Origin of the sequence: Myxococcus sp. XM-1-1-1, from assembly GCF_020037095.1 — a bacterium.
In the GTDB taxonomy this organism is placed as follows: Bacteria; Myxococcota; Myxococcia; order Myxococcales; family Myxococcaceae; genus Myxococcus; species Myxococcus fulvus.
This window is the reverse complement of the sequence record NZ_JAIQDH010000011.1, coordinates 230,686-288,356: the sequence shown is the minus strand read 5'-3', so window position 1 is coordinate 288,356 and position 57,671 is coordinate 230,686. Positions and strand designations below refer to the sequence as shown.

General features: G+C 70.2%; 36 protein-coding genes and 1 riboswitch (2 of these 37 only partly in view). Of the genes, 16 read left to right on the top strand and 20 right to left on the bottom strand.

What is annotated here, in order from left to right; genetic code table 11:
• The 4 genes from K8640_RS22825 to K8640_RS22810 form a co-directional block, all read right to left on the bottom strand.
• Positions 1–40, bottom strand: the 5' portion of a protein-coding gene (locus tag K8640_RS22825) for a DUF4334 domain-containing protein (protein ID WP_223748961.1). Its footprint begins 479 nt before the window's first position; 40 of the gene's 519 nt are visible here — the first part of the coding sequence; its start codon is at positions 38–40; the stop codon falls past the left edge of the window.
• Positions 37–1,155, bottom strand: a complete 1,119-nt coding sequence (locus K8640_RS22820; RefSeq protein ID WP_223748960.1) for an NAD(P)-dependent alcohol dehydrogenase — start codon at positions 1,153–1,155, stop codon at positions 37–39. Before K8640_RS22820 ends, K8640_RS22825 begins: the two co-directional genes overlap by 4 nt.
• 53 nt (positions 1,156–1,208) lie before the next feature.
• Positions 1,209–2,786: a hypothetical protein gene (locus tag K8640_RS22815; RefSeq protein ID WP_223748959.1), complete on the bottom strand. Its 1,578-nt coding sequence runs from the start codon at positions 2,784–2,786 to the stop codon at positions 1,209–1,211.
• Between the two features lie 164 nt (positions 2,787–2,950).
• Entirely contained in the window at positions 2,951–4,144 is a 1,194-nt protein-coding gene (locus K8640_RS22810; RefSeq protein ID WP_223748958.1) for a DnaJ family molecular chaperone, read from the bottom strand.
• 278 nt (positions 4,145–4,422) lie between these two features.
• On the opposite strand from K8640_RS22810, the gene K8640_RS22805 reads away from it, so the two are divergent.
• Entirely contained in the window at positions 4,423–5,427 is a 1,005-nt protein-coding gene (locus K8640_RS22805) for a hypothetical protein (RefSeq protein WP_223748957.1), read from the top strand.
• Between the two features lie 224 nt (positions 5,428–5,651).
• Here K8640_RS22805 and K8640_RS22800 read toward each other — a convergent pair whose 3' ends face one another.
• From K8640_RS22800 to K8640_RS22785, 4 genes are all read right to left on the bottom strand, one after another.
• Positions 5,652–6,311 (bottom strand): hypothetical protein, encoded by a 660-nt coding sequence (locus K8640_RS22800; protein WP_223748956.1) that lies wholly within the window; start codon positions 6,309–6,311, stop codon positions 5,652–5,654.
• Positions 6,312–6,650: 339 nt separating this feature from the next.
• The gene (locus K8640_RS22795) at positions 6,651–9,926 is read right to left on the bottom strand and encodes an RCC1 repeat-containing protein (protein WP_223748955.1); all 3,276 of its coding nucleotides are present in this window, start codon (positions 9,924–9,926) and stop codon (positions 6,651–6,653) included.
• A 186-nt stretch (positions 9,927–10,112) separates the two neighbouring features.
• Positions 10,113–10,946 carry a hypothetical protein gene (locus K8640_RS22790; RefSeq protein WP_223748954.1) on the bottom strand — a complete coding sequence of 278 codons (834 nt, stop codon included), beginning with the start codon at positions 10,944–10,946 and terminating at the stop codon, positions 10,113–10,115.
• A complete protein-coding gene (locus K8640_RS22785; RefSeq protein WP_223748953.1) occupies positions 10,943–13,543 on the bottom strand; it encodes a hypothetical protein in 2,601 nt (866 codons plus the stop codon). The genes K8640_RS22790 and K8640_RS22785 overlap by 4 nt, the downstream gene beginning before the upstream one ends.
• Before the next feature lie 123 nt (positions 13,544–13,666).
• On the opposite strand from K8640_RS22785, the gene K8640_RS22780 reads away from it, so the two are divergent.
• Positions 13,667–13,999 (top strand): MazG nucleotide pyrophosphohydrolase domain-containing protein, encoded by a 333-nt coding sequence (locus tag K8640_RS22780; protein WP_046712414.1) that lies wholly within the window; start codon positions 13,667–13,669, stop codon positions 13,997–13,999.
• Between the two features lie 39 nt (positions 14,000–14,038).
• On the opposite strand, the gene K8640_RS22775 is transcribed toward K8640_RS22780, so the two are convergent.
• A complete protein-coding gene (locus K8640_RS22775; RefSeq protein ID WP_223748981.1) occupies positions 14,039–15,598 on the bottom strand; it encodes a M57 family metalloprotease in 1,560 nt (519 codons plus the stop codon).
• A gap of 264 nt (positions 15,599–15,862) precedes the next feature.
• Here K8640_RS22775 and K8640_RS22770 point away from each other — a divergent pair, with 264 nt between their 5' ends.
• The 3 genes from K8640_RS22770 to ahcY all read left to right on the top strand — a co-directional run bounded on the left by K8640_RS22770 (position 15,863) and on the right by ahcY (position 19,884).
• Positions 15,863–17,494 carry a peptide-N4-asparagine amidase gene (locus K8640_RS22770; RefSeq protein ID WP_223748952.1) on the top strand — a complete coding sequence of 544 codons (1,632 nt, stop codon included), beginning with the start codon at positions 15,863–15,865 and terminating at the stop codon, positions 17,492–17,494.
• A gap of 80 nt (positions 17,495–17,574) precedes the next feature.
• The gene (locus K8640_RS22765; protein WP_141332477.1) at positions 17,575–18,111 is read left to right on the top strand and encodes a hypothetical protein; all 537 of its coding nucleotides are present in this window, start codon (positions 17,575–17,577) and stop codon (positions 18,109–18,111) included.
• Positions 18,112–18,295: 184 nt separating this feature from the next.
• Positions 18,296–18,363: riboswitch (S-adenosyl-L-homocysteine riboswitch) on the top strand.
• Between the two features lie 90 nt (positions 18,364–18,453).
• Positions 18,454–19,884, top strand: a complete 1,431-nt coding sequence (gene ahcY / locus K8640_RS22760) for an adenosylhomocysteinase (RefSeq protein ID WP_223748951.1) — start codon at positions 18,454–18,456, stop codon at positions 19,882–19,884.
• A 66-nt stretch (positions 19,885–19,950) separates the two neighbouring features.
• On the opposite strand, the gene K8640_RS22755 is transcribed toward ahcY, so the two are convergent.
• Positions 19,951–21,024 carry a hypothetical protein gene (locus tag K8640_RS22755; RefSeq protein ID WP_223748950.1) on the bottom strand — a complete coding sequence of 358 codons (1,074 nt, stop codon included), beginning with the start codon at positions 21,022–21,024 and terminating at the stop codon, positions 19,951–19,953.
• A gap of 495 nt (positions 21,025–21,519) precedes the next feature.
• On the opposite strand from K8640_RS22755, the gene K8640_RS22750 reads away from it, so the two are divergent.
• Complete coding sequence (locus K8640_RS22750; RefSeq protein WP_223748949.1) at positions 21,520–23,865, top strand: patatin-like phospholipase family protein; 2,346 nt, start codon at positions 21,520–21,522, stop codon at positions 23,863–23,865.
• Positions 23,866–23,877: 12 nt separating this feature from the next.
• Here the strand turns inward: K8640_RS22750 and K8640_RS22745 are convergent, their stop codons facing one another.
• Positions 23,878–24,663 carry a helix-turn-helix transcriptional regulator gene (locus K8640_RS22745; RefSeq protein WP_223748948.1) on the bottom strand — a complete coding sequence of 262 codons (786 nt, stop codon included), beginning with the start codon at positions 24,661–24,663 and terminating at the stop codon, positions 23,878–23,880.
• A 71-nt stretch (positions 24,664–24,734) separates the two neighbouring features.
• Here K8640_RS22745 and K8640_RS22740 point away from each other — a divergent pair, with 71 nt between their 5' ends.
• The 4 genes from K8640_RS22740 to K8640_RS22725 all read left to right on the top strand — a co-directional run bounded on the left by K8640_RS22740 (position 24,735) and on the right by K8640_RS22725 (position 29,243).
• Positions 24,735–25,685: a DMT family transporter gene (locus K8640_RS22740; RefSeq protein WP_223748947.1), complete on the top strand. Its 951-nt coding sequence runs from the start codon at positions 24,735–24,737 to the stop codon at positions 25,683–25,685.
• A 234-nt stretch (positions 25,686–25,919) separates the two neighbouring features.
• On the top strand, positions 25,920–27,098 hold the full coding sequence (locus K8640_RS22735; protein ID WP_223748946.1) for a hypothetical protein: 1,179 nt from the start codon (positions 25,920–25,922) through the stop codon (positions 27,096–27,098).
• A 345-nt stretch (positions 27,099–27,443) separates the two neighbouring features.
• Positions 27,444–28,820 carry a hypothetical protein gene (locus K8640_RS22730; protein WP_223748945.1) on the top strand — a complete coding sequence of 459 codons (1,377 nt, stop codon included), beginning with the start codon at positions 27,444–27,446 and terminating at the stop codon, positions 28,818–28,820.
• An 18-nt stretch (positions 28,821–28,838) separates the two neighbouring features.
• Positions 28,839–29,243: a hypothetical protein gene (locus K8640_RS22725; protein WP_223748944.1), complete on the top strand. Its 405-nt coding sequence runs from the start codon at positions 28,839–28,841 to the stop codon at positions 29,241–29,243.
• Between the two features lie 8 nt (positions 29,244–29,251).
• On the opposite strand, the gene K8640_RS22720 is transcribed toward K8640_RS22725, so the two are convergent.
• Positions 29,252–30,004: a hypothetical protein gene (locus tag K8640_RS22720; protein WP_223748943.1), complete on the bottom strand. Its 753-nt coding sequence runs from the start codon at positions 30,002–30,004 to the stop codon at positions 29,252–29,254.
• Positions 30,005–30,553: 549 nt separating this feature from the next.
• On the opposite strand from K8640_RS22720, the gene K8640_RS22715 reads away from it, so the two are divergent.
• The 4 genes from K8640_RS22715 (at position 30,554) to K8640_RS22700 (ending at position 34,342) form a co-directional block, all read left to right on the top strand.
• Positions 30,554–31,324, top strand: coding sequence for a zinc-dependent metalloprotease (locus K8640_RS22715; RefSeq protein WP_223748942.1), 771 nt, complete (start codon positions 30,554–30,556; stop codon positions 31,322–31,324).
• A 4-nt stretch (positions 31,325–31,328) separates the two neighbouring features.
• Positions 31,329–32,099 carry a serine protease gene (locus K8640_RS22710; protein WP_223748941.1) on the top strand — a complete coding sequence of 257 codons (771 nt, stop codon included), beginning with the start codon at positions 31,329–31,331 and terminating at the stop codon, positions 32,097–32,099.
• 125 nt (positions 32,100–32,224) lie between these two features.
• Positions 32,225–32,842, top strand: coding sequence for a hypothetical protein (locus K8640_RS22705; protein ID WP_223748940.1), 618 nt, complete (start codon positions 32,225–32,227; stop codon positions 32,840–32,842).
• Between the two features lie 294 nt (positions 32,843–33,136).
• Complete coding sequence (locus K8640_RS22700) at positions 33,137–34,342, top strand: DUF1624 domain-containing protein (protein ID WP_223748939.1); 1,206 nt, start codon at positions 33,137–33,139, stop codon at positions 34,340–34,342.
• Here K8640_RS22700 and K8640_RS22695 read toward each other — a convergent pair.
• The 5 genes from K8640_RS22695 to K8640_RS22675 form a co-directional block, all read right to left on the bottom strand.
• Positions 34,333–35,763: a hypothetical protein gene (locus K8640_RS22695; protein ID WP_223748938.1), complete on the bottom strand. Its 1,431-nt coding sequence runs from the start codon at positions 35,761–35,763 to the stop codon at positions 34,333–34,335. The two genes, K8640_RS22700 and K8640_RS22695, sit on opposite strands and share 10 nt — an antisense overlap.
• An 83-nt stretch (positions 35,764–35,846) precedes the next feature.
• Positions 35,847–43,025 (bottom strand): type I polyketide synthase, encoded by a 7,179-nt coding sequence (locus tag K8640_RS22690; protein WP_223748937.1) that lies wholly within the window; start codon positions 43,023–43,025, stop codon positions 35,847–35,849.
• On the bottom strand, positions 43,022–44,620 hold the full coding sequence (locus K8640_RS22685; protein ID WP_223748936.1) for an NAD(P)/FAD-dependent oxidoreductase: 1,599 nt from the start codon (positions 44,618–44,620) through the stop codon (positions 43,022–43,024). The genes K8640_RS22690 and K8640_RS22685 overlap by 4 nt, the downstream gene beginning before the upstream one ends.
• A gap of 13 nt (positions 44,621–44,633) precedes the next feature.
• Complete coding sequence (locus K8640_RS22680) at positions 44,634–45,674, bottom strand: fatty acid desaturase (protein ID WP_223748935.1); 1,041 nt, start codon at positions 45,672–45,674, stop codon at positions 44,634–44,636.
• Positions 45,675–45,809: 135 nt separating this feature from the next.
• Positions 45,810–46,490: a TetR/AcrR family transcriptional regulator gene (locus K8640_RS22675; RefSeq protein WP_223748934.1), complete on the bottom strand. Its 681-nt coding sequence runs from the start codon at positions 46,488–46,490 to the stop codon at positions 45,810–45,812.
• Positions 46,491–46,613: 123 nt separating this feature from the next.
• On the opposite strand from K8640_RS22675, the gene K8640_RS22670 reads away from it, so the two are divergent.
• Both K8640_RS22670 and K8640_RS22665 read left to right on the top strand, forming a co-directional pair.
• On the top strand, positions 46,614–47,264 hold the full coding sequence (locus tag K8640_RS22670; RefSeq protein WP_223748933.1) for a hypothetical protein: 651 nt from the start codon (positions 46,614–46,616) through the stop codon (positions 47,262–47,264).
• Between the two features lie 157 nt (positions 47,265–47,421).
• Entirely contained in the window at positions 47,422–50,250 is a 2,829-nt protein-coding gene (locus K8640_RS22665) for an FG-GAP-like repeat-containing protein (RefSeq protein WP_223748932.1), read from the top strand.
• 54 nt (positions 50,251–50,304) lie between these two features.
• On the opposite strand, the gene K8640_RS22660 is transcribed toward K8640_RS22665, so the two are convergent.
• The 3 genes in view from K8640_RS22660 to K8640_RS22650 are tightly spaced (each overlapping or abutting the next) and all read right to left on the bottom strand, a layout consistent with a single transcriptional unit that may run on beyond the window.
• Entirely contained in the window at positions 50,305–53,769 is a 3,465-nt protein-coding gene (locus tag K8640_RS22660) for a hypothetical protein (protein ID WP_223748931.1), read from the bottom strand.
• Positions 53,763–54,302, bottom strand: a complete 540-nt coding sequence (locus K8640_RS22655; RefSeq protein WP_223748930.1) for an aminoglycoside phosphotransferase family protein — start codon at positions 54,300–54,302, stop codon at positions 53,763–53,765. The genes K8640_RS22660 and K8640_RS22655 overlap by 7 nt, the downstream gene beginning before the upstream one ends.
• On the bottom strand, positions 54,299–57,671 hold the 3' portion of the coding sequence (locus tag K8640_RS22650; RefSeq protein WP_223748929.1) for a hypothetical protein. The gene runs 314 nt beyond the window's last position; only the last 3,373 of its 3,687 coding nucleotides appear in the window; its start codon lies beyond the right edge, outside the window; its stop codon occupies positions 54,299–54,301. The genes K8640_RS22655 and K8640_RS22650 overlap by 4 nt, the downstream gene beginning before the upstream one ends.

Genomic DNA, 57,671 nt, shown 5'->3' with positions numbered 1-57,671 from the left:
GGCTCAGCGTCCCCGCCTTCACCACCTCGTCGAAGCTCATCGTGCCGCTCCTGTGTGCATGCGCAGCACGGGCTTGATGGCCGTGCGCGACTCCATGTCATGGACCGCGTCGTTGATGGCCTCGAAGTCGTACGAGCGGCTGAGCTTCTCGATGGGGAAGCGTCCTTCCGCGTGCAGCGACACCAGGCGGGGGATGAAGCGCTTCGGGTCGGCGTCGCCCTCGAGCATCCCCACCAGCCGCTTGCCGAACAGCAGCGCCGTCATCGGGATGGAGACCTGTGCGTCCGCGCCCGGCAGGCCGAGCAACCCGCACGTCCCCAAGGGGCGCGTCACGTCGAACGCCTGTCGCAGCACCTTCGGCGAGCCGACGCACTCCAGCGCGAAGTCCACCCCGCCCCGCGTCTTCTTGAGCACCGTGCGCGTCAGCTCCGGCTCGTCCGCGAGGAAGGTGTCGGTGGCGCCCAGTTCCCGCGCCAGCTCCAGCCGCCGGGCGTCCAGGTCCACCGCGAAGATGCTCGCCGCGCCCGCCACGCGCGCCGCCATCACCGCCGCCAGCCCCACCGCGCCCACGCCGAAGACGGCCAGCCGCTGTCCGGGCTGCAGCCGGAACGACTCCAGCACCGCGCCCGCGCCCGTCTGGAAGCCGCAGCCCAGGGGCGCCAGCAGCTCCAGCGGCGCGCCTCTCGCCACCTTCACCGCGTTGTGCTGGTGCGCCAGCACGTGCGTGGCGAAGGACGACTGGTGGAAGAAGCCCGAGCGGATGGGCTCGCCGCGCCAGCGCATCGGGTACGTGCCGTCCGGCCGCGCCCCCGAGAAGTTCCCCGCGTAGCCCTGCTCACAGTACGCGGGCTGTCCGTGCGCGCAGGTGCCGCACGCGCGGCAGGAGTAGTAGCTGAGCACCACCGCGTCCCCAGGCTCGAAGCCCGCGACGCCCTCACCCACCGACTCCACCACCCCCGCGCCCTCGTGGCCCAGCACCGCGGGGAACGCGAAGCGCCCCTGCCCCGCCCGGTAGCTCAAGTCCGTGTGACAGATGCCACTGGCGTGCACCCGGACCCGGAGCTCCCCCTGGCGGGGCGCGTCCAGCTCCACCTCCTCCAGGACGAAGGGCGCATTCACTTCCCGCAGCACCGCGGCACGGACCGGAAGCGTCATGCCCTGGATTATTGGCAGACCGCCAACAAAAGCACCAGGGCTCCGAGTCCGGGTCAGAACGCGTCGCCGGGTCCCAGCTTGAGCAGGAAGGTGTCGGTGGCGTCGGGGACGAGGGAGCCCGTCCCGAAGTCCTCGGTGTGGGAGAAGTGGCCGAACAGCAGCGTGCTGCCGTTCCCCTCGCCGGAGGGCACGGCGCTCACCACCTGCTCGGAGAAGAGGTTGGACGGACCTCCGGAGCGAAGGAAGAAGCGGTTCCACAACTCGCGGCCCTCCAGGTTGAAGCGGCGCGCGAACAGCTGCGGGTTCTGCGCGGGGTCGCTCGCGCCCGGCGCGGGGTGCGGGAAGTCGCGCGACAGGCCGCTCGCCACCACGCGTCCGGCGGGCTCCACGGCGATGACGACCTTCTCCGAGCGGCCCAGGCTCCTCACCCAGCGCGGTGTGCCCGCGGCCTCCGCCACCAGGAGGAAGGCGAGCCTGTCGCGCAGCGTCTGCGAGCCCCAGCGCAGCTCGCCGGCCTCCATGCTCCCCGCCGCGACCAGCGTGCCCTTCGCGGTGGTGCCGATGCTCGTCACCCAGCCGTTGGCGCGGGGAAAGGCGTTGAACCAGGTCAGCTGTCCTTCCCGGGAGAACGTGGCCAGGAAGGGAGACTGGCCCAGGGCGGTGAAGGTCCCCTTCGCCGTGCGGACCGTGCCGAAGAATGAGCCGCCCAGCGCCACACCGCCGTCGGGCAGCACCGCGAGGCTCACCGCCTCCGCGCGGTAGTTGCCGCACTCCGGCTCGGAGACACGCTGACGCCACACGACGGTGCCCGAGGCGCTGATGCGATAGAGCGCGTTCTCCGTCGGAGCGCACCGCAGCGCCTCCGAGTACGGATGGGAGGCGCGCACGCTCACGTAGGCGCCATCGTCCCGGCTGGCCACGAGCGCGAGTCCCACCTCGTTGAGCCCCTGCAGCGGCAGGGACCACTCCCCGCGCCCCTCCGGGTTGAAGCGGGACAGGGCAAGGCCGCTGAGCGGCTGGCTCGGCGTGTCCATCGACACGGTGCCATGGCGGACCTCCGTCATCAGATAGAGCCGGCCCGTGGACGACACGCTCATGGCGACCGTCCCCGAGACATCCATCGGAGATTCGCCGTCAAAAGGATGCAGCGCGAAAGAGCGCGTCCACACGCGGGCGCCATCGGGCGTGTAGCGCTTCAGCTCGAGCTGGGACGAGGCGCCGTCAGCGCGCCCGAACGAGGTCGACGAGCCCTGGATGGAGGCCGTGTAGATGGACGCCCCATCCCAGGTGGTGCCGACGCTCGCGGCCATGTCGTGGAGGGGTTGGCGCTCATGGTTCAGCCAGAGTGTCTTGCCGGGCTGCGGCGCGGTGCCACCGTCCTCGGGCGGGACGGTGCCGCCATCCGACTCACCGGGAGCGCCGCCACCGTCGGGAGCACCTCCACCGTCCGGAGTCCCCGCGTCTGGTACGCCCGCATCCGGAGTGCCCGCGTCGGGAGGGACTCCCGGAGCCGGCTCGCAGGAGGCGGTGGCCTCACAAGAGGCCACGGGAGGCGATGAATCATCTCCATCACAGCCGGCCATCCCCAGACACAACACGAGCCACGCGCCCAAGCCACGCCAGTCAGCCACGGTGTCTCCCTCCCGAAACACACCCGGGCGACAGGTTGGGCACGGCGCACGGGGCCGCCAAGACACGAGGCTCCAGCCTGCCTCCCTCCTCTCCATGCGTGCGGCGCGGAGGCCCCGCCGAAGCACTCGTTCACTCCGAAACACGGCGCACGCGAGCGCGGCCGTCACCCGTTGGGGCGCGAGTGCTTCCGGATGTGCTCCCACGCCTCGATGATGCGGCGCGTCTCCTCCTGCGCCAGCGCCTGGAGCTTCGGTCCGAGCTGCGCCACCTTGTCGGGGTGGTACTGGGCGACGAGCGCGAGATAGGCGCGCTTCACGTCCGCCAGCGGCGCGCCTCGGACGACGCCTAGCACCTCCCACGGTGACGGAGGTGGAGCCTGGGGCCGCGGCGCGGGCTCCTCCTTGGCGGCCTCCTCCTCGTCGTCCTCGGGAGGCGCGTCCTCCTCCGCCTCGGAGGGCTCGGGGTCGGGCTCCTCGGGCGCGCGCGCGTCGGCCACGGGCTCGGCGCCCTCGCCACAGCTCGAGCACAACAGCCGCTCCCGCGACTCACCTCCGGACGCGGTGACGACGACGTCGCAGCACTCACCGCACACCACGTGCTGACACTGCTCGCAGCGCGCGGCGGAGGCGGCTTCGTCCAGGCCCACGCCACACCGGGGACACGCGTCGGGGAGCGGAGCCTCCTCACCGCACCGCACGCAGAACGCCCAGCCCCGGCCCACCTGGACCTCGCAGGCCTCGCACTCCAGCGCCCCGGGATGCTCCCAGTGCTTCTCCTCGCCGCACCACGGACAGAACGGCATCAGCCACGCGAGCTTCCCCGCGCAGTCCTCCGCGTCGCAGTCGAAGTCGAGCCGGTATCCGCGGGCGACGGACTGGGGGACGTTCTGCTCGTCGAACGACTCCCCGCAGTTCCAGCAGCAGTTGAAGAACCGATGTGACGGCGCGCCGCAGGCCTCGCACGCGGGGTTGCCGTGCTCGCTCTTCCAGACCACCTCGTCGCCGCAGGTGGGGCAGAAACCCATGCAGGCCTTCACCTCGGCATGCGTACAGGTCTCCCGAGCGGCGCGGCGCGCGCGCTCACGTTGCCCGCGAGGGGCGGCGAAGGAAGGTGTGCGCCCCGCCTCCACCAGCGCCTCCCACAGGCACGAGCGGCACACCCGCCCCTTCACCTTCCTGGGCCCCGCCTCGGAGGCGCCGGCGCGCTTCCGGAACACCGCCGCCGGCAGCGACTCGACGCTCAGGCACGACTGGCAGACGGCGTCGCCACACGCCTCGCAGTGGCCCGCGAGGCGCCGGCTCCCGAAGCCCAGCAGACCTGGCGTCAGCGTCTCCAGGCAGCACGGACAGGCTCGCATGCACTTCCTTCGCCGGGTGGGGCCGCCAGAGCGAATCCCCGAGGTGGAGCCCTCCGGCATGCCCGACTCCCACCCGGAGGTCCAGAAACCCACCGCACGTCACGATTCGGTGTCATCCACCGGGCCGGAGTCGCGCGCTGGTGACACTTTTCTTGTCATCACAAAATTTCATCTGTCTCACGGATTGCCTGCTACCCGAGGGCCTGGGTAAGGGAGCACCTCCCTCGCTGTCCCCACGGGTGTCCTCGATGCGTCGTCTCGGCTCAGCCCTTCTCTCCATGAGTCTGCTGGTTGGCTGTGGTCCCACCGAATCCGCTCCGCCGGCCGAGCCCTCCGCGCCGGCCGACACGGTCCAGAACGAGCAGGCGCCGCTCACCACGACGGACGTCGACGTGGCGCCGGAGTGTGAAGGCATCCTGCAGTTCGCGAACACGGCGAGCTTCTTCAAGCTGGACCGGTATCTGCCCAGCGACGCGGCCAACAACATCATCGCGGCTCGCACGGTGGCGCCCTTCACGACGCTGGCGCGGCTCTCCGGTGTCTCGGAGATGGGCCCGGTGCGGCTGAAGCAGCTGGAGCACGGCGCGCGCGCCGAGGAGTACATCGACCAGAGCTGCCTGGGCATCTACGACGAGCTGGCGCTGTCGCAGTCGGACGCCGCGGCCATCGTCACGCTGGTGAACACGGCGAGCACGAACACGCTCTACGCCGTGCTGCCGTACGCGTGGAACGGGGCGACGAGCCTCATCAACCTGCGTCCGTTCACGAGCGTGCTGGGCATCTCCGACGCGTTCGGCATCGGCGCGGTGAGCCTGCGCAACCTGCGCAACGCGGCCACCATCGGCTACTCGCTGGACATGCTGGTGTCCGCGGTGAACGCGCTGCCGGAGGACGAGTGGGAGGTGAAGATGAGCACGGGGTTCAACATCGAGACCATCCTGGACGGGGCCTACGGCACGGACCGGCTCGCCTCGGCGGACTGCTTCGGCATCGACCTGACGGGCCGCTCGGGACAGTTCGAGGACCGGGGCTACCTGGCGGACGCCACCGAGGTGCGCAACTACGTCCACAGCGCGGTGAGCACGGCGAACCGGTACAACGCGATTGACGCCGACATCGTCACGGACGGCAAGGCGGACCTGGCCGCGCGCACCGCGGGCCGCACGTTCAAGGGCTGCCACATGCACTACGAGAACGGCCCGTGGGCGGGCGTGCAGGTGCACTTCTTCGTCGACACCGCGTCGGACTTCCGCATCCTGACGGTCCAGCACTGGGTGGAGTGATTCACGGCTGAGATGCACCCACGGCGGCGACTTCCCACGCGGAGGTCGCCGCCGTTTCGTTTGGGAGAGCCCGGCGGCCCTTGTCAGGGGCTGAAAATCCATACAAACCAAGCCAAGGCGCTCCACCCGCGTACATCCTCACGATTCCGCACGGGAGGCTTGAGATGCTTCGTTCGACGTTCCGGGGAGTGGTCGCCGCTGTCTGATTTGATTCGCTCGGGGCGCTACCGGATGGAACAGGCGCGGGTGACGTTCTCGTCACGCAGCTCGATGGCCGGAGCCGTGGTCTGGATCTGAATCTGCTCGGCGCCCAACGGATGGAGCTGACGCTTCGACTTGTGGAGTTCCTCGCGCATGACGACCTCGTCCCCCTCCACGACACGCCCGTCCTTGAGGTGGAGCTCTGGATGGGAGACGTCGAACTGCCACTCGCGGGCCCCTCCAGGAAGGGTGCGCTGGGCGCCATTATACAAATGCTCGCAATAGGCGCAGGAGAGCCTGAAGCAGGCCTGCATGCAAGCATCGTAGGTCATGCCAAGAGGGCGCACGATGGGCGGCAGCTCGGGGTTCTGGACCGAGTGGACCAGGACCTCTCCACTGCGAATGCCTCCCATGGAGGCCTGCAGCGTGCCGTCACGATAGATGAACACGGAGTAGGTCGACGACTCCCCGTTCCGGGAGAAGGCGGCCGAGTAACCCACCGCCCCATTCACCTGCTCCAGGGTCGCCGTGCTCGTATTGCCCTCCTTCGACGTGGAGGAGAAGACTGTCTGGGACGTCTGCTCATCCCCCACGCCCTCGATGAACATTCCCGCCGTCCAGTTCGTGGCCGCTTCCGTCTGGATGACGACGCCGCCCTTCACGGAGGAATCTTGGCCCTCCACCCGGACGCCCTCCTCCGTCCTCTTCACCGAGGCGCCGTTCAGACCGCAGTGCTTCAGCCCGTGGGACTCCACGCAGACCGGCTCCGCTGCCAAGGACTGCGTGGAGGGCAGGACAAGGGCAAACACTGCGGCCAGCAAACGAGAGCTGTGGGTCAGGTTCAGGCGCATGGGGCACTCCGATGTCCGCAGGGAAATCCCGACGGAGAGTGCAACCCGGCTACAAAAACCATACCCAACACTGTGACTCTCTGTGCGTGAGTTGATTTGTGACCCGAACCGTCACACCCCAGACTTGGAGCGTGACGGCCCTGGCTACACCCACGCATCGCGGCTCCCGAATCACCAGACCTGCACGGGGGCCGCCCGGACCAGGGACAGCCCGGAGCCAAGCTGTCCGTAACTACTGCCACCCCAGGACCAGAGGCTCCGGTCCGCGAGGATGGCGTGGGAATGGTCCCCACCCGCGGCAACCGACACGGCGGCCCCCAGCGAACTCACCCGCGCGGGCTGGAGCGTCGCCGCGGACGGAGCTCCGTCTCCGAGCTGCCCCCGCTCATCGCGTCCCCAGGCCCAGACCAGCCCTCCCACCGTGATGGCGAGGTTGTGATTCACCCCCGCGGCAATGGACGTCACCCCCGTCAACACCCGCGTCTGGACGGGCACGAGCTTGTTGACCGTCGTCCCATCCCCCACCTCGCCGTAGGCGTTGGCCCCCCACGCCCAGACCGTGCCATCTGCCTTCAAGGCCAGCCCATGGCCGTTCCCCGCCGCCACGGCGGTGACGCCCGTGAGCCCCGGCACCTGGCCTGGCACCGAGCGCGACACCGTCGAGTTGTTCCCCAATCTGCCGCTCATGTTGCTCCCCCAGGACCACACGGTGCCGTTCGCCCTCAAGGCCAGCGAGAACGAGTTCCCCGCGGAGATGGCAATCACTTGCGTCAGCCCCTGCACCTGGACCGGCGACGAGCGAAGGGTCTGCGTTCCATCCCCGACCTCTCCATGCATGTTCCCGCCCCAGCCCCACACCGTCCCATCCTCCGCCAGCCCCAGGCTGTGAGCCGAGCCCGTGGAGATGGCCTGGAACCGGAGGGCGGACGCGACCTGCACGGGAGTGAAGCGCTGCATCCGCGTCCCGTCTCCCAATACGCCTCCGGAGTTGGACCCCCAGCCCCACACCGTCCCGTCTGACTTCAGCGCCAACGCATGGTCATACGCCATGGAGACCGCCATCATCCCCGTCAGCCCGGCCACCTCGCCGGGCTCCGGCCGGGTGATGCGGGTTCCGTCTCCCAACTGCCCCCACGTGTTCGCACCCCAGGTCTGGACCTTGCCCTCGGGAGTCACACCCATCGAGACATTCGAGGCCGCGGCCACCCCACGCGCGCGCGTCACCAGGGACGGAACGGGGAACGCCGTCAGGTCCTGCGCCCCATCCCCAATCTGACCGGAGTAGTTGTTCCCCCAGGACCACAGCGTCCCGTCGTCCTTGACCACCAGGGAGTGCGCCTGCCCCGCGCCCAGGAACCGGACCGTGGAGAGACTCGCGACCTGCGCGGGCAGCGCGCGCGACAGCGAAATCCCCCCGCCCAACTGCCCCGAGGAGTTCGCGCCCCACGTCCACACCGTCCCATCCGCCTTCAGCGCGCTGGAGTACAGGCCGTTCGCGGCCACGGCGACCACGCCCGACAGCCCCACCACCTGCGCCGGCGTCATCCGCGACGTGAAGGTGCCGTCTCCCAACTGCCCCGAATCGTTGTTGCCCCAGGCCCAGACCGTTCCGTCCGACTTGAGCGCCAGCGAGTGGCTGTTGCCACCCGCCACCCCCACCACCTCCGAGAGCCCCGCCATCTGCAGCGGAGACACGAGCCCCGGCGGAGGTGGATCATCGGGGTCCAGCTCCATCCAGGACGGGCTGTGGTGTCCCCACGTCCAGACCGTGCCGTCGGCCTTCAAGGCCAACGAATGCGCCTCGCCCGCGGCAATCGAGACGACACCCGACAATCCCGGGACTTGCGTGGGCAAGAGCCGGGTGAGCACCGTCCCGTCTCCCAGTTGTCCGATGGAGTTCCAGCCCCAGGCCCACACCGTCCCATCCGCCTTCAAGGCCAGCGAATGACGGACTCCGGTGGCGACGGCCGTGGCCACCAACGCCCCCTGCACCTGGACCGGCGTTGGCCGCGAGGTCGTCGTCCCATCTCCGATGGAGCCGTAGCCATTGGCGCCCCAGGCCCACACCGTGCCGTCCTCCCGGAGGACCATCGAGTGCACACCTCCGGCGGCGACCGAGCCCGCCAGGGAGGCCCCCGGAAGCGTGACCCGGAGCGGACTCCAGGACGACACCGTCGACCCATTGCCCAACTGCCCGCTCTGGTTGTTGCCCCAGGCCCAGACGGTGCCATCCGCTTTCACGGCCAGGGAGTGCCCCACCCCTGCGGAGGCCTCGGCCCGCTCGAGCCACGCGCGCGTCGCCACGGGCATCGACTTCATCAGGTACGACCCATCTCCCACCTGACCGTCGCTGTTGGAACCCCAGGCCCAGACCTCGCCGCTCGCCTTCACCGCCACCGAGTGTTGTCCGCCGCCCGCCGACACACCCCGCACCTGTGTGAGCCCTGGCACCTGCACGGGAGACAGCCGCGGGAGCATCGTCCCGTCTCCCAGTTGGGAGCGCGCGTTGCTGCCCCACGCCCACACCGTCCCATCCCCCTTCAGCGCCACGGTGTGCTGCCCGCCGCCGACCACCGCCTCGACGCCGCCGTACGCGGGAATCTGCGTGGGGACCAGCGTCACCGCCGTGGAGCCCAGCCCGAGCTGTCCGTCATCGTTCTTGCCCCAGCTCCACACCGTGCCATCCACCCGCAGCGCCACCGTGTGCGAGCCACCGCCCGACACCGACTTCACGCCCGTCAGGCCCGGGAGCACCGCGGGCAGCGAGCGGCCCACGAGGTCTCCGGTCCCCAGTTGCCCATCCGCGTTGCCGCCCCAGGACCACACCCGACCATCCGCCGTCAGCGCCAGCGAGTGGACGTTGCCCGCGGAGATGGCCATGACGCCGGAGAGGCCCTGCACCTGCACCGGGGACACGCGCCGCGTCGTCGTCCCGTCCCCGAGCTGTCCCGCGGCGTTGTTGCCCCAGGCCCACACCGTCCCGTCCGACTTCAGGACCAGCGAGTGGGAGAAGCCCGCGGCGATGGCCACGCCGTTCGTCAACCCAGACACCGGCACGGGGACGGGGCGTGACGTCGTGCTCCCATCTCCGAGCTGTCCATTCAGGTTGTTGCCCCAGGCCCACACCGTCCCGTCCGACTTCAGCGCCAGCGAATGCAGCTCCCCCGCGCCGAGCGAGCGGATGTCGAACAAGCGCCACACCCGACCAGGGTGAGGGCGCGAACGCGTCGTGCCGTTGCCCAGCTGTCCGAAGGTGTTGCCACCCCAGGACCACACCGTCCCATCCGAGCGAAGGGCCAGTGAGTGATTGCGCCCCGCCAGCACCGTTCCCTGACGGGAGAACCCCTCCGCGGCGCGAGAGGTGCCGAGCTCGGGTGTCGCCTCCTCGGGCGCGCTCCCAGAGCAGCCCGCCATCCACAACACGCACAACAACGCGATGCCAGACATCCGTCTCGTGCCACGACTCATGAGTGTGTTCCCCCTCTTCAAACAGGTCGGGAACCAAGCACTCACCAGGGCAAAGAACAAGACCCCGCCGGGTTCGTCATGATGACGCAGCACTCCACGAGCGCGGGCGGCGAGACACCACGAGCTCTCGCTGCACCAGGACGAATCGTCCGTCGACTCGCGACCTCAGGGCGCGGGCGCCGCCGATTGATTCACCCCCACGTCGTGGAAGTACGCATTCACATACGCCAGCGGGCTGGGGCTCCCCCTCGCGCACGTGGGCACGGAATGGCTCACCACCAGCTCCTTGCTGGCGATGCCCGGAGCCTGGGTGTCCGTGACGGTGTAGGCGCCGAACACCTCGGGCTGGCTGTCGCGCTGGAACACGAAGCGGTCATTCGCCGCGTCCCACTGGACGCGCAGCCGGGTCTGCTCTCCCTGGTGCACCTGCCCCAGGTCCGCCGTGAAGAGCGAGCCGCGCGCCGTGCACGAGGCGTCCTGGCACTGCTCGACGTGCGCCTCCACGCGCAGGTCCTGGGAGCCCAGCGGGTCCGTGGACCGGGAGACGACGCGGATGGACGCGGTGACGTCATCCTTCGCGCTGGCGCGGCTGGGCGTCGCCGCATTGAAGAAGTGGCCGGACAGCTCCGCCGCGCCCTGGGAGATGCCGCCCTGCGACAGCTCGCACCCCGTGCTCCGGGCGTTGTTCACCCGGACCTTCGCCTCGATGGCCGTCACCGCCGACGGCTGGATGAAGCGCAGGCCGTAGCGCCCCGTGCCTGTGTTGGCCCGGCTGGCCAGCCGCAGCCGTGTGAAGGCCAGCTCCCGCACCGCCTGCTGCCGGCTCCCCGTCTGCACGTCCACCCAGCGCGCCGGGTCGATGCCTCGCACCTTCGTCGCGCGAGGCGGGTTGGACTCCGAGGGGTTGAAGTTGTCGTAGGGCACCATCGGCTCGACGGCATGGGCCGCCCCACCGAGGAGCCACGCGAGCACCGCGGACGTCCGAATCATTGCGCTCATGGGGTCTCCAGCTCCTTGAGTTGGATGAAGTGCCGCACCCGGGCGTTGTCACCCGAGTCATGGTCCGTCCCCTCCGTCTCCAGGGACATGCCGTTCTCGTAGCCGTTCAGGAAGCTCCCCATCAGTTCCAGTCCCGTGAGCCAGTCATTGGCGCTCGACTCCCCCTTCACCCGGCGCACCAGGCCCGACGACGCGAAGAAGCTGAAGTGGCCGTCCCGGTCATCCACCGCCAGGCTCGAGCCTCCCTCGGGGATGGAGTCGTAGTGGTCATTCGGGCCGACATCCTCCTCCCAGATGGCGGACGTCATGTTCACCACCCCCGTGAAGTTGGCGGGCAGGTCCGGGAACTGCGTGGGATTGCTCGGCCCGGTCTGCACGCGCCAGTTCGGGTAGATGGTCTGGTCCTCGACGATGTCGAGGTATGCGTTCTCCCGGAAGAAGCCATTCGCCGTCATGTGCACGCGGGGCGTGAACCAATCCGCGCAGCAGCCGCTCTCCGTCTCCAGGTCCGTCACCTGCTTCACCGCGTACTCAATCCGGTGCGGCTTGGCGGGGTTGTACTTCACGACGTCCTTCACCTTCGTGAGGGCCACCTCCACGTCCACCATCGCGTGGTCCGACAGGCATTGCTGGAAGAACTGCGGCGAGCCCCCCACCTCCATGGAGATGCCGGAGTCGGGGTCGAAGTGCGGCTCGACGCTCGCCGTGGGCTCCTTGAGCAGCGCGTAGGCGGGGAACTCCAGCGTGTTCGCGGGCGGGAACACCAGCACGTAGTCGAGCCGGTCAAAGCCAGCCAGCTGGTCCGACACCAGGTCCGTGCAGGTGCTGGTCAGCCACGTCCCCGTCGCCATCGGGTCCGAGCCGGACGAGGTGCGCGCCAGGTCGCGGGACTCGGAGAAGAAGCTGTTGGCCTCCTCGAACTCTGTGCGCTCGCTGATGTCCAGGTAGTTGGGCCCCACCATGTCCTGATAGGCGGAGAAGTTGGAGTCGGCCTCGGTGGCCTTGGGTCCAATCGTGTTCAGGTCTCCGAGCAGGAAGGCGGGCCGGTCCAGGCCGCCAGGCCAGGTGCCCTGGGGGAAGATGTCGTTGTCGCCGAGCAGGTACGGATAGGTATTGGCATTCAGGGGCCCTCCTTTCCTCACCTGCTGGACGTACGCCATGATGTCGAAGAACTGGTCCTCGCGCGCATCCGTGTCCGGCCCCGGCGTGTTCTCGCCCGCGTTGACGTGGGTGCAGAACACGTCGACGAACTCGCCGTAGTCCGTGGCCGTGGAGAGCTTGGGCAGGCCCGTGTCCTCCATGACGGTGACGGGCACCGTGGCCGCCGGCGTGGCGATGCGCGCCCAGATGACGCCCTTGTCCTGCATGCAGTCGGCGCCGGTGCACATGTTGGACGGGAAGTGGTGGATGCCACCCTCGAGAATCTGCCGTGAGGACAGCAGCACCAGCCCCGTCGTCTCCGTGGGCGGCTGGAAGATGTCGTCGTTCAGCTCCGTGACGGCCTGCATGGGAGGCAGCGACTCGGCGGCGCGCAGCTCGTTGACCTTCTCGACGAGCTCTCCTCGCTCATGGGACATCCAGATCTCGGAGATGCAGACGACCTCCTTCTTGTAGATTTTCGCGGCGACTGTGTCGATCTCCCCCGAGCCGCCGTCGGGCACCCAGAACGTCGCGTCCGGCATCTGCCCCACGTTCCACATCGTGAAGCTCAAGGGGATGGGGATGTGCTCCCGCAGCTCGAGCGTCTCCCAGGTGGCGGGCAGGAGGCCGTTGGGCGGCTGGTTCTTCGCGTTGAAGAAGATGCCGCCGCCCACGCGCTGCGTGGCGCCCGCCGTCATGCCAGGGCTGCTCTGGAGCGCGAGGCCCAGCTTGCGGACCGCCGAGGACAAGGGCTCGCTGCCGACGATGGGCGGCACGCTGCTGCGCAGCTTCACCGAGAACTCGATGTGCACGCGAGAGGGGTCCGCGCTCGGCGTCGTCACCAGGGCGGTGGTGGCCCAGGCCTGGTTGGGGGCCGACAGCCCCGTCCACCCGTTCGCGTTGTTGCCCATCTGCTGCGTCAGCGCGGTGTTCCCGTTGGGGCCGGTGGAGTAGCGGAACCGCAGGTGGCGGTCCTCGGAGCGCGGCCCGCTCGCGCCGGGAACCTGGTTGATGGTGGCGTCGCGCTGGGCATCGAGCCAGACGTCGATGAAGCCAGACGCCCCCAGGAAGTTCCCGTTGGCGTCCTTGGGCCGAGGCAGGCGAAGGCCGATGAACAGCGTCTGGGAGAGGCAGGGGTTGGTCTGGACCGAGGGAATCCCGCCCGCCTCGGGCATCCCGAAGTTGCACTCCTCGGAGGTGTACTCGGCGTTGTCGCTGATGAGCAGGTACAGCTCGCCGTTGGGCCCGCCATTCACATAGTCCTGCAGCGGGAACTTCTTGCCGTCCGCGTACTCCATCGGCGCGACCCAGCCGTCCGTCGTGGGCTGGGTGCACGGCTCGCCGGGACTGCAATGGACCGCCGCGTCCTGGGGCGGAAGCCGGGTGACGTGGGGCGCCGCCACGGCCCAGGTCGGCAGGAGACTGGCCAGGGCCAGCAGGAATGCACCGCGTTGCATGAGACCTCCGGGTGTTGTGCCCCAGAGGTACGAAGGCCTCCGCGGATCTTCCCGCGGCATTTCGACGCGGACCTCTCCTTCCCAGGGGTTGACGCGGGCCGCCCGGTGATTGAAGACGGGGAGATGATTGAACTTCCCCCCGGCGCCTCCATGAAGGACTACCAGCGATACATCCACGAGCTGGAAGCGATGCATGGCTGGCTGAAGCTGGACCTGGTCCACAACTGCTTCCTCATGGGCGAGGAGGTCGGCGAGGTGTTCAAGGCCGTCCGCCGCCACGAGAAGCTCTACGACGAGGGAAAAGGCACGCCGACCGAGGCGGCGCGCGCCCAGGTCGGCGAGGAGCTGGTCGATGTCTTCAACTACCTCGTCGCCATCGCCAACCGCGTCGGCGTGGACCTGGAGGAGGCCTTCCGCCAGAAGAACGAGCGCAACCAGCAGCGCACCTGGACCTGAGGACGCCCGCCCCGCGCGCCCCCAGGTCCGGTGGGACGCTCAGGGCTTGCCCAGGTTCGTCCAGGTGTTCGACACCGGGTCGTACCGCTCGATGGTGTCGTCCAGGTTCTGCGCGAGCAGGTAGCCGTTGGAGCTGAAGATCCTGCTCGCCGCGCCGTGGATGGAGTTCCACGCCGAGCCCGTGAACTTCATGATGAACGAGCCATCCGGACGCAGGCCGTACACGTCATTGCCCACGGCCACGAAGCTGCGGCCCGAGTAGCCGATGCTCGTCCACGTCGAGCCCCCGTCATGGCGCTGGATGAACGCCTTGTCGTTGGTGAGCCGGTACATCTTCGTCCCACCGCCCACCAGCTCGCTGGCGCCGCCGCCCACCACGCTCCACGAGGAGCCCGCGCCGCTGTAGAGCGCCGTGTAGTCGTCCTGCCACGGCCCCAGGCCGAACACCTGCGTCGTCGTGGCCGCGAAGCGCGAGCCGGGCCCGCCGATGGTCGTCCACGTCCCGGTGGCCGCGTTGTAGCGGGCCACGTTGCCCGTCAGCTTGTCCGTGGCGCACAGCGCCCCCGCGCAGGCGAAGATCTGCCCCGCGGGTCCGCCGATGCCCACCCAGCTCGAGCCCAGGAACTGCACCGGAGAGCCGCCGCCCGGCGTCTGGCCATACAGCGTGTTGCCCACCGCGACGAACGCCTGGCCAGGGCCACCCACCAACGTCCACACGAGCGCGTCGCGCCGGTAGAGGTCACCCGTCGAGCGCTTGCGCGCGTACACCGTGCCGCTGGACGTGCTCAGCACGTTGGTCGGCGCCTCATAGAGCGCCTGCGAGCCCTCCACGTCCCGCTGCGAGATGAAGTTCAGCGTGCGCGACGGATCCAACCACCCCGGCATCGACGGGTAGTGCATGGCGCCCCGGCCGTCGTAGCACGTCAGCGGCCGGTAGCTGCCCGTCATCACCATGCCGCAGCCCGACGCGGTGTCGTGCTCGTGCACGAAGCCCAGCGCGTGGCCGAACTCGTGCGTCAGCACGGCGATGAGCTCCGCATCCGTCCACGTCGACGTGGGCCCCAGCTCCAGGAAGCGCGTGGGCCGCGAGTACGTGGGGAACCCCATGCCCGCCGACAGGCCCGTGAAGGCGAAGTTGCGCTCGACGTTGTACTTCACCAGGTTGTTGTTGCGATTGCAGGTGGACGAGTCCAGCGCCTTCAGGTGCACGAACTTCACGTTGGCCGCGCCCTCCCAGCCGGAGGCGGCGCGGTGCATGAACTCCACCACGCGGTCGTAGTCCGCGCCGAAGTCCGTGGGACGGATGCAGTAGGTGATGGCCTCGCGGTCCGCGCGGCTCCAGGCCGCGTCCGCCCCGCCCACCCGGAAGACAGACAGCGCGTTGGGATTGTTCGTGAAGCTCTCCCAGTACCGGCGGACCTCCGCCAGGTCCAGCATCCGCATGTCCCCCTCGACCAGGAAGTGCCCCTCCTCCGTCGCGACGACGTTCTTCGCGCTCCAGGCCTCGAAGGCCGCCGTGGTCGCCGCCCCCGTGTCCGTGAGCGGCTCCTCCTGGGGCACGGGCGCCTCGGGCCCGCAGGCTCCCACCAACAGGGCCATCGTCGTCACGGCGAGCGTGGTCGTCCGCCAACCACGTTGGCGGGTGTGAGTCATTGTCTGCATATGGATTCCCCTGCGCTCCGGGACCGGCCCCCGGGTGTGTGGTGATGTCGCGGTGTCATCCTTCGCACCGCGAGCATTCAACGAACGTCGCGCGCGTTCTTCCCGCGTTCCTTCAACGAACCACGTCCCCGCAGCCGCGCATTGCCCATGTCAGGGCAAACTCCTACTATTCAAGAATTACATACTTGGAGAGGACAAGCCGTGAAGCCATTCCCTGGCAGTCTCGTCGCGGTGTTCCTGGTGGTGGGCGCCGCGTTGCCGGCGTGGGCCGTGGAGCCTCCGCCCGAGTTCGGCACGGACTGGGACGACCCGCGCACCGCGGCGCCAGCCGTGGCGCGGCCGCCGACGCCGTCCTGCACCGTGCGCATCGTCGATGAGCGGTTCGACGACTTCACGCCCTTCACCGGCACCTTCACGCCGCCCGCGGAGTGCCCGGGCCCCTGGAGCAAGGTGGTGCTGCGCCTGGAGGGCAAGGTGCAGGGCGTCCAGTACGACCGGCTGGGCCACCTGGAGGTGGGCGGCGTGACGATATTCAAGACCTCCACGCCCGAGCCCTCGCGCGAGGGCATCGCCTGGTCGGTGGAGAAGGACGTCACCGCCTATGCGTCGCTCCTCGCGCGGCCCCAGCCGGTGTGGATGCTCATCGGCAACGTGGTGAACGAGACGTACACGGGCGTGCTGGACGTGCAGGTGTACCTGACGTTCTACCCGGCCCAGGGGGGCCACGCGCCCGCCGCGAACCTGGCGAGCGACGTGCTCCCGCTCACCCAGCCGCGCCGCGAGGGCAGCGCGCTCGTCGGCGAGGTGACGGTGCCCCGCAACACCGCGCGCCTGGTCGCGGAGGTCTACACCACGGGCTCCGGCGGCGGGTGCGAGGAGTTCTGGTACATCACCGCGCCCATCGTCGTGCCCTACTCGTGCCCCGCCGACGACGGCCCCTACCGCGAGGTCGTCATCGAGGTGGACGGCCGGGTGGCCGGCATCGCGATGCCCTTCCCCCACGTCTACACCGGTGGCTGGTCCAATCCCTTCCTCTGGTACGTGCTCCCCGCGCCCCGCGCCTTCAACATCCGCCCCATCCAGTACGACCTCACCCCGTTCGTGGGCCTGCTGACGGACGGTCAGCCGCACCAGCTCACCGTGCGCGTGCTCGGCGTGCCCGAGGGACGGCCGGGGTGGGACCTGCCCACCAACGTGCTCGTGTGGCGGGACACGGGCACCGCGCGCGTCACCGGCGGGCTCGTCCAGCACCAGTTGGGGACGCTGTCGAACGACTCCACGTACGCGCTGGTGGACGGCTGGCACCAGGTGGACACGCAGGGCGGCCACCACCTGAGGGTGTCCGGCTACCTGCGCACCTCGCGCGGCTGGGAGCTGACCACCGTGGAGCAGGACGTCTCCAACACCAGCATGCACCGCTGGGTGGGGGACCTGGAGAACCCGGACGAACTCGTCGCCACGTGGCGGGACACGAGCACCGTCACCGTCGTCGGCCGGGACGTGTTCCCCACGGTGAGCCGCTCCGACAAGCAGTTCGTGCTGGACGGGCACATCGACGTGACGCCGGCCAACCGGCTCACCACCCGCATCACCGTGCGCGACGCGGAGAGGGCGCTCGGCGTCCGGGGGCTCCAGACGTGGGAGCACCGCGAGCTCGACGACGTCTTCACGGGCGAGGCCGCGTACAACCTGGGCGTGCCCCGCGCGCAGCGCAACGCGGTGGGGACCTCCACCCACCACTACCGGCTCGAGGGCCACCCCGGGGTGTGCCACGACCGGCGCATCTCCACCCGGAACGGATACATCACCCAGGACGTCCAGGGCTGCGACTGAAAGCCCGGGGGCCCCCTGGACACCATGCGTGAGCGGAGGGCAGCATCCGGCCTTGCCCTCCAACCCCCGAAGGGGACTTCATGCCGTCGAAGAACGCTGGTGCCTCTCTGAAGGAAATCAACGACAACATCCGGAAGGCCTTTGCGCGGCGCGAGCGCTGGGCGCAGCTGTCCTCCCAGGTCTCCGACGCCCTGAAGGCCGCCGTCCAGAAGGCGAACGGCGAGGCCGGCCCCGCGTCCGACGGCGCCCTGTCCCTGTCCCTGGAGCAGGTGCCGCACTGGGATGACTCGCGCGCGTTCGAGGTGCGCTTCTCCGGCAAGGACATCGGCCTGGTGAAGAGCAACGGCGCGCCCGCGGGCCCCGTGCACGCGCACGGCGCCTCGCTGCGCATCGCCCCCCTGGTCAACGGCCTGGTGGGCGCCAGCTACACCCCCGGCTGGCTGACGCTGGGCGAGGAGCAGTACGGCGAGAAGCCGGAGCTGGCGCTGCTCGGCGTTTTCGAGCCCGAGGAGATCGCCAAGGCGGACCTGCTCGAGGACCTGCTCGCGCAGACCCTCACGCGCGCCGCCACGGACCACTGGGCCAGCGGCGGCTCGGTGCGCGCGTCGGGCAAGTAGTCCCTCCCGGGCGCGCGGGCGCGCGTCGGCCCCTGGCGCCGGCGCCGCCCCGCTCGGTCCCGGGGAGGGGCTCCCACCGCTGGCCACCCTGTAGGCCCGGTGTCGGGTGGAGCCCGCATGCCTGCCCTCCGGGGCGGCAACTTCCCTTTGAAATTCGCCGGGCCTTCTCGTAGTTTGCCCCGGACTTCGAGGAGTGTTGCGAGGCCCCTGGCCCCAGGCTCGAAGGGAATGACCCAACGGCACTCACCTGTACGCGTGGCTTGCGAGGGTGGGTCCGTTTCCAGCGGCTCGGGCAGGACCTCGCCAGCACACGCGACGCAACCTGAACTCAGGAGACACGCCATGACCGCCGCCACGCAGACGCAGAAGCAGGACTACGCCATCGCCGACCTCGGCCTCGCCGGATGGGGCCGCCGGGAGATCAAGATCGCCGAGAGCGAGATGCCCGCGCTGATGGCCATCCGCGAGGAGTACGCCAAGCAGCAGCCGCTCAAGGGCGCTCGCGTCACCGGCTCGTTGCACATGACCATCCAGACGGCCGTGCTGGTGGAGACGCTCCAGGCGCTGGGCGCCGAGGTGCGTTGGGCGTCGTGCAACATCTTCTCCACGCAGGACCACGCCGCCGCCGCGCTGGTGGCCGCGGGCACGCCGGTGTTCGCGCACAAGGGCGAGTCCCTGAAGGAGTACTGGGACTTCACCCACCGCATCTTCGACTTCGGCCCCGCGGGCAGCGACCACGAGGGTCCGAACATGATTCTGGACGACGGGGGTGACGCGACGCTGCTGATGCACCTGGGCAAGCGCGCGGAGAAGGACGCCAGCGTCCTGGCCAACCCCCAGAGCGAGGAGGAGCGGGAGCTGTACGCGTCCATCAAGGCGAAGCTGGCCCAGGACGCGACGTGGTACTCGCGCAAGGCGGCGAAGATCCTCGGCGTCACCGAGGAGACGACCACGGGCGTGCACCGCCTGCAGGAGATGTCCGCCAAGGGCACGCTCCTGTTCCGCGCCATCAACGTCAACGACAGCGTCACCAAGAGCAAGTTCGACAACCTGTACGGCTGCCGCGAGTCGCTGGTGGACGGCATCAAGCGCGCGACGGACGTGATGGTGGCGGGCAAGATCGCCGTCGTCGCGGGCTATGGCGATGTCGGCAAGGGCTCCGCGCAGGCGCTGCGCGCGCTGTCGGCCCAGGTGTGGGTGACGGAGATCGACCCCATCTGCGCGCTGCAGGCGGCGATGGAGGGCTACCGCGTCGTCACCATGGACTACGCGGCGGACAAGGCGGACATCTTCGTCACGGCCACGGGCAACAAGAGCGTCATCACCCACGACCACATGGCGAAGATGAAGGACCAGGCCATCGTGTGCAACATCGGCCACTTCGACAATGAGATCGAGGTCGCCTCCCTGGAGAAGTACCAGTGGGAGGAGATCAAGCCGCAGGTGGACCACATCATCTTCCCGGACGGCAAGCGCATCATCATGCTGGCCAAGGGCCGGTTGGTGAACCTGGGCTGCGGCACGGGTCACCCCAGCTACGTGATGTCCAGCTCGTTCGCGAACCAGACCATCGCGCAGATCGAGCTGTACTCGCACAGCGACAAGTACCAGGTGGGCAAGGTGTACGTGCTGCCCAAGCACCTGGATGAGAAGGTCGCCCGGCTGCAGCTCAAGAAGCTCAACGCGCAGCTCACCGAGCTGACGCCGGACCAGGCCGCGTACATCGGCGTCACGGTGTCCGGGCCGTTCAAGCAGGACACCTACCGCTACTAGTTCCCGGTCAGGTCGATGCCCGCGGGTGGCTGTCGTGGCCCCCGCGGGCGTCCCGACCGGAGGTGCTCAGCGCACCGCTTGATCCACCATCGTCCCGACGGTGAACCCATCCACCAGCGTCCCGTTGGTGGCCTGGGTCCTCAGCCAACACAGGGGCGAGCCGGTGGGCGTCGTCCACGTGTACGACACGGAGCAGGACGTGGGCGCGGGGCTCGCCGCGCAGGTGTCCACGTCGCGCACCACCGTGCCGCACGTCGACTCCAGCGTCGCCGTGCGCGTGCCGTGGCTCGTGCCATAGTCCACGAAGAACTCCACCTGGAAGGTCCGGTTCGGCCCCACGAAGGGGAAGCGCGTCACCGCGTCCTCACGCAGGAAGCGCTGCAGGGGCAGCCCCTGTCCCTGCACGTGAATCGCCGTGATGAGCGGGCGCGGAGTGTAGGTCCCCTCCACGTCCACATCCCCGGTCGTCGGCGTCAATGAATACACGTTCACCGAAAGGCTCTTCGACACCGTCTGTCCCCGCGCGGTGGCCCGCACCTCGAGCGTGCACCGACCCGGCACCGAATTGCCCCACTCCGTGTACGACGCGGTCGGCCGGGTGAACACGCTCGTCGGACAGTCGCTCGTCCACTGGTAGGTGATGGGGTCTCCGTCCAGGTCGACGACGGACACGGCCAGCTCGGTGAAAGTGTTGGTAGGCATGTTCACCGCCCCGTGGAAGGCCGACCGGATGAACGGCGCGATGTCCGGCTGCGGCGTGGCCGGCGTCACATCCCGGATGTCCAGGAACACGCCCACCGTGGTGCCCGCGACCACGGTCACCGTCACGGTGCCACTGGCGACCAGCACGGGGGTCCCCGTCCCGTCCTCCACGAACCCCTCGGCCGTCAGCGTCTGCGCCCCCGCGGGCAACACGAGCGTCCCCTCGAAGGTGTCCGACGTCGCCGAATAGGTCAGGGTTTGCGAGACATTGGCGGGCTGCGCGGTGACCACCAGGCTGTCGAGCTCCCCGCGGGCCAGGCCCTGCACAGACAAGCGCATCTCACCCGCAGGGCCCTCGGGCTGCCCCGCTCCTCCTCCGGCACATGCCAGCAATTGCACGACGAGGATGCTCGCGACGACACTCCACGGCTTCGACATGGGTTGCTCCTTCGATTGTGAAGACAAATCAAGACAAGCCTATTCGGCCCCAGGACACGCTCCCAGTGATGCGGCGGCGACCCAGGTATGTCTGGGTGAGCGGCATCGTCCGACGCGCCGACTCCGACGTCAGGGCCCGTGAAACGGACGCACGGACGAGGACTTGCGCGAGTCCGCCACCGGCGTGAAGACAGCCACCGGGGTGTCTCGTGTGAGGCCCCGCCATGGCCGACGGACGCTTCCTCGCCGCCGTGGTCATCCTCGACCCCGCGCGCGGTGAAACGCCGGGCCAGGAGCCTCACCGGGATGGAGCACGACCTGTTCGACCGCCATCGTGCCTTCGCGGTGCCTCACGCGAAGCCCTGCTCCGCGCGGAGGGCCCATGGGCCCCGGACGCGGCGCGCGCCTGGGCTTCCACGCGCCGTGTCCAGGAAGCAACACGTCCCGACACGGAAGCTTGATGCACCCGGGGAGGCCCGGGTCTACGGTCGCCGGATGGGTTCAGCCGTTCCCGGCACGCCGGGCTGTGTTTCATCCAACGACGTCACCGCCGCCCCTCGCCCTTCCCGCTCCACGACGGCGCTCGTCCTCGCCGGGCTGTGCCTGCTCGGCGGCGCGCCCGCGAAGGCCCAGCCGATTCCCCTCGATGAGTCGGGGGTCCCCGCCACCGCCGTCTCGCTCACCGTCAGCGGCGGCGTGTCGCTGGGGGTCTACGAAGCGGGCTTCCTGTACTACGCGCTCGCCTCGGCCCAGGGCAGCCAGGAGGTGGACCTGCGGCTGTTGACGGGCGCCTCGGCCGGGAGCCTGAACTCGCTGCTCGCGGTGATGGCGTCCTGTGGCGCCGAGCTGCCGCCCCCGGACCAATCCCTGTTCTGGCGGACGTGGGTGCCCGTCGGCTTCAACCAGCTCTTCATCCCCGCGTCGACCTCCCCGCTCGGCGTCTTCTCGCGGGAGTGGCTGGAGCGCGGCGCCGCCGACATCGAGAAGGCCTGGAACCAGGGGCTGAGCACGTCCTGTGACGTGGTGTTCGGCGTCTCCACCACGCGCGTGGAGCCCCGCGTGCTCATGGCCGCGAACGGCCGCATGCCCCTGCCCCGCATCGAGGAGAAGTTCGCCATCCGCATCCGGGGACGCGGCCCGGGCAAGCCCCCCTCCGCCACCAACTACACGACGCCCGGCAGCCGGCGCATGGAGCCGCTGCTCGTCACCGACGAGCAGGGCGAAATCGGCTTCCAGGCGCTGCGCGACCTCATCCTCGCGTCGATGTCCTTCCCCGTGGCCTTCCCGCCGCACGAGCTGTCCACCTGCGTGGCCAAGGAGTCCCAATCCCCCGCCGTGTGCCTGCCCAGGGAGGCCCGGACCGAGCGCTACATCGACGGTGGCATCTTCGACAACGCGCCCCTGCGCCTCGCGGTGGGGCTCGCCCGCGACGGCCTCCACTCCGTCGACGGCAGGCTGCAGTGGCGCGACGTCCCCACGCCCGGCGTGCGGCAGACGCCCAAGGGCATCGCCTTCGCGTTCGTGGACCCGGACGCCACCGAGTACCCCGTCCTCCCTCCCGCCCAGGCCCGCGCCACCTCCCGCTCCCTGCCCACCGAGCTCAGCGGCATCATCGCGGCGCTCGTGGACACGGCGCGCTCCAAGGAGCTGTCGCTGCTGCTGGAGGAGGAGCCCGACATCGCCCGGCGGCTCGTGCTGCCCCGGCGCCACTTCCCCGCCGCCAGCGCGCCGCTCTTCGCGTTCCTCGGCTTCTTCGAGACGGAGTTCCGCACGTTCGACTTCTACCTGGGCATGTACGACGCCCGGCGGATGCTGCTCGACGTGACGAAGGGCGAGGACCCGTTCGCCCGGCCCCGCGACGAGCCCGCCCAGGACCCCGGGAGCTGGGCCCCCTTCATCTGCATGCGCGCGGTGTACGACGGCGCCGCCGAAGCCCCGCGCGTCTGCGAGGGAGAGGCCCTGTCCGACTTCCGCGCGCTGCTCCAGGTGTCGCTCGACCAGCTCTACGACGCCTGCGCCAGCGCGGGCACCGGCAACATGGAGGCCACCTGGCGCAACCTGCACTGCGAGCGCGCCATGGCCGGAGAGCCGCCCCCGCGCGTGCCCGGTGTCTCACCCGAGCAGTGGCCCGACTGGAGGAAGAGCCCCAAGGAGCCGGAGCTCGACTACTCGATGCGCCTTTTGGGCGCGTATGGGTTCAGCTTCCGGGATCTGGGCGTGCCGCGCGGCCGGGGCGACCTGGCCATCGTCCGCATCCGCCAGTCCCTCGGAGCGGCGGTGAACCGGCTCACCGAGGTCCAGTCGGGCGACGACCGGCAGATGGTCAGCTTCGCGGGCAAGCTCGCCGCGGACACGGTGGCGTTCGCCGCGCCGGGCACGGTGCTGCACGTCACCATGGGGCCGGTGCAGAGCGAGGTGGGCGTGAGCATCTCCGCGTTCGAGGAGCAGCTGCCCACCGGGCTGCGGTTCACGGCGGCCCTTGGCTTTCGCGGGCTCGAGGACGTGCTCTCCTCCGGGACGGAGGAGTCCTTCGCGCTGGCGCCCGTCGGAGGGCTGGAGTTCCGGCCGAGCACCGACCAGTCCTTCCTCGCGCAGAGCCGCTTCAGCCTGCGCGCCGGCTGGATGTTCAGCGCGAATGACCGCTACGGCACCCAGGGCTGCGAGGGCCGAGGCGCCAGCCGGGTGACGGCGTGCACCCGCGCCGTCGTGCAGGCCCTGGTGGGCGTGGCCATCCTGGAGCGCTTCCGCGTCCAGCTCATCGGTGAGTGGTACCCCGGCTCCCGCTCGCGAGAGACGCTGTGGTCCGTCGCGCCGGGCATCGGCGTGGAGCTGGGGCTCTGAGCGGGCGCGCCGTCACGACGTCGCGAGCCCGTGGCCCCGCAGCTTGTCCGGCGTGGTCCCCGTCATCCTGCGGAACATGGCGATGAAGGCGGACGCGCTGGAGTAGCCCAGCTCCAGCGCGACGACCTCCACGGCGCTCCCCTCCTCCAGCATCGCGAGCGCCTTCACCACCCGGAGGCGCTGACGCCACTCGCTGAAGGACAACCCCAGGTGCTGCCGGCACCGCCGCTCCAGCGTCCGCTCCGTGGTGTGCACCTGGCGCGCCCACTGGGCCAGGGAGCGCCCGTCCGCCGGCGCCTTCACCAGCGCCCGCAGCACCTCGCCGAGCAACGCGTCGTCGGACATGGGCAGGTAGCTGCCCTGCGGCGGCGCGAGCGAGAGCTGGTCGATGAGCACCCGCATCAACCGCCGCTCCGCGCTCGTGCGCGGGTACGCCACCTGGTGCTCGCGCAGGTGCTCCAACAGCGACTTCACCAACGGGCTCACCGCCAGCGCGCACGTCGTCCTCGGCAATCCCCGACACAGCGCCTTCGTGAGGTAGAGCGAGCAGTGGCTCGCCTCCGAGCGGTTCATCCCCCGGTGCTCCACGTCCGGAGGCAGCCAGATTCCATACTGCGGGGGCGCCAGGTAGTGGCCGCCCGCAAGCTCCAGCTCCATCACCCCGCTGAAGGCGTAGACGAACTCACCCCACGGATGGTGATGCCGGGGATACGTGGCCGCCGCGGGCAGCCGCGCCGTGCGGAAATACACGGGGTGCGGAAGCTTGGTGGAGAAAGGAACCTGGAGCTGCTGGGCCATGGCGGCTTCTCGGCATGGGTTGTCGGGTTCAAGCTATATGAATCAAGCCCGCCACACGCCATATCAAGGGCATGAGCACGCTTCGCAGACCCGTCGATGGCTTCGCGCTCGCCACGATGCTCCTCCTGTGCGCCCTCTGGGGCATCCAACAGGTGGCCATCAAGCTGGCCGCGTCCGACATCCCACCCCTGGCGCAGATGGCGCTGCGCTCGGGGCTCGCCGCCCTGCTGGTGGGCCTGCTGTGCCTGCTGCGCGGCGAGCGACTGGACCTGCGTGACGGCACCTGGCGCCCCGGCCTGCTGTCGGGCGTGCTCTTCGGCGCCGAGTTCCTCTTCATCGGAGAGGGCCTGCGCCACACGCACGCCTCCCACATCGCCGTCTTCCTCTACACCGCGCCCGTCTTCACCGCGCTGGGCCTGCACTGGCGCATCCCCTCGGAGCGGCTGCGCCGGGTGCAGTGGGTGGGCATCCTGGTCGCCTTCGCGGGCATCATGCTCGCCTTCGGCGGTGGCTGGCTCCAGGGAGGCATCACCCCGCGGATGCTCTGGGGCGACACGCTGGGGCTGCTCGCGGGCCTGTCCTGGAGCGCGACCACCGTGGTGGTGCGCGGCTCGTCGCTCTCCGAGGCGCGCCCCACGCACACCCTGCTCTACCAGCTGCTCGGCGGCTTCGCGCTCCTGCTGCCCATCGCGCTGTTCACCGGACAGACGGGCCACCTCTCCATGACGGGCACCGCCTGGGCGAGCCTGCTCTTCCAGGGCGTCATCGTGTCCTTCGCCAGCTACCTCGTCTGGTTCTGGCTGCTGCGCCGCTACCTCGCCTCGGGCCTGTCCGTGTTCTCGTTCATGACGCCCGTGTTCGGCGTCACCGCGGGCTGGCTGGTGCTGCGAGAGCCCGTGGGGCTGTTCTTCATCCTGGGCGCGGCCCTGGTGCTCGCGGGCATCCTCATCGTCAGCGCGCCGGGACTCCCGCGCACGGCCGCCCCCGCCGCGGGCCTCCGGCCGGGTCGGCTCGTTCCGTAATCCAGGTTCAACAGCACCCTGGATACACTGCCAGCGGATTCACTCGCCGCGTGGCCCGGAGCACCTCCGGAGGCCACGCACGCGGGCTTGCGACATTTCACGCGATTTCCCGTTCATCGGATGTGCGAGCCGGGCCGGCTCCGTTCCGAGCGCAGCGTATGACCCACGAACCGTGAATCGGGGCGGTGTCGTCGCGGCCTTCGGCTCCACACAACCGTGATGGGAGAATCCAAGATGAAGTTCGTGAATCGTGGTGGCTGGGGCGCGCTGCTGTTGTCGGGGCTCATCGGCTGTGGCCAGGAGGCCCAGGACCCGGCGCCCGTGACACCGCAGGACGCGGTCCTCACCGCCGAGCAGGAGGCGCGCTTCCTCACGCCGCCCGCGGGCTGTACGGAGGTGACGCTCGGGGAGACGTTCAATGGCATCCAGCTGACGCCGGTGCAGTACGAGCGTCAGCCCACGTTCCGCGGCGACCTGACCAACCTGGGCGGCACCACGCGCGACGAGCTGCGCATCCGCCTGGACATGAACACGGCGCCGGGCCTCTACAACCTGGCCGCGGGCGGCGCGAACACCTTCACCTGCGAGCAGTGTGTCTTCGGCTACCAGGACATCGGCACCACGACGCAGAAGCTGTTCGTCGCGGACTCGGGCGCGCTGCTGCTCGCGCTCCAGCTGTCGCCGCAGCAGACGCTGGGCGCGCTGTCCAACGTGGTGCTGCGCGAGTCGGTGCTCGCCGCGCCCCGCTCCGGCCCCTACACGGGCTCCGCCGTGGTGGAGGGGGGCGAGTGCCGGTGGATCCGCTTCGCGACCTGGAACACCCTGCGCCCTGGCGGGTGTGACCCGCGTCAGGGCTCGCCGACGAGCGCCCTGCCGGACACGGCCTGCGTCGCGGACGACTACGCGGGCACGGACGGAACGCTGGAGCGCGCGCTCGGCACCAAGACGCAGGGCGAGTCGTGCACGCGCACCGCCGCGGCGAGCGAGTACGAGCTGGCCACCACCGACTGCGAGCAGGGCTTCGCGTGCACGGACCTGATCTCCGAAGACGCGCAGTGCCTCAAGACGTGTGACTTCATGGCCGCGAACCCCGGCTGCCCCTCGGGCACCGTCTGCGGCGTCTATGGCCTGTGCACCGAGCAGTCCGTGCTGGAGGGCCACGGCTTCGCGTTCGACCCGGCGCTCATCGGCCAGCCGTGCTCCGGAGGCTTCACCGAGTTCTGCGGCGTCGAGGGCGCCCGGGGCAGCTGCTCCGACGTGGATGGCGCCGGTCCCGCGGTCGTGACGTGCCACCCCTACACCCGCGCCCGCTCCGACTGCGGCCCGGGCGAGGAGCTGGGCTACGTCTACTACCCGCTCTCGGGTGGCGGCATCGACCGCACCTACAGCTACTGCTACCCCCTCAGCCCCTGAGTCACCCCGGCGGCGCCTCCCCCGCTCCCCGCGGGTGAGGTGTCGCCCTGGCATCCGCGGCGGCCCACGCGGACGACCGGGCCCGCTCCCTCGATGAGCGGGCGCGTGCCACTGGAACGCGGGCCGCGTCGGCCCCGGACGCAGCCCCCTCGCGCGCCGCGGCTCCCGAGCCGCCCGCACGGCCTCCGCGTCGCACGTGGCTCGCACGGGATGTCGGGCCGACGCGCGCAAGGTCGGGCGACTTCCTGCTTCTTCCTGGAAGAAGGAGGCGGTGGGTCCAGGCACACCGGCTGCACAGGGGACTGCGCACCGCCGCCCCCGCGCCCGGCCCGAACGCGAGCCCCCATGTTGATCCAGTGCCGAAGGTGTCACCGCAAGGTCTTCGTCTTCCAGTTCGAGAGCAAGACGCTCTGCAAGAGCTGTCTGACGCACGTCGCGAAGCCCGGCCCCATCCGGAAGAAGCCCTCGTACGTGGACCTGAAGAAGTCCCCCCACGACGCGCGCATCCAGAAGACCTTCAAGTCGATGAAGCAGGCGCGCCGGGAACAGGTCCGGCTTCGGCGGTCGGCGTCGGGCAGCCTGCTGAGCGCCCTGCTGGACCCGGTCCGGGAGTCCTCCCCGCCCCCGTCGCAGATGATGACCCTGGATGACACGGCGAGCATCCCCGAGCCCAGCGTGATGACGCTGCAGTGCATGACGCTGTTCATCCCCTTCGACGCGGGCAAGAAGTTCTACAAGGACAACGCGAAGCAGGGCACGTTCCAGGGGAACCTCGTCCCGACGGGCGGCTTCAACTTCGCGCCCCTGCAGAACGTGGGCGGCTTCCAGCCGCTCGCCGCGTTCAACACCAAGCCGTACCCGCACCACACGCCCTTCGAGAAGAAGTCGGGGTTCCTGGAGGAGGACGACGTGCTCGCCAACTACGACGCCATCGTCCTCAAGCACATCCAGGAGGCCACCAACGTGCTGGAGTGGAAGCGGCTCCACGCCAGGCGCCCCTACGACCTGCACAAGCAGCTCACGCAACGGGTGCCCGAGGTCATCTTCCTGTCGGAGGAGCTCAAGGGCGCGCCCTTCCCGGACGAGCTGCGCCCGTGCCCGGAGCTGACCTATCGGCGCATCGGCAGCATCCGCACGCTGCTCGACCCCGACGTGGACCCCAAGAACGAAATCTCCGCCTACGTCCTGCGCGACGAGATGTTCTCCTCACAGGTCCTGTACGAGGCCCGAGGCCTCATCCGCCAGGGCGTCAACCACCCCGAGAAGTGGCTCTGCGTGCAGAAGATCGTCCCCGAGTACCGCGTGTACTTCGAGGTCGCGGGCGTGCACCTGGACGCGGGCTACACCGGCCACACGAAGGACGACAAGAAGCACAAGGCGCTCGAGGAGGTGGCCCGCTTCGCCCACGACAACAACGTGGACGTGCTGCTGGGGGATTTGAACATGGACTCGTTCGAGCTGGGCGGAGGCTTCTTCCCGAACCGGTTCTCCTTCCAGGAGGGCTCCGACGGGAACATCCACCCCACGTACACCGTCTCCCACTCCAACACGAACGCGAAGAACAACTACATGGGAGGCATCATCGTGAACCAGGAGCAGGTGGACACCGAGTCCATCAACCTCCTGGGTGAGGACACGCGCTCCCTGTCGCGCACGCTGAACGACCACTTCTACTCGGACCACCCCGCCATCATGGCGAACTACGTGAAGTCCTTCCGCTGACGCGTCCGGAGCCTCCCCATGCCTCGCCACATCGCCGCCGTGCTGCTCTTCGCCGGACTGTCCGCGTGCGCCACCACGCCCGTCGACCCGGCGGCCTCCGCGAACGTCGCGTGCCCCACCGAGAAGCTCGCCTTCACCCGTGAGGCGGGCTGTCGCAACGACGGCGCGGTGGAGCTGTGCCTTCCGGCCCGCGACGCGGCGCTGCTCGCCCGCGTCCAGGCGCTCGCCCCCGGCGCGCGCGCCCTGGCCTCGCGAGGCCGCGCCGCGTGCGACACGGCCTCGGAGGTCCTGGTGCTGCTGCCCTTGGAGGCGCAGGACTGCGAGGCCCGACACGGCGCGCTCACGCCCGCCGCGTGGGAGCGGCTCTGCCGCGTCGCCGCGCTGCCCCAGGTGCGCACGCTCGTGCCCACCTGGTACGAGTGACACGCAGGCTACGGCGCCACGTAGACGCAGACGGCCAGCGCGCCGCAGCCAATCTCCACCGCGAGCTTGTTGCAGTCCGGCTTGAAGTCCGAGCGGTACAGGGTGTGGTTCTGCGTCCGCCGGTAGGGGCCGTCCACGCCGACGCCGCTGTAGTTGATGGACACGGTGAGCAGGCCGTTGTCCCCCGTCCCCGCGGGGATGAGCGTGGTGACGCTGCACGTGTCGCGGTTGTGGATGGGCAGGGGCTCGCCGCCCACCGTGACGCTGTTGATCTTGAAGTCCCCGTCGTTGTCGAAGCGGACGTACGCGGAGGAGGAGCGGTCCACCAGCTCCCCGTTCTCCATCGACAAATCACACGCGCCCGGCGTCCAGGTGCCCTTCTGGTACTGGCCCAGGAACGTGTTCGACCCGTTCTGCGGCCGGAAGCGCATCGTCTGCCCCTCGAAGACGACCTCGTAGTCGGGCAGGTTGTGCGTCGCATCCCAGCGAATCATCCGGGGGCTGATGAGCCGCCCCTTGTAGAGCCCCGCCGACGGCGAGCCGGGCAGCTCGCACATGTACACCCGGTCCGACGACTGGCCGGCGATGCCGCCGTAGGCCACGTCCGTCTTGTAGCCGTACTCACTGCCGAAGCGATTCCAGACCCCCGTCACGGCGGAGTCGCCGCCCCCGGGGTTGTCGTCCTCCGCGCTGGAGTCACACGCGGACAAGGGGGCCAACAGCAGACATCCAAGGGAGAAACGCGCGAGGAGGAGGTTCACGTGCATCCTGATGAGCCGGCGATACACCGCTCGTTGAGCTGGATTTTTCCAGCGGAACCTAGAATTCCCCCGAGTCCCTCGTAAAGCAGCCCCCCGCTGGAAAAATCCCGCGGGGGGCGTGCGGTGCTCGAAGCCACACCCGCGGGGTCGACCCAGGGCGTCAGCTGGACTTGGATGCATGAAGACAGCAGTTTTCGCCCGGCGGTGCATCCCCCGGGGGTCCGTGATACCCCATGTATTCACGGGCTTTTGAGACCCCACGGTGGATGACTGATTCATAGACACCGCTGTCCGAAAACCGGGCGCTCCCCTGTGAATACAAAAAGCGCTGGTGAGACGGTGCTTTAACCCAGCCTGCGTCAGGCCTCTTTACACCTCGGCCCCCGCAACCTGGAGCGCGGATACTCCAGGTTAATCTAGATTTGAGAGCTTCCCCACTCTTATCGGCCGAGTGGCCCGCCAGTTGCTGAGGGGACGAGCGCGCCGTCCGCGGCTGATGGGAAGGTCAGGCGGCGGCGCGTCCCCCCGAATCATCAGAGGAAAAGCACCATGTTCAAGAGAGCGGCAGTCCTCGTGGTGAGCTGTGGCGTGCTCGCGGCTTGTGGTTCCGAGACCGGCGACACGCAGCTGGAGAATGAGGAGATCAAGGCCAACCTGGTCGAGGCCGGCTTCCCGGCGGACGACATCATGGAGGTCGACGGTCTGGTGTACGTGGGCCGCGACGCCCACGTGACGCTCGAGGCCTCGCGTGAGATGCTGCAGCCCGTGACGCACGTGGAGCAGTACCGGACGACGAACCTGGTCTCCAGCAGCATCACGAAGATCTGCGTCAACCCCACCTCTTCGTTCAACAGCTACTCCCGCCTCAAGGCCGGTCTGACGGCCGCGGTCGCGAACTACAACGCGCTCGGCCTGAGCTTCACGATGGCCGTGGGCCCGACGACGGGCTGCAGCGCGAACATCACCGCGACGACGATGTCCGGCGCGGGTGGCTCGGCGGGCTTCCCCTCCGGCGGCCGTCCGTACGGCACCATCAACATCGGCACGGGCCTGCAGAGCTACAGCGCGGGCGTCAACGAGCACGTCATCACGCACGAGCTCGGCCACGCGGTCGGCTTCCGTCACTCCGACTACTACAACCGCGCCATCAGCTGCGGCTCCGGTGGTAACGAGGGCACGGCGGGCGTCGGCGCCATCCACATCACCGGCACGCCGACGACGGCGACGGTGGGCGGCTCCATCATGAACTCCTGCTTCCGCTCGTCGGAGACGGGCAACTTCACCAGCAGCGACCGCACCGCGCTGACCACGCTGTACTGAGCCCATGACGCGACCCCTCGGTTCCATCCTGAAACCCTGGGGTTCGCGCCTCGCGGGCACCGTGCTCCTGGGCCTCTGGGCCTGCGGGGGCTCGGTGCCCGCACCCTATGAACTGAAGGTCTGCGAGGAGCCGCAGCCGGCTGGTGTCACCGCGTTCACGCAGTGTGGCCCGTCGCTCGACTTCACGCCCATCAATCGCTACCAGGGCGCGCTCGCCAACATCCAGGAGCGAGAGGACGCCGTCGTCTTCATCAACGGCAGCTGCACCGGCACCTTGATTGCCGCGAGCGCGGGGCCGGTGGTGCTCACCGCGGGCCACTGTGTCGGGCTCGGGGACCGCTCCTTCGTGGTGTTCAACTTCGAGGACGAGGCGGACGGAGACCCGTTGATGACGGAGGGCACGGTCATCGAGCAATCGGCCGCGCCGGACTATGCCCTCATCCTGCTCGACACGCTCCCCACCGCCGCGCCCGTCCCGCTGACAACGCTGGCCACCGAGCGGCTGGCCGTCATCCAGCATCCGCGCGGCTCGCCCAAGGTCATCGCCGAGGGGCGCTACGCCGACGCGTGCAACCGGCTCGTCTACTACACGGACCTGGACACCCTGGTGGGCAGCTCCGGGGCCGCGGTGCTCAACGAGCAGGGCTACGTGCTGGGCATCCACACCGACGGCGACTGCGAGGTGTCGGGGCGCGGCGCGAACCGGGGCTGGACCGCGAGCGCCATCGTCGAGGCCTCCGAGTACCTCCAGGCAGCCGACCTCGTCGAGCGCTGAAGCCGTCCCGAGGTTACGCTCGGGCTCGCGCTCGGAACGTGATTGCCCGCATCCCGGGTTTACCGGGTCACATCCCGAGCGGGCTGGCGTGCGGCGGGCGTGCGAACTTTGCTAAGGGGGTGGGCATGTCTACCGCCCTCCAAAACCGTCCCGCCAGCCACCTGGCCCTCGGCCGCTTCGGCCAGTCGTCCTACATGATTCGCCGGCAGTTCTTCAAACTGTTCGGCGGCGCGTTCCACATCTACGACGCCGCGGGCAACCTCGCGTTCTACTCGAAGATGAAGGCCTTCAAGCTGAAGGAGGACCTGCGCATCTACGGCGACGAGCAGATGCGCGAGGAGCTGCTGAGCATCAAGGCGCGCGGCATCCTCGACTTCGGGATGACGTACGACGTGACGGACGCGTCCACGGGCGAGCGCGTGGGCGCGCTGCGCCGCAAGGGCCTGCGCTCCATCCTCCGCGACGAGTGGCTGGTGCTGGACACCAACGACCAGGAGATCGGCAAGATTGAGGAGGACAGCATGATGCTGGCGCTGGTGCGCCGCTTCCTCACCAACCTGCTCCCCCAGTCCTTCACCGGCACCGTGGGCGGCGCGCAGGTCCTCGCCTTCAAGCAGCGCTTCAACCCCTTCATCCAGAAGATCGACCTCGACTTCGGCATGGACCTCCAGAACCGCCTGGACCGCCGGCTCGGCATCGCGGCGGCGGTGCTCATGTGCGCCATCGAGGGCCGTCAGCAGTAGCGCTCCGCACGGGGTCCGGCCCCACTCACCGGACCCCTCGCCGGCGCGGCGAGGCCACGAGCAGCCGGGCGCCCCGAGGCAACGGCGCCTTATCGCCACCATGATTCAACTGTAACTCAGGAACAGGGATTCCCGGGACACGGGGCCGCCCATGGAAGCCTCTCGCCGCTTTGGGGAGTGAGGCGCCTTGCCGGCTGTTATCGACGGGCCCCGAGCGCCCTCCTCCACCACGACAGGGAAGCAGCCAACCGCCGTATCGCTCGGAGGCGCGGCCTTCCCGTTCGAGTGAACGCGATGACAGCACCCGCCACGATGTCCACCGCCCTGCCCTCCGTGGAGCCCTCGGCGGCGAGCCTGGCGACGACGAAGGGCCGGAGGATCCTCGGCATCGACGCCCTGCGGGGACTGGTCATGGCGCTGATGCTGGTGGACCACGTGCGCGAGTACTTCTATCTCCACGCGCAGGTCAGCGACCCGGTGGTGCTGGCGACCACGCCGCCCGGGCTCTTCTTCACCCGGCTGGCCGCGCACCTGTGCGCGCCCGTCTTCGTCATCCTCACGGGCGTGGCGGCCTGGCTCTACGGCCAGCGGCATGGAGGGCGCCGCGCGGCGTCCGGCTTCCTGTTCAAGCGGGGCCTGTTCCTGCTGGTGCTGGAGCTGACCGTGGTCAACTTCGCGTGGACGTTCCAGCTGCTCCCGCCGACGTACTACTTCCAGGTCATCGGAGCCATCGGGCTGTCGATGATGGTGCTGGCCGCCCTGCTCCACCTGCCCCGCCCCGCGCTGCTGGGCTTCGCGCTGCTCGTGCTTCTGGGCCACAACCTGCTGGACCCCGTCCACTTCGCGGCGGGCGAGCCGGGGCACACCTGGTGGGCGCTCCTGCATGACCGGGGCTTCATCGACCTGCCGTGGGGCGCGCGGCTCAAGACGTCCTATCCCGTGCTGCCGTGGTTGGGCGTCATCGCGCTGGGCTACGCGGTGGGGCCGTGGTTCTCGTCCCAGGTCCAGGCGACGACGCGGCGCCGGTGGCTGCTGCTCGCGTCCGCCGGCGCGCTCGCCCTCTTCGGGGTGCTCAGGCTCGTGAACGTCTACGGCGAGCCCCTGCCGTGGTCCGTCGGCGCGACGCCGCTGGAGACGGTCATGTCGTTCCTCAACCTGACCAAGTACCCACCGTCGCTCGACTTCCTGCTGCTGACCCTGGGCGTGGGCGCGGCGCTGCTGGCGCTTTTGGACCTGGCGCCGGAGGCCCTGAGCACGACGCTGGCGGTGTTCGGCGCGGCGCCGCTGTTCTTCTATGTCGTCCACCTCTACCTGCTCCACGCGCTGAACCGGCTCGCGCTCGCGGCCCTCGGCCCCAACCAGGGGACGCTGTTCAGCCTCCCCGGTGTCGGCTCGCTCTGGCTGCTGGCGGCGGTGACCACCGTGCCCATGTGGTTCGCCTGCCGGGCCTTCGCCCGGCTCAAGGCCCGCTCGCGCAGCCCCTGGATGAGCTACCTCTGAGGCCGGATGAACGCGGCGAAGCGCTTGTCGAGCACGGGCGCCGCCTTATCGACGGCGGCCCACGTGTCGTCGGCCAGCTTCGGTGCGTCGTGGCCGCTCTCGGTCGAGCGCTTGCCGAAGACCTGGATGAGGTCCTTCTTGATCCACAGGTCGTTCATGTTGTGGAACCAGCGCCACAGCAGCGTCTGGAGCGCGGGCTCGTCCCGGAGGTGGCCCGTCCACAGGCCCCGAGGCATCGCCTGCTTCACCAGCTCCGAGCCCTGGGCCTCCCGCCGGGCAATCTTCGCCAGCAGCGCCTGGTGCGCGGGGAAGCGTGACGTGTCCAGCAGCCCCCGCGTCACCGCGTAGCCGACGAAGAGCCCGGTGGTGACATCCGGATACCGCGCGAGGTCCCCCGAGCCCTTCACCGACAGGGTGACGGTGATTCCGTCATCGAACTCGAGCTCGAGCTCCAGGAGCCCCTCGGTGTCGAGCGGGTAGAGCCAGAAGGCGACGTTGAGCTCGTCCTCGTCCGCGAAGCTCGCCTTGCGGCCCGTGGGCGGCCCCAGCACCTTCGTGACCTCCGCCTCCGACTTCGCCTTCCACGGCACGCCCAGCACGTCCTCGCCCACCGCGGACCGCACCCAGGCGGTGGAGATGTAGGGGATGAACGACCTGGCCGTCTTCGGAACCGGCGGGAAGGCGTCGTGGAGGATGTCGTGAGACAGGACCAGCTCGATGCCCTGCTTGGGCGCGGAGACGTTGACCGAGTCCTTGTTCTCGCTCGTGGAGGCCGGCAGCTTCTTGCCCAGGACCTCCGTCACGTAGGTGATGACCTCCGGCGCATCCGCGCGACGCCCGAGCACCGACGCCACCTGCCGCGTCTTGGGGCCGAGCTTCGCCATGACGTCGGTGGGGGTGAACGCGGGCGCGGAGGTGGAAGGCCGCGGGGCCGAGGGCTTCTCGTCACCGTCGAGCCAGGCGGCGAAGTCGAACTCCGCCGTCTTGGGCACCTTCACCTTGTGCTTCTTCAACCAGGCGGCCAGGGCCTCGCGTCCGGCCCCGGCCTCCTCGTCGTCGAGGTCGTGGATGTCCGTCTCGCCCTGGGACCACAGGGCGAGGAACTCCTCCAGGCTGTTGGCGACGGTCTGCGTCTCACCCTCGGAGCCGAGCAGCGCCACTGCGGGCGGCGCCTTCCCACCGGGCTTCACCAACAGCAGCAGCGAGCCGTCCGCGAGGCTCAGGAAGGAGAAGGCGGCGGCGCGAAGACGGTCCGCCTTCTCCGGGCTCCACTCCTTCGGAACCGCCTCGACCACCAGCCCATCGAACCACCCCAGGGTTCCATGCTCTTGCTTGCCGACCCACTCGCCCACCTTCTGGAGCAGTGGGGGGAGCTCATGACCTTCGGGCACTTCGGACAGGTTCACGGTGTACTTCGGCATGGGCGGTCGGCTCAGCCTCCTGCGGAGGAGGATAGGCCGAACGCCCTGGCCATGGAGCGCCAGGACCTCACGGAAGGTTGCCCTCAGCCGGCGAGGCTCGCGGCACGCTCCTGGCGTGGAGCAGACAGCCGGGCGGCCAGCTCCCGGAGGGACGGCCCGCTGACGACCTCCAGGGTGGAGAGTCTCATCCCCAGCTCGCGCTCGACGGCGGTCACCAACTCCAGGGCCATGATGGAGTCCAGCCCCAGCTCCCTCAGGGGTTGGGTGACGTTGAGCGAGGATTCCTGCGTGCGCATGACCCTCGCCACGATTCGCGTCAGACCCTGGAGGAGGTGCCCACGTCGGGTGTCCTCGTCCATGCCCTCGAAGGCCCCGGACGCGGGTGCGCCGTGCTGTCCGAGGCCGGGAGCGCCAGCGGGCGCATCCATCAGCCCGACCAGTCGCCTCGCGCCGCTCCAGGGAACGAGCGCCTCGCCCCATCGTCGCCAGTCGACGTCCGCGATGGCGAGCTGGACGGGCCTCGCCTCCAGGACGAGCCCGAGCCCCTGGAGCGCGGCGCGCGTGGACAGGCCTCGCAGGCCCAGGTGCTCCAGGTGGCGCGCCACGCTCGCGTTACGGGCGACGAGCCCGGCCTCCCCCAGCGCCCCCCATTGAATCGCCGTCGCCGGCAAGCCCTGCTGGCGTCGGCGCACCGCGAGCTGGTCCAGGAACGCGTTCGCCGCGACATAGGCCCCCTGCCCCGCGTTGCCGACGAGCGACGAGAGGGACGAGAAGACCACCCAGTGCTCCAGGGGCAGCCGCCGCGTCAGCTGATGCAGGTTCCACGCGCCCTGGGCCTTGGCGGCCAGGACCCGCTCCAGCGAGCCTCGGTCCAGTTGCTCCAGCGGCTTGTCCTCCAGGAGGGTGGCGCAATGGAAGACGCCTCGGAGCGGCGGCAGCCCCGCGTGGATTCGGGTGAACACCTGCTCCAGCGCCTCACGGCTCGACACGTCCACGGCGAGGGCCTGGACGCTGACGCCTCGCGCGCGCCACTGCGCGAGGGTGGCGCGCGCCTCCTCGGACCGGGCCCCCCTGCGGCTCACGAGCACCAGGTGCCGAGCGCCCTCCTCGACGAGCCACCGCGCCACCTCCAGCCCGAACCCACCGAGGCCACCGGTCACGAGATAGGTGCTCTCGGACGAGAATCGCGGGCCGCGCGCGGGGGGACGGACTCGGAGCCCCGGGTCCTTGATGGAGATGCACACCTTGCCGATGTGCTGACCTCGCGCCAGGGTCCGGAACGCGTCCTCCGTCTGACTCGCGGGCCAGGAGCGGGAGGGCAAGGGGCGGAAGCTGCCGTCCTCGAAGCGGGCCAGCACCTCCTGATACAGCTGGCGCACCTCATCGGGGCGACTCCGCAGGAGCCGGTCGAAGTCCACCGCCGCGTACGTCAGGTTCTCGTAGAACGGGCGCAGCCGCAGCAGCTCGTCCTGCTCGAAGCTGGCCTTGCCCAGCTCGATGAACCGGCCGAAGGGCGCCAGGCACTCCACGCTGCGAGACACGACCTCTCCCGGCGAGAAGCTCAGCACCACGTCCACCCCGCGCCCGTCCGTCCAGGCGCGGACGTCCTCGGCGAAGCGCGTGTCACGGGAGTGGCTCACGTGGGTGAGCCCCTGGTCGCGCAGGTACTGGCGCTTCTCCTCGCTCCCCGCCGTCGCGAGGATGTCCGCGCCGCACCAGCGGGCCACCTCGATGGCCGCGAGCCCGACGCCGCCCGTCGCGCCGTGGATGAGGATGCGCTCGCCCCGCCGCAGCCGGGCCACCCGCATGAGCGCGTGGTACACGGTCAGGAAGACGATGAGGTTGGCGCCCTGCTCGAAGGACAGGTGCTCGGGGAGCTTCACCACGTTCCCCGCGGGCAGCACCACGTGTGACGCGATGAAGCCCGGGGCCACGCCGTAGACACGGTCCCCTACCGCGAAGCGCGTCACCCCCTCGCCCACCGCGCTGATGCGCCCGGCGCCCTCCATGCCGATGGCTTCGCCGATATAGGTATCCCGCGTCACGCGTGAGGAGAGCAGGCCCAGGGCCTTCATCACGTCCTTGAAGCCGAGCGCCGTGGACTCCACCTCGAGCTCGACCTCGCCGGAGCCGGGGCCGCGTCGCGCCTTCGCCACGAAGCCGAGGGTGTCGAGCTGTCCCTCCTTGCCGAGGACCAGCTGGTACCCCATTCCCTCCGGGACCGGCTCCAGTTGCGGCGCCTCCGTGGGAGGCGTGAGCGTGTCGCGCACGAGCCGAACGGCGTGGAACAGGCCCTCGCGTTCGGCGACCTCCTGCTCCATGCCGAGCCCGCTCAGGCGCAGCAGCAACGCCTCGATGCTCGACGGCTCTGCGTCCAGGTCCACCACGGTGAGTCGGAGGTCCGGCCGCTCCGTCATCGCGGTCCGGGCGAGCCCCAGCAGCGGCGCGAGGCAGAGCGACGGCAGCTCCCGATGTGTCGCGAGCCCGCTCGTGAGGAGCCCGGACGAACCCGTGGCATCGCGTCCGAACACAGGCGCCGCTTCAGCATGGAGCACCGCGCGCTGAGCCTCGACCACCGCGTCCTCGATGCGCTTTTCGTCTGAAGGGTTCTTGAGCGGACCGGTTCGGCGCAGGCCAGACGCACCGGCGGCGTCAGGGAGAAGCTCGACTGACTCGGCGCGGGTGGCGAGGACATCTCCACCCGAGCTGTCCATGGGTCGACCCACGAGACTCCGCCCGGATGTCTGGGCAACGCCCGATGACTGCAACACAGACGCGACACGCGTGGTGCGAACATCCTCAACAGAGAGCTCCCCGAGCTGACCAGGATCGAGCCGCTCAGTCGGGTGGGCAGTGTCGGACAGGGGCTCGACAAACTCGGCGCGCGTGGTGACCAGGTAGTAGCGGTCGATGCGCCCTGGACGCAGGGCTTGAATGCACCGAAGCAGCGCATCGGCCGCGTCCACACCTCGTGCGACCGGCGCTTCGCTCTCGGGCGTGGCGGCAAGCCAGCGCAGGTCCACGAGCCGCACCTTGGCACTCTCGGGCAGAGCCGTGAGCGTCGCATCCAGTGCGGTGGCATCGGAGACAGCGTGCCACTGCGACGTACTCGTCCCAGGTACCGCACCGCCCATCACCACCCACGTCACCTCTTCGCGCGCCACTGGCTCCGAGGGCTCGAACCGCTCCCATCGTCGCGAGTACACCGAGCGCTCCAGGAGCACCGCTTCGTCCGTGCGAACCCTCGGCAACAGTCGGCACGTCAAGCCCGTGACCTCGGCCACGACGACACCGTCCTCGCTCAGCAAGGTGATGTCCCCACGCAACGTCCCCTCCCCTACCGAGCGGAGCCGTCCATGGGACCAGAGCGTCCGTCCCGGCGACATCAGCACCTCGATGCAGTCGACCCCCGTGGGCACGATGTCGTGGTCCGCGTCATCCATCGCGGCCGCGATGAGGCTGTGGAACGCCCCGTCGAGCAGCACGGGATGCAGGTGGTATCCCCGCGTGTCCACTCCGGCCGGCAGGTCGAGTCGCGCGAGCACCTCCCCCGGAGCGCGATGCAGTGCACTCACCACGCGGAACGCAGGTCCATACCGCAGCCCTCCGCGCTCGAGTGACGCGTAGAGCGCCTCCGGCCTCGTCGACTCCGGCAAGCGCGCACGGAGCGCCGCCACCTCCACGAGGCGCGAGCCCCGCCCCGACGACATCAGCCTCCCGCGTGCGCAGACCACGGGCTGCTGCCCTTCCTCCTGACGTTGAACGACGAAGCGGGACGTCTCCGCGGAGAACCCCAGCCGAAGACGCGGGCTCGTCTCAGGGCTGAGCACCACCGCGGAGCTCAGCTCCAGCTCCTCGATACGGCAACGCGCATCCCCCGTGAGCGCATGTCGCGCCGCCAGCGCCAGCTCCACATGCCCCGCGCCCGGGAAGAGCAGACTCCCCGCCGCGTGATGGTCCGCGAGATAGGGCACCGCCGCGAGGCTCAACTCCGCCGTCCAGGCGCCCGGCTCGGAATCCACCAGCAGCGGGTGTCCTCCGAAGGCACGGCGTCGACTCTCGGAGCGTACGCTCTCCCCCCAGTAGACCTTGCGCTGCCAGGGCATCCTCGGAGCACCGACGTACGCCCCAGGGCCGAAGTAGCCACGCCAGGCGACGTCCACCCCCAGGACATGGAGCCGCCCGAGCGCGGAGGTCATCGTCTCCTGCTCGGAAGCCTCCCGCACGAGCGACGCGAGCACCTCGCCCTTCATGCCCGCCGTGCTCGACACGTCCCGGATGGACGAGGCCAGCACCGGGTGCGGCCCCACTTCGATGAACGTCCCATGTCCATCCTCCGCGGCGGCACGCAGTGCGTCCGCGAAGCGCACCGAGCCCCTGACATTGTTCCACCAGTACGTCGCGTCATGGCGCTCGGGCTCCGTCATGAGCCGCCCGGACACCGTCGAGTAGATGGGCAGGCGCGGCGCGTTGGGGCGCAGCACGGCCAGCGCCTCCAGCAGTTCGCCCTGGAGCGGGTCCATCAAGGGGCTGTGATACGGCACCTCCACCTGGAGGAAGCGATTGAAGCGCTGAGCGGCGGCCAGCTCCGCGGCCACACGCTCCAACGGAGCCCGCGCCCCCGCGAGCGTCACCGAGCGCGCGCTGTTGATGGCGGCGACGGCGATACCCGGGCCATGACGCTGGACCCACTCGAGCGCCTCCTCCGGCCCCAGGCCGACGGCCAGCATGGCCCCCTGCCCCGCCACCCGTTGTTGCAGCCGGCTGCGATGGAAGGCGGTCAGCAGCGCCTCCCGCGTGTCCAATGCCCCCGAGGCCCATGCGGCGCCGACCTCACCGATGCTGTGTCCCACCACCCCATCAGGCACGACGCCCCACGATGCCCACAGGCGCGTGAGCGCCACCTGCAACACGGCATTGGCCGGCTGCGCCACCTCCGTGCGGGTGATGCGTGACGACGCCGCGTCGCGCTTCAGCTCCTCCGCGATGGACCACCCGGCCAGCTCGCGGAAGAGGCCATCGCACGCCTCAACGGCCTCACGGAAGACGCGCTCGGTGGCCAGGAGCTGTCGCCCCATCGCCCACCACTGCGGCCCCATGCCCGTGTAGACGAAGAGCACCTTGCGCCGCGCCTCGACCGGGTCCGCGACGAAGTCCAGCCCCGGCACATCCCGCTCGCCTCGCGCGATGGCGCGCAGCGACCGGACCAGGGCCTCCCGATTCGCGCCTCGGAGGGCCAGGCGATGGCGTGGATGCGAGCGGTGCACGGCCGCGTCACGGCACAGCTGCTCCGGCGTCGCGCGCCCCTCCTCCAGCCAGACCGCGTACCGCTCCGCCAGCGCGGACAGCGCCTCGTTCGACTTCGCCCCCAGGACGAGCAGGTGCGGACGCCCCTCGGGACGCTTGGGTGTCAACCCGGCCGCGCGAGGCGGCGGCTCCGCCAGGACGACGTGCGCGTTGGTTCCGCCATACCCGAACGAGTTCACACCGGCGAAGCGCGGCTCGGTGCTTCGTGGCACTGCCTCGGGACGCGTGGGGATGTGCAGCCCCAGGGTCTCGAGCGGAATCTGGGGGTTCACCCGTCCCAGGTGCGGATGAGGCGGGACCAGGCCATGTTCGAGCACCAGGGCTGCCTTGATGACGCCGGCCACGCCCGCCGCGGCCTCCAGGTGTCCCAGGTTCGTCTTCACCGAGCCCATGCGGCAGCGCTCCGGGCCCGTCCGACCCGCGCCCGTCACGGTGCCGATGGCGCGCGCCTCGATGGGGTCACCCACCGGCGTGCCCGTGCCATGGGCCTCCACGTACGCGACGCGCGACGGGTCCACGCCCGCCTTCGCGTAGGCCTCTCGCATCACCGCCACCTGCGCGTCCGCGTTGGGCACGGTGATGCCCGGCGTCCGTCCATCCTGGTTCACCGCCGTGCCCAGGATGAGCGAGTGGATGGGATTGCCGTCCCGCAGCGCCGCGGACAACGGCTTGACGACGAGCACCGCCGCGCCCTCCGCGCGCACGTAGCCGTCGGCCTGGTCGCTGAACGCGTGGCAGCGACCTCGGGGAGACAGGAACCGCCCCTTCGACATCGTGATTTGCGTCTCGGGGAGGAGCAGGACGTTGACGCCTCCGACGAGCGCCGCCTCGCTCTCGCCCGCCCACAGGCTCTGGCAGGCCAGGTGCAACGCGACCAGCGATGAGGAGCACGCCGTGTCCAGCGACACGCTGGGTCCTCGCAAGTCGTAGAAGTACGACAGCCGGTTGGAGAGCATCGTCAGCGTGCTCGCCGTCGCCGAGTGGCTGTCGAGCCGCTCCCGGTTGTCCGGGCTCGCGTGCAGGATGAGGTTGTCCATCATGAAGCCGCCGACGAAGACCCCCGTGCGGCTGCCCGCGAGGGTGCTCGGCGGCAGGCCCGCGTCCTCGAGCGCCTCCCACGACACTTCCAGCATCAAGCGCTGCTGCGGGTCCAGCGTGTTGGCCTCTCGCGGGGTGATGCCGAAGAAGCCCGGCTCGAACTCACGCAGGTCCTGCTGGAGCAACCCCGCGCGCTGCACATAGGTGCGCCCCGGTGCGCGGCCCGAGGCATCGTGGAACTTCTTCGCGTCCCAGCGCCCCTCGGGGATGTCGACGATGCACTCGCGCCCCTCCATCAACACCTTCCAGAACCCGTCCGTGTCCTCGATGCCGCCCGGCAGGCGGCAGCCGATGCCGACGATGGCCAGCGGCTCGCGCGCGGGCTCCACGTCCGCGCGGCCCGGTGAGGCGCGGGTGGGCCCCCGCCGCTCCTTCGACACGACGGGCACGGGGACCTCGTGGCCCGTCACGCTCCGCAGGACCTGGGCGGGCGGGACGGTGCCGCTCGCGTCCCGGAAGACCGCGCGCACGTGGCCGGTGACCACCGGACGCCCGGGCTCCGAGGGACGTCGGAACTCCTGCTGGAAGTAGAGCCACTGCTCGTCCCAGGAGACCAGCCGCGTGCCCAGCTCATAGGACTCGAACAGGCGCAGCGAGTCGCGGAACTGGAGCGACGTCGCTCCGACGGGAACCACCCACCGGTGTCGCAGCACCTGGGGCAACAGGCCCGCGCGCACGAGCAGGTCCATGCGCCCCAGGTCCATCATCGCCAGGTAGCGGCTGTTGTTCATGTGGCCGAAGAGGTCCAGGTCCGAAGGCAGGACGCGCCATCGGGTGACACTCTCCTCGAGCGGGCCCACGCGACCTCGCAGGGCACCGTGCAACAGGGTCTGGAACAATCGGAGCGAGGGCTTCATGGGGAATCCTTTCGGAGGAGGTCTCCGAGAACGTTGCGGCGCAGGACGATGGAAGCGGCGAGGACCCCGGACATCAGCGACGCGCCGACGCCCACCGAGACGGCGTCCTGTCCCACCAGGAGCAACCCCTGGATGGGCAGCCGCGAGCGGAGCCACGGTTGTCGGAAGCGCTCCGGGCTGTGCTCCAATCCGTAGATGGAGCCGCGCGGTCGGTGGGCGAAGTGCGCCGTGCTGAGCGGCGTGGACAGCTCCTGGTACTCCACCCGCCCCTTCAGCTGCGGGAACTGCTCCAGGACGACGCAGAGCAGGCGCTCGGAGAGCCGGGCCTTGAGGTCGTCGTACTCGGCCCCTCGACGGCGCCAGCGCGTGCCCTCCCACTTCTCGAACCAGTCATAGGGCGCGGGGCACAGGGCGGTGAGCGTGGAGCGCCCCGGGTGGCGCTGGGCCCACGAAGGGTCTCTCGCCGCGGACGAGCTCAGGTAGACGACGGGCAGCGGCGCCGAGGCGTCCCGCGTGAAGGCGCGCAGGTTCGCGTCGTGGTCATACCCGGCATGGACCCAGACATTGGTCGCCGGCAGGGCCACCTCGTCGGGCGCGCCCTTCAGGCCCAGGTACAGGCCGAGGTGACCGATGGACTGCGGAATCCGCTGGAGCCCCCGCGTCACCTCGGGCGGCCTCCAGGGCTCCGGGAGCAGCGAGCCCCACGTCTGCGCCGCGCCCGCGCCGCTGATGACGTACCGGGCACGCAGCTCCTCGCCGTCGGTCAGGCGCACGCCCAGGGCGCGGCCCTCCCGCACGAGGATCTCCTTCACCTCCGCGCGGACGCGAACCTGACCGCCCGCGCGGGTGATGACCGGCGCGATGTGGTCGAGGATGGCGCCCGCGCCCCCCACCGGATAGCAGGCGCCCTCCAGGTAATTCTCCGCCACCAGCGCGTGCATGGCGAAGCTGCTCTCCGCCGGAGGCAGCGCGTAGTTCCCCCACTGCCCCGTGAGCACACCCAGCAGGCGCGGGTCCGACGTGAGCGAGGACAACACATCCCGCGTCGTGCGGTTGGAGTGACGGCGAAAGGGCCAACCGAGCACGGGATGCGTGAGCGGCGTCATCCACCGGGGGAGCACGTGCTGGATGAAGTAGCGCAGCGAGGCCCGCTTCACGCCATGCAGCAGGCGCACGTACGCGGCGATGGCCTTGCGCTCGGAGGGGAAGGCGCCGCACAGCTCCGCCTCGAACGCCTCCGCGCCGGTGACGTAGTCATGGCGCCGGTCCGCGAAGACGAGCCTGTCGTAGACGCGGTCCATCCGCGCCCAGCCGAGCGCGCCCTCGGTGACGAAGTCGAAGACGCGCCGCAGGGGCTCGTCCGGCTCGTGCAGCCTGCCCAGACAGTGCACGCCGACGTCCCACTCGTAGCCCTTGCGCTGGAAGGTGTGCGTCATGCCTCCCGCGACGGAGTGACGCTCGAGCACCAGCACCTTCAGGCCATGGCGGGACAGAATCGCCGCCGCGCCCAGCGAGCCCATCCCCGAGCCGATGAAGATGACATCGAAGGACGCACCCGTGGCGGACGCGTCGACGCGTCGAGAAAGCAATCCCATGGCGGTGGACTCCTCAGTCCCGAGCGGGCTCGCGGGGCGCGGTGGCCAGCCGCCAGAGCAACACGGGCAGGCCGATGACGGGGCGCAGGAAGAAGTGGCGGCGCTGCTCCGGGGTCAACACGCGACGCAGGAAGAAGTGCAGCCGGAGCTGCTGATACCAGGGCAGCGCGGGCGCCAGGTGGTGTGACAGGTGACAGGGCTGGCCCCACGGCCCGCCTCCGAGCAGCAGCCCCCAGAGCCCCAGCCCCAGCTCCCGCGTCCCGTTCGCCCGGTCCAGGGGCATGAACAGGTGCTCGGTGCTCTCGCGGACCCGGTCCAGCACGAAGCTCAGCCAGCTGCCGACCAGGAACAGCGCCACGCCGGTGAAGAGCCAGCCATGCAGCCATGTCGCCAGCGCCGCGCAGAGCCCCAGGTACCCGTTGGTCAGCAGCACGGAGAGTCGTCGGCTCCGCGTGTGCTCCTGGGGCCGCCAGGGAAAATAGTCCGAGTGGCTGATCATCGGCGCCAGCGGCAGCAGGCTGACCAGCAGCCGCCGCAGCCGGACGTGGTGCGTGAAGGAGCCGTCGTCAGCCGTCCCCAGGCTCCGATGGTGGCTCGCGTGCGCCTCCGCGTAGTGCACCGGGTCCGCGAGGAAGAGTCGACAGGCGTTGTTCGCGAGCACCCTCAACCCGCGCCCCACCCGTCCCCTGCCCACGATGAGGAGGTCATGCGCGGCGCCCTCGTGGACGCTGAGCGTGACGATGCCGCAGACCAGGAAGCCATGCACCACGCCGGCGACCACCCCCGCGAGCACGATGCCCCCCGCGGTCGACAGGGCCCTCGGCAACACGAAGGGCAGCGCCGTCAACGACAGCAGGTCCGCCGCGAACAGGGCCAACAGGAGGAGCACGTTGACGGTGTCATGCAGCACGGGGTGCGCGCGGAACCACACCAGCGAGTCACGCGCCCTGCCGCGAATGGCTTCGAGCTGCGCATCGGTGAGGGCGGGGAAGTCCCCGAACGCAAGTCTCGCGTGAGCGGCCGCGAGCCGCAGGTCTTCTGGATGGAGATTCATGGAGTCGGGAGCGGCTGGGAGCAGGCGCTGGAGGTGCCATCAAGATGTCTTTGATTGCGCCGCCGCTCAACTCGCTTGGGTGCTCACATTCGTGCGCCCGAGGGAGAAACGGCCTCGGGGGCGTGCTTTTCAGGCCTACTGCTCATATTTGCGGCGAGGCGCCGCGGCCTTCCTCGGCGGATGGCCGAGCGGCGCGGGCGACAGGCTCAGATAGCCGAGCACGAGCACGCACAGCTCATTGGGGAACGCGTCGTTCGTGAGGTAGTCGGGCCGGTCCACGCCAGCGGCATGGCAGAGCGCCTCCAGCGTGTGGACGATGATGAAGACCGCCATGTCCAGCTCTCGCGGGCGGATTTCCTCCAGCCTCGCCGCCAGGAACGCGCGCACCAGCCGGAACAGCTGCTGCTCGAAGGTGTCCACGTGGCCCAGCGGGCGCAGCACCGGAAGGAGCGCATACCGCAGCGAGTCCAGCTGGGGATGCAACCGCTTGAGCGTGAGGATGTGGTGGATGATGGAGGGCACCGCGACGCCCAGCGGGGCCGGCGCGAGCTCCTTGAGTCCCGCGTCGAACTCCGTCAGCCAGCGCGAGCCGTGCTGCTCCAGCACCGCGAGCACCAGCCCCTCCTTGTTCGGATAGTACTGGTAGAGCGAGCCGATGCTGACGCCGGCCTCCTCGGCGATGCGGTTGGTGCTCGTCGCCTCGTAGCCGTCACGGACGAGCAGCCGGGCCGCGGCGGTGAGGATGGCGTCGCACGTCGCCTGGGCGCGCTGCTGACGAGGCTGCTTCCGACGCGAAGGGGAGGAACTGCGCGGCATCACGACTCCTCGAGCTGGAGCCGAACCATTCCAAGGAGTGCCCCCCAGGTCCACCACCCGGAGTGTGGGTGGGCTATCTTCCCCCGTCGTCCGGGTCACCCATCGACCCTGCCTGGGGGCAACGTGGCGCGCATCCGTCGGTCCAGATTGGTCGGCATCATCACGGTCGCATTCCTCCTCGTCACCTTCACGGCGGTGTCCATCGGCTACTTCGGCAGCGGGACGGTGCACCTGCTCACGGTGGGCAACGACGCCGTGGAGCTGGTCGTGGACGACGTCACCCTCGAGCCGAAGAGCCACATCGAGGACCACCTCGTCTTCGACGTCAGCCGGGGCCAGCACAAGGTGAAGCTGACGGACGTCCACTCGGGCACCGTCACGCACTACACCCTGGAGATGCCCCACGGCTTCGCCAAGGTGCTGCTGCCCACGCGCGAGGACCAGTGCTTCCTGCGCTTCGACATGAAGAACGCCGCGTACGGGCGCCCTGACGATCTGCTCAAGGACGAGGGGCCCCGGGTGGAGGAGCGCTACGAGACGCACAGCGAGCCCATCAAGCTTCCCACCCAGACGTACCTCACCTTCAAGGAGCTTCCCGAGCGCGTCAAGGCGTCCGACCAGGTGTTCCTCTTGCGTGACACGCCCTGTGACTTCGCGAGCGAGGGCACCAACCCGGTCCTCACCAGACTGATCCTGCACGAGCGCGCCGATGAGCTGTTCAGCAACCCGGACACACTGCTCAATGACCAATTCAGACCCACGGCGGAGGAGTAGCCTCACCCGCCCCCAGGTCTGAGTTCATCAATGACTCACTTGCGGCACGCCAAGCCCGCCCTCTATAGGCAAGATTAGCGGACTTTTCCGCGAAACCCAGACACGAGGCATTGGCGTGCGCAAGCGAAGAATCCCCGGCCCCCCGTCCGCAGCGGGCATGAAGTGGTGTACCAGGCTGTCCCTCGCCGGAGTGCTGGCCCTCGGCGGCTGCGCGGAGACGGCGCCCCAGGCCGCCGCGGAGGGCGAGTCCCTCGGCGAGGCAGTCCTCGCGGCCAACGGGGAGTGCCAGGTCCAGCCGCCCTTCGACCCCAACTTCGAGCCGGAGCTGGAGTGGGCGTGGAGCTCCAGCACCGTCCTGCCGACGCACGTGCAGGTGATGATGTCGCCCATCGTCGTGGAGGTGAACGGCGATGGAATCCCCGACGTCGTCTTCAGCAGCTTCGTGGGCAGCAACTACAACACCAACGGCGTGCTGCGCGCGCTCAACGGGGCCACGGGCGCCGAGCTGTGGACGGTGACGGACCCGACCCTGCGGGTGCGCGGCGCGGGCAGCATCGCGGGCGGCGACATCGACGGTGACGGGCTGGTGGAGATCTGCGCCGTCCCGGAGAGCGGCACGGGCCTGCTGTGCTTCGAGAACACGGGCGCGCTGAAGTTCCGGACGAACGTCTCCCAGAACAGCTGGGGTGGCCCGTCGTTCGCGGACCTGGACGGCGACGGCACGGTGGAGATCCTCAACGGCCACTCCGTGCTCAGCAACACCGGCGCGCTGAAGTGGGCGGGCACGGACACGCTGGGCGGTCCCCAGGGCCCCATCTCCTTCGCGGCGGACATCGACGGGGACGGCCTGCAGGAGGTCGTCAACGGCCGCTCCATCTACCGCCATGACGGCACGCTCAAGTGCCGCAACACCTCCATCGGCAACGGGCTGGCCGGCGTCGCCAACTTCGACGCGGACCCGCATGGCGAGGTCGTCGTGGTCAGCGGCGGCATCGTGTCGCTCATGGACGACAACTGCGCCCTGCTGTGGAGCACGGCGATTCCCGGCGGCGGCAGCGGCGGCGCGCCCAACATCGCGGACTTCGACGCGGACGGCAGCCCGGAGATTGGCGTGGCGGGCGCCAGCCGCTATGCCGTCTTCGAGACCAACGGCACCGTCAAGTGGTCCAGCCCCACCCAGGACAACAGCTCCAACGTGACGGGCTCGTCCACCTTCGACTTCGAGGGTGACGGCCGCGCCGAGGTCGTCTACGGCGACGAGCGCCGCCTGCGCATCTACGACGGTGAGACGGGCGCCATCCGCTTCGACGTGGAGCACGCCTCCGGCACCACGTACGAGAACCCGCTCATCGTCGACGTGGACGCGGACGACAACGCCGAAATCGTCGTCGCGTCGAACAACTATGCCTTCTCCGGCCCCACCGGCATCCGCGTGTTCCGCGACGGCAAGGACGGCTGGGTGAACACGCGCCGCATCTGGAACCAGCACGCGTACTCCGTCACGAACGTCAACGACGACGGCACCATCCCCGCGCACCCCGTGGAGAACTGGCGCGTGCCCGGCCTCAACACGTTCCGCGCCAACAGCCAGGGCACCGGCACCACCAGCCCCTACGCCGCGGCGGACCTCGTCGCCGGCGAGGTGACGTCCTCGTGCGACCGGACCACCGGCACCCTGAGCCTGCACGCGCGCGTCACCAACCAGGGAGACGCGGCCGCCTCCGCGGGCATGCGCGTCGCCTTCTACGACGGCAACCCCACCTCCGGCGGCGCCCTGCTGGGCGTGGCCACCCTCCCCACCGTGCTCGCCGCGGGCAGCAGCGCGGTGGTGAGCGTGGCGCTCGCCTCGGCTCCCGGTGGCACCACCACGGTCTGGGTCCGCGCGGATGACGACGGCACCGGCGTGGGCCGCGAGACGGAGTGCATCGAGACCAACAACGCGGGCAGCGGGCCGGTGAGCCTCGCGTGCTCCACCAACGTGCCTCCCGTGGCGCTGTGCCGCGACGTGTCCGTCGACGCCAGCCCCACCACCTGCCAGGCCCCGGCCAGCGTGGACAACGGCAGCCATGACCCGGACCAGCAGCCCGGTCCCTTCTCCGTGTCCCAGTCGCCCACGGGGCCGTTCGGCCCGGGCTCGCACGCCGTCACGCTGACGGTCTCCGACGGCCAGTCCACCGACACGTGCACCGCCACCGTCACCGTGGTGGACGTCACGCCGCCGGTCATCACCTGCCCGGGCGAGCGTGTCTACCTGGCGACGAGCCCCGCCGGGGCCCACGTGACGCCCGTACCGGCCACCGCCGCCGACGCGTGCGGCGCCCAGGTCAGCGGCCCCGCCGCGGGCATCTATCCGCGCGGCACGACGCCCGTGACGTACACGGCCACGGACGCGGCCGGCAACAGCGCCTCCTGCACCACCGCCATCCACGTGGTGGACTCCGAGGCCACCCCGCCCGACCTCGTCATGTGCGACGTGCCGCGCTACACCTCGGCCGCGCAGGTGAAGGCGTGCGGCTGGGCCACCACGAGCGCGGGCGGCGCGCCCATCAGCGTGGTGCTGCTCTCCATCAACGGGGGCGCCCCCATCCGCCTCACCCCCGACGCGGGCGGCGGCCACGTCGTCGAGTGGCTCAGCCTGGCCGAGGGCCACTACACCCTCACGCTCACCGTCATCGCCACCGACGGCGCCTTCGCCACCGAGAGCCGCGAGGTGACGGTGGACCGCACCGCCCCGCTGCTGCGCGTCGTCGCCCCTGACGTCACCCAGCCGCAGCCGCTCACCGTGGACGTCGTCACCGAGGTGACGGACCTCTCCCCGGTCCGCGTCACGGCCAACTGGGTCAGCTCCACCGACGTCGGCGCGGGCACGAACCTGGCCACCACGCCGGTGACGTTCTCCGGCCCCGGCGCGCACGTCGTCCTGCTGCGCGCCACCGACGCCGCGGGCAACACGTCCGAGCAGGTCCTCACGGTGCTCGCCCAGTAGCGCCTCCGAGGCATCTCCCGCGGGCCAGCACGCGCCGCGGGAGGTGTCCCGTCATCACTGCTGCGTCGGCCGGACCAGCGCCTCCCGTCCCCCTGGGGCGGGGTGGGCCTCGAGCGCCGTGTAGACCTCGAACCAGGCCTGGTACGCGCGCCAGGCCGGGTCCTTCTGCTCCAGCAGCGTGCGCCGTGCTCCCGCCATCCGCTGGGACACGTCGAAGGGCAGCTTCGTGCGCCCATCCGCCTGCAGCTGGGCCGCGAACCAGAGCACGTCCAGCTGCCCGGCATCGACCGGCGCATGCGTGCGGGCCACCAGCGTGTCCGCGTGCTCCAGCGCCATGCCCAACCAGCGCGCCGCGTGGGCCGGGTCCTGGCGGTCCACCGCGTTCTCGGCCAGCCGCAGCTCCGCGAGCGTCACCGAGCGGAGGTCCTCGTCGCGGTCCAGCTCGTCGAACTGCTCCAGGAACAGCGCGCGGCGCGTCTCCAGCGCCTGGGCCGCGGCCTCCAACTGTCCCAGACGCGTGTGGGCATTCGCGCGCAGCCCCGCGGCGATGAGGCGATAGGAGCGGTGGACGTGCTCGGGCGAGGAGTGCGCCCACTTCAGCGCGGAGCGCACGGCCGGGTGGGCCAGGTCCTTCTCCACGCGCGCCAGGTCCTCGAGCGTCCGCTCGGGCTTGCCCGCGCCCAGCGCGGCGGCGCAGCGGGCCAGCCGCATCACCAGGCGGTTGCGCAGCCCCTCCTCGTCGGAGGGCAGGGCCTCGACCAGCGGGAGGCCCTGGTCATAGAGCTCCAGCGCGCGCTCGAAGTGGCCCGCGGCCAGGTGGTAGAGCGCGGCGCGGTCCACCGCGAGCGGCAGGAACCGGGCCTGCTTCTCGGTGGCCCGCACCATCGCCAGCGCCGCGTCCGCCGCCTTCGCCGCGTCCTCCTCGCGCCCCACGTGCAACAGCGCCCGCGCGCGCGCCAGCGACACGGCCAGCCCCGCCCAGTTGTCCACGTAGGGCAGCTTGTCGCGCTGCTCCAGGTAGCCCAGCGCGATGTGGTGGTTGCCCACCTGGGTGTGCAGCAGGCCCAGCGCGCCGAGAATCATCGCCTTGTAGCGCACGTTGTTGCGCACCAGGTCCAGCGCCACCAGGTAGTGCCGGTTGGCGCGCTCGGCGGCGGCGGGGTTCTTGCCGCGCAGGAAGTCCTCGTGCTGGATGGCGCCGTACAGGGCCTGCACCGCGCGCTGGTTCTTGAGCTCCGGCCACGCCGCGCGCAGCTGGGCCACCGCGTCCTTCACCGCCTGCGCGTGCGCCTTGTCGTCCAGCTTGGGCAGCTTGCGCGCCAGCAGGTACGCCTTCACGAAGCGCCGGAGCGGCTCCACCCTCTTCTCCGACGTGGTGGTCATCTCCTTCTCCACCACGTCGTGGCTCACGCCGGCGCGCAGGCGCAGGTTCATGGACTCGACGGCGCTCTCCAGCGAGCCCGTGCGCTTCGTCACCAGGTCGAAGTCCGCGCGGGCCTCGTCCTGGCGCTGCCGCGCCAGCCGGCGGTACGCGCGGCCCATCAGCGCGCGCCGGAACAGCCGCTCCGCCCGACGCCGGTCCTCGGTGCCCACGGGCGCATCGTCCACGTAGACGGTGGCCAGGGCCTCCAGCACGCCGTCCGCGCCGAGGCTCGCCGCGCGCTCCACGGCCTCCTGGACCAGGACCCGGCGACGCAGCGGGTCCGTCTGCCGGCGGTAGAACGCGAGCAGGGCCTCGCGGACGGCGCGCGGCGTGCGCTCCTGCCTCAAGGCGATGATGTGCTGCCCCAGCTCCAGGGCGAAGGCGTGCGCGGAGCCCTCGGGCGCCCGGGCGAGCGCCTCGGCGAGGAGGGTCTCCGCCTCCGCGTAGGGCCGGCCCCGGTACAGGGCGCGGACCGAGGCGATCGCGAAGTCGAGCTGGTCGTCCGCCTTGAAGATCTTGTGCACGGAGAGCCGCCGGCCGACGTCCACCAGCGCCATCCGGTCATCGAGCTTGCGGTACAGCGCGTCCGCCCGCTCGTAGTATGCCTCCAGCACCGCGCGCGGCGTGGTGTCCGTCACCTGCGCCGACTCCAGCTCCTGCCGCGCCAGCGTGAAGTCCCCCGCCGCGTCCGCCAGCTCGCTGCGCACCACGTGCTGGAAGACGGCCGTGGCGGGGCTGGGCGCGTTGGCGGGCTCCAGCGCGGCCATGCGCTGCTGCTCCGCCACGCTCAGCTCCTCCACCATGCGGCCCCGCTCGCGCTCCTTCATCGCGCGCCGGTGGTCGATGAGGACACGCAGCGGCCCCTCCAGCCCCAGCGTGGCCGGGTCGCTCACCGCGCCCATGTGCTCGGCGTAGAACTCCGCCGCGCCGAAGTCCTCGAACGCCAGGTGCAGCATGGACAGCCGCATCATCAACAAGCGGCGGGGCCGGGGGCGCTCCTCGAGCAACAGCCGGTGGCGGTAGAGCAGCAGCTGGTCCGCGCGCCGCCCCACCATCTTCAGCTCCTCGTTGAGCCGGGGGACATCCCAGGCCGAGGGCACCTGTCCATCCAGGGGCAGCTGGTACACGTCCAGCGACTGCGAGCGAGAGCACGTCGCCAGCAACGACTCCGCCGCCGGCGCCGGGTACTGGCAGTTCCACGACGCGCCGGTGAGCTGGTCCGGGCTGGAGGCGGCGGCCAGCGCGGGCGCGTCGTCGCGCTCCGGGGAGAACGGCGCGCGGAACAGCACGCCGCTGTCGCTCGCGTCGATGGTGCCGTCCGCGTTGGAGTCGGTGAAGAACTGCACCACGTACAAGAAGCGCCCGTCGCGTGAGAACACGGGCTGGCCGCTCTGCCCCGGCAGGTCCAGCGCCAGCTTCACGGGCCTCGCGCCGGGGACATCCAGTCGGAGCGCCTCCAGGTGCGGCGCGGCGCGCGCGGCGAAGCCCGGGCCCACCTGCTTCACGGAGCGCTCGACGGGCACGTACACCAGCCAGCGCCCGTCCGGGGAGAGCGTGGGGCTGGTGAGGTTGCGCTCCAGGAGCGGGCTCGCGCTCCACGCGGCGCCGGGCCGGACGCGCGACAGCTTGAGGTCGCCCTGGATGGTGGCCCGGCTCACCAGCGCGATGCTCGCGGAGTCGATCCACTCCGCCTGCAGCGCGTTGGCCTCCTCGGTGAGGCAGCGGCGCTCCTCACCCGAGGGCAGGTCCCGGATGCAGAGCTGACCGCCGGCCTGGTCCCGGAAGGAGATGTAGAGCAGGCGCTTGCCGTCGGGGCTGATGCGCGGCCACGTCACGTCCGCGCCCTCGTCGAAGAGGCGGCGCTCGCGGCCCTTCTCCAGGTCCTGCACGTAGATTTCGGTCGCGATGTTGCGGTTGGACGCGAAGATGAGCGTGTTCCCGTCCGGCGACAGCTGCCCCAGGAACTGGTCCCCCACGCCCACGGTGAGCCGCGAGGGCGTGCGCAGCCCTCCGTCGTTCTCGTCGTCCTGGGCCCAGGCGCCTCGCGCGAGCAGCGCGGCCAGGAGCAGGACCTTGGTGTCCCGGGACGTCAGCACTTCTTCTCTCCCCAGGTGCCGTCCGCGGCCTCCACCTGGCCGCCGCAGACCACGCCCTCCGCGTGCACCTTGTGCCAGCTCTGGCGCAGCACCTCCTCCGAGGCGTCGGGGCGCTGGGTGCGCATCCACTTCCACAGCTGCAGCCGCGAGCGGTTCACCCGCTCCACCAGCGCCACGTCATCGGCCGTCAGGCGCCCGGCCCGGCAGCGACGGCGGCTCTCCACCAGCAACCCGTCCTTCCCCTCGCCCACGCAGTGGCGTCGGAGCAGCTCGTCCACGCGGTCCGCCTGCGTCTTGCCCAGGTCCTCCACCAGGGGCGCGGGCTGGACGCCCAGCTCCTCCAGCTGGTTGGGCGTGAGCGGCACCGGCGTCGGGTTCATGCCCGCGCGCGCCAGCCGCTGCTCCACGTCCTTGAACGAGCCCGAGGCCTGCTCCTCGAGCGCCGTGGCGCGATCGACCATGACGATCTCCGGCGCGCTGATGCACCCGGGAGCGACGAGGGCGGCCCACAGCAACAACGCGCGGGTCTTCATGGCGAGGCCTCCGTCAGCGTCATCGACTTGATGAGCTGGTCGACGATGGGGCCCATGGGGATGCCCCGGATTTCGTTGATGCTGATGAGCTTCGCCAGCCCGCCCATGGTGATGCGCAGGCTGCCGAAGCCGTGGTTGAAGCTCACCCGCACGTGGTCCGGATACCCCAGCGTCAGCGCATAGCGGACCCGGTTGGTCGCCGGGTCGACGTGGCGAGGGTCCTCCAGGTCGAGCAGGTCCAACAGGTGCCGGTTGCCGATGCGGAGAATCTCCGCGCGACCGTTGATGCTGCGGTCCTTCGCGGAGATGACCACGGCGGCGTTGCCGTCGAAGGGCTCACCCCGGGACGACTGCACGCCGGTGGCGCGCACGCGGGCCTCCAGCCTGGAGTCCCTGCCCTGCCAGTCGAGCAGCCACTGGCCGGTGATGCGCCCGCCGCGAACGCCCATCTCCAGCTGCGTCATCGAGACCACGTGCTGGTCGATGGACAGGTTGCCCGCCAGGGGCGCGATGGTGGCGAACGGCGTGGTGATGCTGTTCGCGGACACATAGCCGCTGCGCGACAGCAGCGGGTGCTGGTCGGCGAAGCGGAGCATCGGGTACGGATTGACGTCGATGTCGCTCGACAGCCGCACCTGCCCGTCGGTGTAGAGCACGTCCTCGGAGAGCGGCACGTTGCCATCGAGCGCCTCGACGGCGAAGTCCGCCTCGGGCATCCGCGCGTTCACGTTCTGCAGGAGCAGGTTCGCGCGCGTCCTGAAGAGGGTGAGGTCGGGCGAGGCCACGCGGAAGTCGACCTTGACGTGGCCGCTGCTCTCGAGGACGCCGGGCCGCGCGAGCTTGGACAGGTCCTGGGACAGCTCCCCGCGAAGCCCCAGCCTCCGCCGCTCCTCCCCCAGGTCGAGCCGTCCCTTGATGCTCAGCTCGGTGCTCGTCCCGCCGTTGGTCACCTTCAGCTCCGGGACATGGATGACGCCCGTGGGCTTGCGGCGCGCGGTGAAGGCCCACGCCAGGTCCTGCACCGGATAGGGCAGCGCCGGTTTCTGTTCGACGGAGCGGACCGTCAGCTGCTGCGTCACCTCGATGTCCTCCGCCTCCAGCTTGTCGGTGAAGGTGGCGGTGGTGTCACTGGAGAGGTCCGCGAGGGACAGCCGGCTGTCGGCCATCGCGACGGTGAGCTTCTCCACCGTCATGTCGCTGTGAATCGTCCGCTTGGGGCCGTCCACGTGCGAGTCGACCGCCCAGTGCAACCCGGGGAGGTTCACCGTCAAGGCATCCTGGCGCCAGCGGAAGCCCTGCACGTCCACCACCGCCTTGCCCGCGAAGCTGCCCGTCCGCAGCGGCTCCGGTGAGAACCGGGGCAGTCCGTCCGGGGTGAGCCCGGTGACGACGCCGAGCAACGTGCCATTCACGTTCAGCTTCACGCCCAGCCGCGACGCGTTCAGCTCCTTGGGCACCTGGGCCAGGGCCAACAGCGGTGCCAGCGTGCCGAGCGGCGGGAGGTCCGCCTTCACTTCTCCCTGGAGCGCGCGCGTCTTGCGCTCGTACGCCAGCGCGATATCGACGGTGGCCTTCACGCCCTCCTGGCTGGTGACGCCCACCTTGACCGTCGGCTTGCGCCGGTCAAGGTCCACCGTGAAGGTGTGACGCTGCGGCCCACCGTCGGTCTCCCCCACGCGCAGCCCGTCCACGCGCAGCTCCACCTCGCCCTTGTGTCGCCACGCATCCCCCTGCGAGCGCGCGACGACGGTGACGTTGCCCGCCGAGACGTCATCCCAGCCCGGCTTCCGCACGCGCACCTCGGTGCGATGGTCCACGCGGGGCGCGGCGGAGAAGAGCGCCGTCGCCTTGCCCTGGGAGGACACGCCCACCCCCAGCTGCTTCCAGGGGATGCGCGCGGCGACGTCGTTGGGGATGAAGGGCCGGGCCGCGACCAGGTCCGGGGTCTCGAAGGCGAGCGTGTACGCCACGTCATCCGCGCCCTTGGTGGCGTCCAGCGTCGCGTGCATCGCGCCGACGTCCAGCACCAGCCGGCCACGGGCCCGGGTCAGGCGCGGCTCGTCCACGTGGGGGACCACCTGCGACGCATCGAGCTTCACGTGCACGGGGCCCTTGAGCACCTCCAGCCCCTCCGCCGTGACGACCTCGAGCGCGCCCACGGGGAGGTCCGCGCGCAGCGAGAAGGGCGGCCTGCCCGCGAGCGGCGCCTGGAGCTGGAAGCCCAACCGCTGGGCCTTCGCGCGCAAGCCCGGGACGTTCACGTCCACGGCCTCCACCAGACCGGACAGCGCCACGTCCCCGGCCACCTGGAGCGGCGAGGACGGCTCGGGCCTCAGCTGCTGTCCCTTCAGCTCCCCCTGCGCCTTCGGCACGCGCACCGTGGCGGGCCCGTCGACCTCCAGCTTCTGGAGCGCGAACGTCAGCAGCGCGGACACCCCCTGCCGCGCATCCGGCGTGGCCGCCAGCGACACACGTCCATCACCCAGCGCCACCGTGAGCCCGTCCTGGGCCAGCCGCAGCGACGCGAGCTCGATGTCCAGCCCGAGCTTGCCCTCGGCCCCCAGCAGCGGAATCGCGCCCAGGGTGACGTCTCGCGCGTCGAGGCGCACCTCGCCGCGCTCGAGCGTGAACGGGCGCCAGTCCCCCGGCAGCACCCGCAGCAGCTTCGCGAGGTCCACGTCCGCCAGGGCGCGCGTCATGACAGGCGCCACGCTCGAGTCATCCGGCAACACCAGCTCGGCCTGGAGTTCGGCGCTGTCCGTCAGTCCCGTGCGCTCCAGCTCCAGGAGCGTGCGGCGCGCCCCCGCGTCGAACCGCGCGGACACCGCGCCATGCAGCAACGAGCGCACCGAGAACCGAGGGTCGAAGGTCTGTCGCGCGACGTCCAGGTCCACCCGCGCACGAGCGGCCGTGGCCCCCGCCTCCACCGCGAGCGCGAGCGCCAGCTCCGCGCGCGCCGGAGGAGCCAGGGTGCCTTCGCGACTCAGCTCCAGCGGCAACGGGGCGCCCGTCTGGCCCAGGTTCGCGAAGAGCTTCCAGGCGCCGTCCCGCTCTTTCACCTCGGCGCCCAGTCCGAGCCCGCGCACGGACCAACGGTCGACCACCACGCCATCCTGGACTCGGAGCCAGGCCAGCGACACGCCCGACACGTCCACGCGCGCGACGGGGGGCGCGGACGCGAGCAGCGAGGCGAGCTGTCGGGAGAGCCCGAGCGAGGGCTCCTCGGGGACGGGCCCGGGCGCGGGAGGTCCCGTCAGCTCCGAGAGGGACGTGGGCCCCGCGTCGTCGGCCACCAGGGCCACCGTCACCTCGCGCGCCGCCACGTGTTCGATGAGCGTGCCGCCGCTCATGAGCGAGCCGGGCGACCAC

Excerpts from the sequence above, each read along its gene's own strand:
- K8640_RS22725 (WP_223748944.1), top strand. The coding sequence starts at position 28,839 with ATGCCTCGCCACATCGCCGCCGTGCTGCTCTTCGCCGGACTGTCCGCG.
- K8640_RS22805 (WP_223748957.1), top strand. The coding sequence starts at position 4,423 with ATGAGTCTGCTGGTTGGCTGTGGTCCCACCGAATCCGCTCCGCCGGCC.
- K8640_RS22750 (WP_223748949.1), top strand. The coding sequence starts at position 21,520 with ATGGGTTCAGCCGTTCCCGGCACGCCGGGCTGTGTTTCATCCAACGAC.
- K8640_RS22700 (WP_223748939.1), top strand. The coding sequence starts at position 33,137 with ATGACAGCACCCGCCACGATGTCCACCGCCCTGCCCTCCGTGGAGCCC.
- ahcY (WP_223748951.1), top strand. The coding sequence starts at position 18,454 with ATGACCGCCGCCACGCAGACGCAGAAGCAGGACTACGCCATCGCCGAC.
- K8640_RS22790 (WP_223748954.1), bottom strand. The coding sequence starts at position 10,946 with ATGAGCGCAATGATTCGGACGTCCGCGGTGCTCGCGTGGCTCCTCGGT.
- K8640_RS22710 (WP_223748941.1), top strand. The coding sequence starts at position 31,329 with ATGACGCGACCCCTCGGTTCCATCCTGAAACCCTGGGGTTCGCGCCTC.
- K8640_RS22665 (WP_223748932.1), top strand. The coding sequence starts at position 47,422 with ATGAAGTGGTGTACCAGGCTGTCCCTCGCCGGAGTGCTGGCCCTCGGC.
- K8640_RS22680 (WP_223748935.1), bottom strand. The coding sequence starts at position 45,674 with ATGAATCTCCATCCAGAAGACCTGCGGCTCGCGGCCGCTCACGCGAGA.
- K8640_RS22755 (WP_223748950.1), bottom strand. The coding sequence starts at position 21,024 with ATGTCGAAGCCGTGGAGTGTCGTCGCGAGCATCCTCGTCGTGCAATTG.
- K8640_RS22785 (WP_223748953.1), bottom strand. The coding sequence starts at position 13,543 with ATGCAACGCGGTGCATTCCTGCTGGCCCTGGCCAGTCTCCTGCCGACC.
- K8640_RS22735 (WP_223748946.1), top strand. The coding sequence starts at position 25,920 with ATGAAGTTCGTGAATCGTGGTGGCTGGGGCGCGCTGCTGTTGTCGGGG.
- K8640_RS22705 (WP_223748940.1), top strand. The coding sequence starts at position 32,225 with ATGTCTACCGCCCTCCAAAACCGTCCCGCCAGCCACCTGGCCCTCGGC.
- K8640_RS22675 (WP_223748934.1), bottom strand. The coding sequence starts at position 46,490 with ATGCCGCGCAGTTCCTCCCCTTCGCGTCGGAAGCAGCCTCGTCAGCAG.
- K8640_RS22775 (WP_223748981.1), bottom strand. The coding sequence starts at position 15,598 with ATGGCCCTGTTGGTGGGAGCCTGCGGGCCCGAGGCGCCCGTGCCCCAG.
- K8640_RS22795 (WP_223748955.1), bottom strand. The coding sequence starts at position 9,926 with ATGTCTGGCATCGCGTTGTTGTGCGTGTTGTGGATGGCGGGCTGCTCT.
- K8640_RS22765 (WP_141332477.1), top strand. The coding sequence starts at position 17,575 with ATGCCGTCGAAGAACGCTGGTGCCTCTCTGAAGGAAATCAACGACAAC.
- K8640_RS22820 (WP_223748960.1), bottom strand. The coding sequence starts at position 1,155 with ATGACGCTTCCGGTCCGTGCCGCGGTGCTGCGGGAAGTGAATGCGCCC.
- K8640_RS22740 (WP_223748947.1), top strand. The coding sequence starts at position 24,735 with ATGAGCACGCTTCGCAGACCCGTCGATGGCTTCGCGCTCGCCACGATG.
- K8640_RS22685 (WP_223748936.1), bottom strand. The coding sequence starts at position 44,620 with ATGGGATTGCTTTCTCGACGCGTCGACGCGTCCGCCACGGGTGCGTCC.
- K8640_RS22745 (WP_223748948.1), bottom strand. The coding sequence starts at position 24,663 with ATGGCCCAGCAGCTCCAGGTTCCTTTCTCCACCAAGCTTCCGCACCCC.
- K8640_RS22730 (WP_223748945.1), top strand. The coding sequence starts at position 27,444 with ATGTTGATCCAGTGCCGAAGGTGTCACCGCAAGGTCTTCGTCTTCCAG.
- K8640_RS22810 (WP_223748958.1), bottom strand. The coding sequence starts at position 4,144 with ATGCGAGCCTGTCCGTGCTGCCTGGAGACGCTGACGCCAGGTCTGCTG.
- K8640_RS22655 (WP_223748930.1), bottom strand. The coding sequence starts at position 54,302 with ATGAAGACCCGCGCGTTGTTGCTGTGGGCCGCCCTCGTCGCTCCCGGG.
- K8640_RS22695 (WP_223748938.1), bottom strand. The coding sequence starts at position 35,763 with ATGCCGAAGTACACCGTGAACCTGTCCGAAGTGCCCGAAGGTCATGAG.
- K8640_RS22715 (WP_223748942.1), top strand. The coding sequence starts at position 30,554 with ATGTTCAAGAGAGCGGCAGTCCTCGTGGTGAGCTGTGGCGTGCTCGCG.
- K8640_RS22690 (WP_223748937.1), bottom strand. The coding sequence starts at position 43,025 with ATGAAGCCCTCGCTCCGATTGTTCCAGACCCTGTTGCACGGTGCCCTG.
- K8640_RS22780 (WP_046712414.1), top strand. The coding sequence starts at position 13,667 with ATGATTGAACTTCCCCCCGGCGCCTCCATGAAGGACTACCAGCGATAC.